At 36.9% G+C, this 56,483-nt stretch carries 49 protein-coding genes and 2 pseudogenes (1 of these 51 only partly in view); 43 read left to right on the top strand and 8 right to left on the bottom strand.

Going from position 1 to position 56,483, the window contains the following annotated elements; genetic code table 11:
* Nucleotides 1-39: 39 nt before the first annotated feature.
* From CS898_RS07585 to CS898_RS07575, 3 genes are all read right to left on the bottom strand, one after another.
* Complete coding sequence (locus CS898_RS07585; RefSeq protein ID WP_143614588.1) at nt 40-894, bottom strand: IS3 family transposase; 855 nt, start codon at nt 892-894, stop codon at nt 40-42.
* Nucleotides 858-1,424 (bottom strand): helix-turn-helix domain-containing protein, encoded by a 567-nt coding sequence (locus tag CS898_RS07580; RefSeq protein ID WP_009430694.1) that lies wholly within the window; start codon nt 1,422-1,424, stop codon nt 858-860. The genes CS898_RS07585 and CS898_RS07580 overlap by 37 nt, the downstream gene beginning before the upstream one ends.
* A 66-nt stretch (nt 1,425-1,490) precedes the next feature.
* Nucleotides 1,491-2,957 carry a helicase HerA-like domain-containing protein gene (locus CS898_RS07575; protein WP_099208722.1) on the bottom strand — a complete coding sequence of 489 codons (1,467 nt, stop codon included), beginning with the start codon at nt 2,955-2,957 and terminating at the stop codon, nt 1,491-1,493.
* A gap of 744 nt (nt 2,958-3,701) precedes the next feature.
* Between CS898_RS07575 and CS898_RS07570 the strand changes: the two genes are divergently transcribed.
* Nucleotides 3,702-4,310 (top strand): class I SAM-dependent methyltransferase, encoded by a 609-nt coding sequence (locus CS898_RS07570; RefSeq protein WP_099208721.1) that lies wholly within the window; start codon nt 3,702-3,704, stop codon nt 4,308-4,310.
* A gap of 71 nt (nt 4,311-4,381) precedes the next feature.
* Nucleotides 4,382-4,972 (top strand): L-2-amino-thiazoline-4-carboxylic acid hydrolase, encoded by a 591-nt coding sequence (locus tag CS898_RS07565; RefSeq protein ID WP_099208720.1) that lies wholly within the window; start codon nt 4,382-4,384, stop codon nt 4,970-4,972.
* A 39-nt stretch (nt 4,973-5,011) separates the two neighbouring features.
* Here the strand turns inward: CS898_RS07565 and CS898_RS07560 are convergent, their stop codons facing one another.
* The gene (locus CS898_RS07560) at nt 5,012-6,004 is read right to left on the bottom strand and encodes a helix-turn-helix domain-containing protein (RefSeq protein ID WP_099208719.1); all 993 of its coding nucleotides are present in this window, start codon (nt 6,002-6,004) and stop codon (nt 5,012-5,014) included.
* Nucleotides 6,005-6,164: 160 nt separating this feature from the next.
* Here CS898_RS07560 and CS898_RS07555 point away from each other — a divergent pair, with 160 nt between their 5' ends.
* The 26 genes and pseudogenes from CS898_RS07555 to CS898_RS07430 all read left to right on the top strand — a co-directional run bounded on the left by CS898_RS07555 (nt 6,165) and on the right by CS898_RS07430 (nt 32,555).
* On the top strand, nt 6,165-7,919 hold the full coding sequence (locus CS898_RS07555; RefSeq protein WP_099208718.1) for an ABC transporter ATP-binding protein: 1,755 nt from the start codon (nt 6,165-6,167) through the stop codon (nt 7,917-7,919).
* Nucleotides 7,903-9,624: an ABC transporter ATP-binding protein gene (locus tag CS898_RS07550; protein WP_099208717.1), complete on the top strand. Its 1,722-nt coding sequence runs from the start codon at nt 7,903-7,905 to the stop codon at nt 9,622-9,624. Before CS898_RS07555 ends, CS898_RS07550 begins: the two co-directional genes overlap by 17 nt.
* Nucleotides 9,618-9,743, top strand: a pseudogene (locus CS898_RS10190) (ABC transporter ATP-binding protein); the annotation flags it as partial. The gene CS898_RS07550 and the pseudogene CS898_RS10190, both read left to right, overlap by 7 nt.
* Before the next feature lie 122 nt (nt 9,744-9,865).
* Entirely contained in the window at nt 9,866-10,504 is a 639-nt protein-coding gene (locus CS898_RS07540; protein ID WP_099208716.1) for a DUF6796 family protein, read from the top strand.
* Between the two features lie 81 nt (nt 10,505-10,585).
* A complete protein-coding gene (locus tag CS898_RS07535) occupies nt 10,586-11,413 on the top strand; it encodes a class I SAM-dependent methyltransferase (protein ID WP_099208715.1) in 828 nt (275 codons plus the stop codon).
* 51 nt (nt 11,414-11,464) lie between these two features.
* Nucleotides 11,465-12,091, top strand: coding sequence for an L-2-amino-thiazoline-4-carboxylic acid hydrolase (locus tag CS898_RS07530; protein WP_099208714.1), 627 nt, complete (start codon nt 11,465-11,467; stop codon nt 12,089-12,091).
* A 68-nt stretch (nt 12,092-12,159) separates the two neighbouring features.
* Entirely contained in the window at nt 12,160-13,098 is a 939-nt protein-coding gene (locus CS898_RS07525; RefSeq protein ID WP_099208713.1) for an alpha/beta hydrolase, read from the top strand.
* A 12-nt stretch (nt 13,099-13,110) separates the two neighbouring features.
* Nucleotides 13,111-13,602, top strand: coding sequence for a methyltransferase family protein (locus CS898_RS07520; protein ID WP_099208712.1), 492 nt, complete (start codon nt 13,111-13,113; stop codon nt 13,600-13,602).
* Nucleotides 13,603-13,858: 256 nt separating this feature from the next.
* The gene (locus CS898_RS07515) at nt 13,859-14,566 is read left to right on the top strand and encodes a transglutaminase domain-containing protein (protein WP_099208710.1); all 708 of its coding nucleotides are present in this window, start codon (nt 13,859-13,861) and stop codon (nt 14,564-14,566) included.
* Between the two features lie 137 nt (nt 14,567-14,703).
* Nucleotides 14,704-14,937, top strand: coding sequence for a hypothetical protein (locus CS898_RS07510; RefSeq protein WP_099208708.1), 234 nt, complete (start codon nt 14,704-14,706; stop codon nt 14,935-14,937).
* Nucleotides 14,938-15,054: 117 nt separating this feature from the next.
* Nucleotides 15,055-15,432, top strand: coding sequence for a hypothetical protein (locus CS898_RS07505; protein ID WP_099208706.1), 378 nt, complete (start codon nt 15,055-15,057; stop codon nt 15,430-15,432).
* A 235-nt stretch (nt 15,433-15,667) separates the two neighbouring features.
* Nucleotides 15,668-15,910, top strand: a complete 243-nt coding sequence (locus tag CS898_RS07500) for a hypothetical protein (protein WP_099208705.1) — start codon at nt 15,668-15,670, stop codon at nt 15,908-15,910.
* 417 nt (nt 15,911-16,327) lie between these two features.
* Nucleotides 16,328-17,086, top strand: a complete 759-nt coding sequence (locus CS898_RS07495; RefSeq protein WP_009430822.1) for an SDR family NAD(P)-dependent oxidoreductase — start codon at nt 16,328-16,330, stop codon at nt 17,084-17,086.
* Nucleotides 17,087-17,171: 85 nt separating this feature from the next.
* Nucleotides 17,172-17,402 (top strand): copper amine oxidase N-terminal domain-containing protein, encoded by a 231-nt coding sequence (locus CS898_RS07490; RefSeq protein WP_009430866.1) that lies wholly within the window; start codon nt 17,172-17,174, stop codon nt 17,400-17,402.
* Nucleotides 17,403-17,576: 174 nt separating this feature from the next.
* Nucleotides 17,577-19,016: a hypothetical protein gene (locus tag CS898_RS07485; protein WP_009430274.1), complete on the top strand. Its 1,440-nt coding sequence runs from the start codon at nt 17,577-17,579 to the stop codon at nt 19,014-19,016.
* Between the two features lie 57 nt (nt 19,017-19,073).
* The gene (locus tag CS898_RS07480) at nt 19,074-19,730 is read left to right on the top strand and encodes an SIMPL domain-containing protein (RefSeq protein ID WP_009432065.1); all 657 of its coding nucleotides are present in this window, start codon (nt 19,074-19,076) and stop codon (nt 19,728-19,730) included.
* Nucleotides 19,731-19,889: 159 nt separating this feature from the next.
* A complete protein-coding gene (locus tag CS898_RS07475; protein WP_099208703.1) occupies nt 19,890-23,108 on the top strand; it encodes an S-layer homology domain-containing protein in 3,219 nt (1,072 codons plus the stop codon).
* Nucleotides 23,109-23,319: 211 nt separating this feature from the next.
* On the top strand, nt 23,320-24,564 hold the full coding sequence (locus CS898_RS07470; protein WP_099208702.1) for a DUF2812 domain-containing protein: 1,245 nt from the start codon (nt 23,320-23,322) through the stop codon (nt 24,562-24,564).
* Nucleotides 24,564-24,875, top strand: coding sequence for a PadR family transcriptional regulator (locus CS898_RS07465; protein WP_099208700.1), 312 nt, complete (start codon nt 24,564-24,566; stop codon nt 24,873-24,875). The genes CS898_RS07470 and CS898_RS07465 overlap by 1 nt, the downstream gene beginning before the upstream one ends.
* Nucleotides 24,876-24,891: 16 nt before the next feature.
* Nucleotides 24,892-25,701: a molecular chaperone DnaJ gene (locus CS898_RS07460; protein ID WP_099208699.1), complete on the top strand. Its 810-nt coding sequence runs from the start codon at nt 24,892-24,894 to the stop codon at nt 25,699-25,701.
* Complete coding sequence (locus CS898_RS07455) at nt 25,694-26,101, top strand: HIRAN domain-containing protein (protein ID WP_099208697.1); 408 nt, start codon at nt 25,694-25,696, stop codon at nt 26,099-26,101. The genes CS898_RS07460 and CS898_RS07455 overlap by 8 nt, the downstream gene beginning before the upstream one ends.
* A 292-nt stretch (nt 26,102-26,393) precedes the next feature.
* On the top strand, nt 26,394-27,119 hold the full coding sequence (locus tag CS898_RS07450; protein WP_234976045.1) for a CPBP family intramembrane glutamic endopeptidase: 726 nt from the start codon (nt 26,394-26,396) through the stop codon (nt 27,117-27,119).
* On the top strand, nt 27,103-28,890 hold the full coding sequence (locus CS898_RS07445; protein WP_099208696.1) for a serine hydrolase domain-containing protein: 1,788 nt from the start codon (nt 27,103-27,105) through the stop codon (nt 28,888-28,890). The genes CS898_RS07450 and CS898_RS07445 overlap by 17 nt, the downstream gene beginning before the upstream one ends.
* Before the next feature lie 17 nt (nt 28,891-28,907).
* A complete protein-coding gene (locus CS898_RS07440) occupies nt 28,908-29,954 on the top strand; it encodes an alpha/beta hydrolase (protein ID WP_099208695.1) in 1,047 nt (348 codons plus the stop codon).
* Nucleotides 29,955-30,071: 117 nt separating this feature from the next.
* On the top strand, nt 30,072-30,662 hold the full coding sequence (locus CS898_RS07435; RefSeq protein WP_099208693.1) for a TetR/AcrR family transcriptional regulator: 591 nt from the start codon (nt 30,072-30,074) through the stop codon (nt 30,660-30,662).
* A 99-nt stretch (nt 30,663-30,761) separates the two neighbouring features.
* Nucleotides 30,762-32,555 (top strand): oleate hydratase, encoded by a 1,794-nt coding sequence (locus CS898_RS07430; RefSeq protein WP_009430316.1) that lies wholly within the window; start codon nt 30,762-30,764, stop codon nt 32,553-32,555.
* Nucleotides 32,556-32,702: 147 nt separating this feature from the next.
* On the opposite strand, the pseudogene CS898_RS07420 reads toward CS898_RS07430, so the two are convergent.
* Nucleotides 32,703-33,721: pseudogene (locus CS898_RS07420) on the bottom strand (potassium channel family protein).
* 204 nt (nt 33,722-33,925) lie between these two features.
* Nucleotides 33,926-38,035, bottom strand: a complete 4,110-nt coding sequence (locus tag CS898_RS07415) for a Cna B-type domain-containing protein (RefSeq protein WP_099208690.1) — start codon at nt 38,033-38,035, stop codon at nt 33,926-33,928.
* Nucleotides 38,036-38,065: 30 nt separating this feature from the next.
* On the opposite strand from CS898_RS07415, the gene CS898_RS07410 reads away from it, so the two are divergent.
* Complete coding sequence (locus tag CS898_RS07410) at nt 38,066-38,605, top strand: helix-turn-helix domain-containing protein (protein WP_099207798.1); 540 nt, start codon at nt 38,066-38,068, stop codon at nt 38,603-38,605.
* The gene (locus CS898_RS07405; RefSeq protein ID WP_143614556.1) at nt 38,539-39,462 is read left to right on the top strand and encodes an IS3 family transposase; all 924 of its coding nucleotides are present in this window, start codon (nt 38,539-38,541) and stop codon (nt 39,460-39,462) included. The genes CS898_RS07410 and CS898_RS07405 overlap by 67 nt, the downstream gene beginning before the upstream one ends.
* Before the next feature lie 143 nt (nt 39,463-39,605).
* Here CS898_RS07405 and CS898_RS07400 read toward each other — a convergent pair whose 3' ends face one another.
* Together CS898_RS07400 and CS898_RS07395 are read right to left on the bottom strand one after the other, a co-directional pair.
* Nucleotides 39,606-42,002: a methyl-accepting chemotaxis protein gene (locus tag CS898_RS07400; RefSeq protein WP_099208065.1), complete on the bottom strand. Its 2,397-nt coding sequence runs from the start codon at nt 42,000-42,002 to the stop codon at nt 39,606-39,608.
* An 11-nt stretch (nt 42,003-42,013) separates the two neighbouring features.
* The gene (locus CS898_RS07395; RefSeq protein WP_009430024.1) at nt 42,014-44,068 is read right to left on the bottom strand and encodes an efflux RND transporter permease subunit; all 2,055 of its coding nucleotides are present in this window, start codon (nt 44,066-44,068) and stop codon (nt 42,014-42,016) included.
* A gap of 753 nt (nt 44,069-44,821) precedes the next feature.
* On the opposite strand from CS898_RS07395, the gene CS898_RS10080 reads away from it, so the two are divergent.
* The 13 genes from CS898_RS10080 to CS898_RS07330 all read left to right on the top strand — a co-directional run.
* Complete coding sequence (locus tag CS898_RS10080; protein ID WP_009430289.1) at nt 44,822-45,406, top strand: helix-turn-helix domain-containing protein; 585 nt, start codon at nt 44,822-44,824, stop codon at nt 45,404-45,406.
* Complete coding sequence (locus CS898_RS07390; RefSeq protein WP_234976017.1) at nt 45,319-46,248, top strand: IS3 family transposase; 930 nt, start codon at nt 45,319-45,321, stop codon at nt 46,246-46,248. The genes CS898_RS10080 and CS898_RS07390 overlap by 88 nt, the downstream gene beginning before the upstream one ends.
* A 179-nt stretch (nt 46,249-46,427) precedes the next feature.
* On the top strand, nt 46,428-46,883 hold the full coding sequence (gene tnpA, locus CS898_RS07385) for an IS200/IS605 family transposase (RefSeq protein WP_099208688.1): 456 nt from the start codon (nt 46,428-46,430) through the stop codon (nt 46,881-46,883).
* 171 nt (nt 46,884-47,054) lie between these two features.
* Entirely contained in the window at nt 47,055-47,744 is a 690-nt protein-coding gene (locus CS898_RS07380) for an ABC transporter ATP-binding protein (RefSeq protein WP_099208476.1), read from the top strand.
* On the top strand, nt 47,731-50,229 hold the full coding sequence (locus CS898_RS07375) for an FtsX-like permease family protein (RefSeq protein ID WP_099208686.1): 2,499 nt from the start codon (nt 47,731-47,733) through the stop codon (nt 50,227-50,229). Before CS898_RS07380 ends, CS898_RS07375 begins: the two co-directional genes overlap by 14 nt.
* A gap of 317 nt (nt 50,230-50,546) precedes the next feature.
* Nucleotides 50,547-50,990, top strand: a complete 444-nt coding sequence (locus CS898_RS07370) for a DUF5301 domain-containing protein (protein WP_099208474.1) — start codon at nt 50,547-50,549, stop codon at nt 50,988-50,990.
* A 415-nt stretch (nt 50,991-51,405) separates the two neighbouring features.
* A complete protein-coding gene (locus CS898_RS07360; RefSeq protein ID WP_099208473.1) occupies nt 51,406-51,777 on the top strand; it encodes an SdpI family protein in 372 nt (123 codons plus the stop codon).
* 572 nt (nt 51,778-52,349) lie between these two features.
* Entirely contained in the window at nt 52,350-52,661 is a 312-nt protein-coding gene (locus tag CS898_RS07355) for an ArsR/SmtB family transcription factor (protein ID WP_072469096.1), read from the top strand.
* Between the two features lie 62 nt (nt 52,662-52,723).
* On the top strand, nt 52,724-53,797 hold the full coding sequence (arsB, locus tag CS898_RS07350) for an ACR3 family arsenite efflux transporter (protein WP_099208472.1): 1,074 nt from the start codon (nt 52,724-52,726) through the stop codon (nt 53,795-53,797).
* A gap of 2 nt (nt 53,798-53,799) precedes the next feature.
* Nucleotides 53,800-54,795: a permease gene (locus tag CS898_RS07345; RefSeq protein ID WP_099208471.1), complete on the top strand. Its 996-nt coding sequence runs from the start codon at nt 53,800-53,802 to the stop codon at nt 54,793-54,795.
* 14 nt (nt 54,796-54,809) lie between these two features.
* Nucleotides 54,810-55,283, top strand: a complete 474-nt coding sequence (locus CS898_RS07340; protein WP_234976038.1) for a thioredoxin family protein — start codon at nt 54,810-54,812, stop codon at nt 55,281-55,283.
* A 1-nt stretch (nt 55,284) separates the two neighbouring features.
* Nucleotides 55,285-55,707 carry an arsenate reductase ArsC gene (locus CS898_RS07335; RefSeq protein ID WP_099208470.1) on the top strand — a complete coding sequence of 141 codons (423 nt, stop codon included), beginning with the start codon at nt 55,285-55,287 and terminating at the stop codon, nt 55,705-55,707.
* Between the two features lie 264 nt (nt 55,708-55,971).
* A protein-coding gene (locus tag CS898_RS07330; protein WP_099208469.1) for an ABC transporter ATP-binding protein crosses the window boundary here: on the top strand, nt 55,972-56,483 show its 5' portion. It continues 151 nt past the right edge of the window; 512 of the gene's 663 nt are visible here — the first part of the coding sequence; its start codon is at nt 55,972-55,974; its stop codon lies beyond the right edge, outside the window.

Below are 56,483 nucleotides of genomic sequence, written 5' to 3'. Positions count from 1 at the left end.
AGACTGATGTGTACCCATAAAACTGGACACAATATTTAATTAATTCGTTGTAGTGGATGCTAACCTATACTTTGTAGGTGGCATCCATTTTGTTTTTGATTGAATTCTTTCGTTATTGTAATAATCTATATACTCCTCTATTGCTCTCGAAAATTCGTCAAAAGAGCGATAGCTCTTTTCGTAACCATAATACATTTCATTTTTTAGCCTTCCAAAGAATGTTTCCATAATGGAGTTATCATAGCAATTCCCTTTTCTTGACATGGATTGCTTTATCCCATGTTTTTTAAGTTCATTTACATAATATTTATGTTGGTATTGCCATCCTTGATCTGAATGTAGGATTAAGTTCTTTAGTTTTGGAAATTTTCTAAATGCTCTTCTTAACATAGTAGATATTTGTTTTAAATTAGGACTTAAGGATAAGTCGTAGGAGATAATCTCATTGGTATACATATCAAGTATTGGAGAGATGTAGCATTTACCCCAAGAAAATTTAAATTCAGAGACATCCGTGGTCCATTTTTGTAAAGGTCTATCTGCTTTGAAGTCTCTATTGATTAGATTATCTGCTACTTTACCTATTTTCCCCTGATAGGAGTGGTATTTTTCTTTAGAGCCCTTTCCAAAAAGTTTTCGTTCGTGCATAATCCTTTGTACTTTTTTATGGTTTATGACATAGCCTTGATTTATTAACTCCATATAGACTCTTCTCACTCCATATCTTCCTTTGTGTAGGTGAAAGATTTGGGCTATTTTATCTGCAATTGAACGATTCTTAACTTTTATTTTATCCACTTTATTTAGTTCAAAGTAGTATGTTGACCTCGGCAAATCAATGGCTCTTAAAAGATCCTTTAGTCTGTATCCTTTTTCTTTGAGTTCTTTGACAATCGCTGCTTTTTCGCCTTGAGTTGCGCAGCGTAACGTTCTTCTCTCAAGGCGATCTCTTTTTTTATGATTTCATTCTCAGCCTTCATATATTCATTTTCTGCTCTAAGTCTTATGAGTTCTTCTCTTTCGGATTCATTCAGTTCTTTTGGTTTATGGATATTTTTCTTTTTCATGGTTGTATTTTTAGATTTACGGCCTTTCTTTTTATTCACAAGACCATTATATCCATCCTTTTTATACTTGTTAAGCCATGAATAAAGTTGTCCTTCATTGATTCCATTTTCGATTGCAGTTGCCTTTATTGAATTTCCAGCCAGCACTTTCGACACCATTTCTAATTTTTCATCTGGTGTCCAGTGGATATTATTTCCATGGTTTAAAATTTCTGGGCCATGAAGTTCTTCTAATCTAAACCATTTTCTAATGGAAGCATGAAGGTTTTCTTCTTTGGTCCCATCAGGTGTATCAGGCCATTTCCCTTGCCTATACAACTGTATGCACTCTTTTTTGAACTCATAGCTATATTTCACAAAAATACCCTCCTTACTGGTTTGTCCAGTAAAGAGGGTACATATCAGACTAGGCTGGTTTCTTTATTATTTTCTTTTTGTCATGGAACCCAGGAGGCCTCTTGCGATTTCACGACCAATGGTTCTCGTAATGGTTCCCAGCATGGAGTCGATGCCTTTATCGATGTAAGTCTTTTGGCTGCGGTTGGACTTTTGTGTCCGTTCTAATTCTTTTCTTTGAGCGTCAAGTTCTTTCTGTCTTTGAGCTTCTGATTTTTCTCTTTCGATTCTTTCTAAAAGAATTTCGTAGGCGGATTCTCTATCGATTGGATCCTTGTACTTTGTATAAAGGGGCGAAGAACCAACCAAGGCCCTATACTCCTCATCGGTGAGTGTAGCAAAGGATGAGTGGGGCGGAAGGATCAGCGCCTTGTCTGCCACAGTTGGTGCACCACTTTCATCAGCAAATGAAACGAGTGCTTCTCCGGTCCTAAGATTTATAATCTCTTCCTTTAGATCCATGGATTCATCCTGCCTAAATGTATCTGCAACAGCCTTTATCGCCTTTAGTTCCTTTGGAGAATAAGCCCTTAGTTGATGGACGATTCTGTTGGAAAGTTGTGATGAAATTGATTCCGGCACGTCGAGAGGGTTTTGAGTGATAAAGAATACTCCCACCCCTTTACTGCGCACGAGACGAACTACTTGGATAATCTTGTCCTGTAAAACTTTTGGCGTGTTCTTAAAGAGTAAATGAGCTTCGTCAAAGAAGAAGGCAAGCTTAGGTCTGTCTAAATCTCCAACCTCTGGGAAGTTTTCATAGATTTCTGAAAGCAAGTATAGAAGAAGCATGGAGTAGAGAAGTGGATTTGAAATCAATTTCGTAGCATTTAAAATATTTACCAGACCCTTGCCACTTGTGTCTGTTCTAATAAGGTCGCCGATATCTATGGCGGGCTCTCCGAAGAATAGGTCTCCACCGGCATCTTCAATAAACAAAAGTTTTCTAGAAATGGCAGAGAGGCTTTGACTAGCCACATTGCCGTAGGTCTTACTAATTTCCTCCCTATTTTCACCGACGAAATTGATCATTTGCTTAAGATCCTTTAAATCGATTAACAGAAGCCCCTCGCTATCAGCAACCTTGAAAATGATATTTAAAACCCCAGTCTGGGTATCATTTAGCTCCAAAATATTTGCCAGCATAAGAGGACCCATCTCTGAAACAGTAACCCTAAGTGGGATTCCTTTTTCGCCGTAGATATCCCACATATTTACAGGATAATTTTTAAAATCAAAATTAGAAATGCCAAGTTCTTCAAGTCTTGAATTTAATTTGTCATTCATCTCGCCAGGCTTTGAAATATTTGCAAGATCGCCCTTCACATCTGCAAGGATGGTCGGAACACCAGCCTCAGAAAGACCTTCTGTAAGCACCTTTAGCGTGACGGTTTTTCCAGTTCCGGTGGCGCCGCTAATCAGTCCGTGCCGATTCATTTTATTTAAAAGAATATAATTTTCCCTATTCCCTTTGCCAATTAAAATTTTATCCATGACAACCTCCCTTAATATCTAATTCAATTATAACAAATTAATAGATAGAGGAAGCCCTGTATCATAAAAATATCCTGAAAAAGAGCTATTTATACATTTAACAAGTAAAGATTTTTAAAATAGAGGAAATGAAGATGAAAGATTAGCTAATCATTCAAGGTCTTGTAGAAAAAAATTGTATGCATGAAAAGTCTAAAATATCTAGAATGATTTATAATTAACTAATGACTAGGCCGATTCCCACATACTAAGCTTTTGAAAAGATTAAACATTATCCATACTGACCATTCAAGCCATATGTGGAGATTGTAGTGTTGATGATAAGAAATAAGATCATAGGCTATAAACGCCTTGCAATCAATGGCTCTTAGGATTTAAAAAAATCTTAGAGCCATTATTTTTTAAACTATATTGTTGAGAAATATAAATAAGGTATTTGTTTGCAGTAAAGAATTCATGGCCGACTTCTTAAAAAAATACTTTGGAATAGTTTAAGTGGATGGTGGTAAATTTTATGCAAAAAGGCAAATGAAGAAATAGAAGTGCTGATAAAAAATCTACAGAAAAGATAGAGGGAGTTATAACTATAATCATGGCTTTTTATAGGGCTATAGGACGGGATAACGATAGGGGCTTATAATTCAAAAAGGATGCCTTTCTAGTAAAATATTAAATCTAAACAAAGGAAACGTGATATAATATAAGTGATAATTGATTTCAATTTAGTGTCCAGAGGAGGAGGGAATGTTTAAGAGTTTTTTAGAAAATTTTAGAAAACCTAAAGACAATTTTGCCGGCAGATTTATGCTAAAGAGTATGAATAAGGGGCATGAAAAATTAGCAAGATGGGGAAGATCTTACTTAAAAATTGATCAAGAAGATACGATTTTAGATTTAGGTTGTGGTGGTGGACGGAACATAGAATATTTTTTAGCGAAAGCCAATAAAGTTTATGGTATGGACCACTCAGGAATGAGTGTAAAAATGTCAAGGGAGATAAATAAAGAAGCGATTGAGTCGGGAAGATGCGAAATCTCATTGGGAGATGTAAAGAGCCTTCCTTTTAAAGATGAATCCATAGATATTGTAACAGCTTTTGAAACGATTTATTTTTGGGAAGACATAGTGGAATGTTTTAAAGAGATTTATCGCGTGTTGAAAAAAGGTGGACAGTTTTTAATATGTAATGAAGCATCATCTAAGGAAAGAAGAGATGTAAAAAAATTAGCGGATAGTATAGAGATGGAAGTATATACACCCGACGACTTGACAAAAATGCTTACGAATGCTGGCTTTTACTGTGACTATCATTTAGATAGGAAAAAACAAGTCGCATTCATTGCAAAAAAATAGGCCATATAAAGAAAGACGAGGGATAAAAAAATGAAATATAAAGGTTTTATTTCTTATTATTTAAAGGTCCAATGAAGAAAGTTCTCATAGAAAAATATAATAAAGCATATGCTTCAGACATTATTAAAAATAGCAAAAAAATTTATCGAGAACTTATAAAAAATATGGACGATATCGGAGAGGACAATCCCATGGCCTACAATGAGCGGTTCGCCCTTGTCTTTGTTGCTCCATATTTAGCAAGCGAGAAAAAGATTCCACCAGAAACCATCCAGGAAATGATGCGTCGCTCTCTTTATTTTGTCAAATGGTATTTTTCCTTGATTAATCTCAATACTAAAAGGGGAAAAGGGGCCAATAAGAAAAATATACTTAAGTATTATAAATGGTATACAGAGGAAAAAGAAAAGCTTTACCCCACATCTTTTAAGGTTAATTTTGAGGGAGAACCCTATGATGGTGCTTGTTATTATAGAATTACTCGTTGCCCCATTTGTGCTTATATAAAGAAGTTGGGGGTAGATGAATTAATGCCGCTATTCTGTGAACTTGATGAGCTAATGATAAGTCTTCAACATGGAGTACTTCACAGAAAAGGTACTATAGCAAATGGAGCAGATTATTGTGATTATTTTATTACAGGCGATAGAGAAAGAACCTGAGTTATAAGGATAAGCTATGGGGGTGTAAAAAAATTTAGCTTAGTCGCAGTAATCGCATTTTAAATTGTGATCTTTGCAGGCTAAATTACGGACTTCACTTGGAAGTTTTCCCTTGTATCTTTTGTAATAAATGGAAAATTTGCTATGGGATGTGTATCCAACAGACTCAGCAATTTCTTTTATAGGTAGTTCGGTATTTAAGAGAAGAGTTTCAGCTACATTCATTCTTTTTCTTTGGGTGTATTCTGTAATACTTTGACCATATTTTTCTTTGAACAAGTTTTTTAATTTTGTTCCGCTCATTCTTGAGATTTTTTCAAGGGTTTCTTGATTTACATTCATGGCGAAATGATCATCTAAGAATCTTGCTATATCTTCAAGTGCTTTATTATCATCAGACTCAATTTTATATTTCTTCCTATTTAAGTAGGTATCTATTACTATACTTACCCATTCATTTGCTTTGGCTTTAAAGAAAAAATCAGCGGCAGGAGCGTCCATCTTACAATTTAATATTTCCATTGCCACTTTTTCTAAGGCCTTTGTAAGTATAATTTGATTCGTTTGCAGTAAAGCTGAATAAAATAATTCTGGATTAATGTTAATAGATGCTAGATGTTTTTCTAAGAGTTCTCTTTTAAATCCTATAGATACAGCAAGATAATAGCAGTTCTCATGTAATAAAAAAACAAAATCATCTCCTATATTATCAAAATCAAGAGTGCATAAAGAGTTTGCAGTCAACGTTTGATAAGGACTAAATCTCTCGCCGTTTGCGCTGACAATGTAGCTTGAATATATTGACACATAGTCTGCCATACTATAAGTATTATTTTGAACTACTTCCTCTCTGATATAAAAATCGTGAACATCAATAATGAAGCCATCTCCTTCATAAAACCAATATAGACCTTCTGCATAAGTTGAGTCATCTTTATTCCAACAAAAAGTGTGCCCTGCACTTGAATATTTCTTATTGTTTTTACATTCATCTACTTTCATATAATCTTTTACAAAATCGTAATATGTCATAATACACCTATCCCTTTTAGACAATATCCCAATTAGCCTTATTAATTCAAAACTATTGTATTGGTAATTATAACCGATGTATAATAGAAAGGCAATGATAGATATTATCAATTAAGTAAATTTATATCTAAAAGGAATATCAAAGAAAGGAGATGTCATTATGAAGATTTACAAAAAACTATTTGCTTATGTAGAAGATAAAAAATATCTCGGCTTTTTAGCTATTATTTTTTCTGCTATATCTGCTGTGCTTACGGTATATGGATACTATTTAATCTACAAATTTCTAGATAAGTTAATAATTAATTCAAATTTATCTGGTGCAGAGAACTTAGCATTAAAATCTGTTACTACACTAACCAGTGGAGCGATATTTTATTTTGTTTCAGGAATGTTTTCACACATCTTGGGATTTAGGCTTGAAACAAATTTGAGGAAAAGAGGGATCGACGGCCTAGAGAAAGCAAGTTTTAGGTTCTTTGACTTAAATCCATCTGGTCAAATAAGAAAGATCATAGATGACAATGCCGCACAAACTCATCAGGTAGTAGCCCACATGATACCCGATAGTTCTCAGGCAATAGTTACACCCGTGCTTGTCCTTGCACTTGGCTTTATAGTAAGTATAAGAGTTGGTATAACCTTGCTTGCTCTTACTATAATTGGCGGCTTAATTTTAGGGGCGATGATGGGCGAGCAAGAATTTATGAAGATATACCAAGAAGCCCTATCTAAACTAAGTGCTGAAACTGTTGAGTACGTTAGAGGGATGCAAGTTGTAAAAATATTTAAAGCAAATGTAGAGTCCTTTAAAAGCTTTTACAAGGCGATAAAAGATTACTCGAAATATGCTTATGATTATTCCCTATCTTGTAAAAAACCTTATGTTTTGTACCAATGGTTATTTTTTGGTTTAATTGCAATTTTAATTATTCCTATAGTCTATTTTATGACTAGCTTAGGCAGTACCAAGGTGATTTTACTTGAGCTTATCATGACTTTATTTTTATCGGGAGTTCTCTTCGTTTCATTTATGAGAATGATGTGGTACTCCATGTATATTTCTCAAGGCAATTATGCAGTAGATACTTTAGAAGCACTATACGAGGATATGCAAAAAGACAAATTATTGCATGGTAATGTCAATCATTTTAAAAACTATAATATAGACTTTGAGAATGTTAGCTTTGCTTATAATGATAAAGCTGTAATTGAAAATTTATCCTTTAAATTAGAAGAAGGAAAGTCCTATGCACTAGTCGGTTCATCTGGATCAGGTAAATCAACTGTAGCAAAACTTATATCAGGTTTTTACAATGTTAATGAAGGAAGGATAAAGATAGGTGGCATGCCTATAAGTGAATATTCTGACGAAGCTTTAATTAAAGCCATTTCCTTTGTTTTTCAAGATTCAAAATTATTCAAGAAGAGCATTTATGACAATGTTGCTTTAGCTAATAAAGATGCGACGAAAGATGACGTTATGAGAGCCTTAAAATTAGCGGGATGCGATTTGATATTGGGCAAATTCCCAGAAAGAGAAAATACAGTCATAGGCTCAAAAGGAGTTTATTTATCTGGTGGAGAAAAACAAAGAATTGCAATTGCTAGAGCAATTTTAAAGGATTCCAAAATTATTATTATGGATGAGGCATCGGCATCAATTGACCCAGATAACGAGTTTGAACTTCAAAAAGCTTTCAAAAATCTTATGAAGGATAAAACAGTTATCATGATTGCGCACAGGCTATCTACAATTAAAGACCTTGATGAAATACTTGTGATGGATGGCGGAAAAATTATAGAAAGAGGTTCCGACAAAGAACTAATGTCAAAAGATACAAGGTATAAGAGACTGCAAGAGATGTTTAACAGTGCGAATGAATGGAGGGTTTCAAATGAAGGAGTTTTATAAAAAAAGATTTGCCCTCACAGATAAAGGAGCAAGAAATTTAAGTAAAGCAACCCTGGCTTCATTTTTCGTTTATTGTATAAACATGCTTCCTGCCATATTACTAATGATTTTTGCTCAGGAAGTCTTGGAAAATATGGGTAAAAGCAAGGGATTTTATATAGTATTCTCAGTTTTGACTTTGATAGCAATGTATATTTTGCTTTCTGTCGAATACGATAAATTATATAGTACAACCTATCAAGAAAGTGCAGATTTAAGAATAAGGACAGCGGAGAATTTATCAAAACTACCTCTATCATACTTTTCTAAGCATGATATTTCAGACCTAGCCCAAACAATCATGTCTGACATTGAAGGCATAGAACATGCAATGAGCCATTCAATACCAAAAGTGGGCGGAATGGCACTCTTCTTCCCACTTATATCCATCATGATGCTGGTGGGTAATGTCAAGATGGGCTTAGCTGTAATTATTCCATCTCTTTTAAGCTTTATATTTATACCCTTATCTAAAAAACATCAGGTTAAGGGACAGAAAAGATATTATGATATTCTAAGAGAAAACTCAGAAAGCTTTCAAGAAAATATCGAAATGCAAATGGAGATCAAAGCCTATGGCTTGTCAGAGGAAATGAAAGAAAAGCTATATGAAAAAATGGACAAAAGTGAAAAGGTGCATGTTAAGACAGAGATAGGACTTATTTTAACTATGTCACTTTCATCAATTTTTAGCTTTATATCCCTTGCTGTCGTAATATTTGTTGGCGTAAATCTAATTATTAGTAAAGAGATAAGCGCTCTCTACCTTGTAGGATATTTACTGGCAGCTATGAAGATAAAAGACGCTTTAGATGCATCTAAAGAGGGCTTGATGGAAATATTTTATTTAACACCGAAGATTGAAAGAATAAAAGAAATTCAAAATCAAGATTTACAAGAAGGCGAAGACTATAATTTGAAAAAATTTGATATTGACCTAAAAGATGTTGAATTTGCTTACAATAAAGACGCAAAAGTTTTAAATGGAGTAAGCTTTAGAGCTAAGCAGGGAGAGGTCACTGCTTTAGTAGGAGCAAGCGGCTGCGGTAAAACAACTATCTTGAAACTTATATCAAGACTTTATGATTATGACAAGGGACAAATCTTAATCGATGGCAAGGATATAAAAGAAATATCAACAGAATCTCTTTTTGACAAGGTGTCTATTGTTTTCCAAGATGTAGTTCTCTTTAATCAAAGCGTTATGGAGAATATTAGAATCGGAAAGCGAGATGCAAGTGACGAAGAAGTTAAAAGAGCAGCAAAGCTTGCAAACTGCACAGATTTTATAGAAAAAATGGATAAGGGTTTCGATACAGTTATCGGTGAGAACGGTGCTGAGTTATCAGGAGGAGAAAGACAAAGGCTATCAATAGCCAGAGCCTTCTTAAAAGATGCACCGATATTGATCTTAGATGAAATAGCGGCAAGCCTTGATGTTGACAACGAGAAAAAAATTCAAGAGTCTTTAAATAATTTAATTAAAGATAAAACTGTTGTCATCATTTCTCACAGAATGAAATCTATAGAAAATGCAGATAAGATAGTAGTTCTTGAAAATGGAAGAGTAGAAAGAGAAGGCAAGCATGAAGAGCTTTTACAAAAATCAAAAGTTTATAAGAATTTAATTGAAAAGACAAAAATGGCAGAAGAATTTATTTATTAGGAGGACAGAAGCAAAGACGTGCAATAGCATCTGTTATGTGCAAAGATTCTCCGTTTGTCTATTTCGACGAATCTACAAGTGGTATGGATTATTCCAATATGATAAAAATAGGCAGTCTTTGGACTGCCTTTATTTTTTACTTAGTTTTATGCAGTAAATCATATAATTGAAAGGAATCAGCGTTACATGCTATAATTATACTGATAATTGATATCATCTAAATAAAAAGAGGTGTCTAGTCGTGACTTTATACATGAGTATATTAATTGGTCTTTTTGCTTCATTCCTGATGTTTTTAGGAGATATGATTTTATATTATGATTCTAATGATTACGATGGCAAGAATACTATAAATAATATTATTGGCATAATGAAAAATGTTAGCATAAAAAGATTATACATTGGTGGTCTTTTAGGTCCAATATGTGCCTTTATATATTGTATTGGATTTTATCATATTGTTTTGGCCATACAAGAAAAGTATTTAACTATAGGTTGGTTTGTATTTTTAATAAATATTTTTGGAATAATACTAGGAGGTACTTATCATATTCAATGTACTTACTTAGGTCTTTTATCAAGATACGAAAACAAGGGAGCTTTTGATGAATTTTTAAAATTTTTAAAACTCCAGGCTAAAATAGTTTTTGGAATTATGGCTATAGCAAATATAGGAATAGCTTTGGTAATTTTATTTGGATTTACAGTATTCCCAAGATGGCAAGTCCTATTTACACCTATGTTTCTTTTGATTCTCACTCCTCTTACCGGCAGATTGCCAAAGGGACTACATATGATTATTCGTGGAGGTTGGTTTAACATAATATATTTTATTTACTACCTAATCTTATTGATAAACTATACTAATATGAATTTATGAGCTTATAAGTCAGAGATTAAAATTATTATTTTTGTAAACAAAGCAAATTTTATAAAATTAATTATTTACAGGAGAAAATTTATGAAACAATTAAATTTTATTGATGACAAGAAAACAAAAGCTGACTATAAAAACTGGGTTCCTGAAAGCTTGTTAAAGAATTTAATCTTTGCAAGTCTCGTAGCTTTTATCTTACTTATAGCCTTCGGTGTCAGTGATCTTGTATTTAGTGGAAAAACTCGTCTTATCTGTGCCATTATTCTTGGATATGCTACGCTGAAACTTACTTTCTTTGCAATTTGGATGAGAGTACTACATAAGGCTTTTGATTACAATGGAAAAAGAAAGCTTGCCAAAGCTATAATAGAGGGGACTGCCGACTATGTAAAGATCCCAGATGGTGGTCTGGGCTTAGATGTAGGATGTGGTAGCGGTGCACTTACCATTGCTTCCGCAAAAAGAAATCCTAAGGCGACCATGGTGGGCTGCGATATTTGGAGTGGGTCATACAAGAGTGAATTTTCTAAAGAGCTCTGTGAAAATAATGCAAAATTAGAGGGAATAGAAAATGCGAGATTTAAAATTGGAAATGCAGTGAATCTTCCTTTTGAAGATGAAAGTTTTGATGCAGTAACAAGCAACTATCTTTATCACAATATAATGGGACATAATAAGCAGAAACTTCTACTGGAAACTTTGCGTGTACTTAAAAAGGGTGGAGTTTTTGTTATTCATGATTTGATGAATAAGTCAAGATACGGAGATATGAATAAATTTATCGAAAAGCTTAAAAAAGATGGCTACGAAAATGTGCAATTAATTGATACAACAAAGGATCTTTTTATGGGCCACAAAGAAGCTTTATTGCTAGGACTTTACGGCTCAACTCTTCTTATTGGGAGAAAATAAAATTGTATATAAATTACTAAGAAAATTTAGAAAATTAATGAGGTATGCAAAATGAAATATCACAGTTTTTATTTCAATTTATTTCAACATCCTATGAAAAAAGTTTTGCTGAAAAATTATGGACATGATTATTCTAGAGAAATAATGAAAAAAAGCAAAAAAATTTATCGAAAACTAATAGAAGGAGCAGATGATATCGGCGATGATAATCCCATGGCCTACAATGAGTGGTTTGCCCTTGCCTTTGTTGCCCCATATTTAGCAAGCGAGAAAAAGATTCCACCAGAGACCATCCAAGAAATGATGCGCCAATCTCTTTATTCTGTCAAATGGTATTTTTCCTTAATTAATCTAAATACTAAGAGGGGGAAAGAGGCCAATAAGAAAAATATTCTTAAGTATTACAAATGGTACACCCCAGAAAAAGAAAAGCTCTATCCGACTTCTTTTAAAGTCGACTTCGAAGGTCAGCCTTATGAAGGGGCTTGTTACTATCGAATTACACGTTGTCCGATTTGTACTTATACAAAGAAGCTGGGGGTGGCTGAATTAATGCCGCTATTCTGTGAATTAGACGAGCTTATGATAAGCCTTCAACATGGAGTACTGCATAGAAAAAACACCATAGCAAATGGAGCAGCTTGTTGCGATTATTTTATCACGGGGGATAGAGAATGAATCCAAGCTATAAGAAGAAGGTATTGGTAAAACTTGTGATGAATTGATTCTTAAGGGAGTAAAATAAAATGACTTTAACTTATAAAATTGCATCGACAATAGTAAGACTTGCCGGTGTCAAAAAAATGTTTTTAAAAAACAAGGAAGAGATGCTTGAGTATGCAAAGGGAGAAAATGCAAAGGCGGTATTTGATTTAGATAAGGCAAGGAAGAGAGCCGAGAGAAAAAATTACTATCTTTTCGACAGAGACCTTATGGGATACAGATTGATTTCATATCAAAAAAATCAAAGTCCTGCAGAGGGAGCAGTGCTATATCTTTTCGGCGGAGGAATGATTACACAGCCGGACAAATTGGATTTTGCTTTGGCGGAAAGAATAATGGAAGAAGCCGGCAAAGACCTTTGGTTTTTATTCTATCCCCTTTGCTCGGAAGATGTAAAGATAGATAAGACATATGAAGTTTCTTTTGAAGCCTATAGGCTGATGACCCAAACATATAAGGCTGAAAACATAAGTGTCCTCGGTTTTTCGTCAGGAGCTTGTCTGGCAATAGGAATATTTTTGCATAACAATGCAATAGGTAGACCTCTTAATATGCCAGGCAAAATTATTTCAGTTTCACCCGGCGGCATACCCGATGTAAGGCTTGAAGAAAATAAAGACATATGGGAAAGAGTAAATGCCCTTAACCACAAGGACATAATGATTGATCCTACATATCTAAAGACGGCAAGGGAAATCGTAAAAGGAGATGCAGACATACCTGAGTATATGCTTGACGGAACGGTAGGAGATTTTACCGACTTTCCGAAAACATATTTTTATTACGGCGAAAATGAATGCCTCTATGCCTTTGCGGACGAATTTAAAAAAGCAATGGAGAAATACAAGGCTCCCTATGAAATAATTGTGGGCAAAGGAATGTGCCACTGCTATCCCTTGGTAAGATTTTTTAGAGAAGGAAGAGTTGCACAAGATGAAATTATTGAATTGTTAAAACAATAGCCAGGGGACAAAATGAAATCCAAAGAATTTAAGATGCCCATATTCGGCGTTGGACCTATATATGTCATCACTTGTTTCATTCTTACAATAGTAGGATTATACCTTGATCTTAAAGGATACCTAGATCAAGGCGACCTAAGTAAAGGAAAAATATTTTTTATTGTAGCAGGGATATTATTAATACTTTTAGGCATATATTTATGGGTACAAGCAGTTATAGTTCAGAAAATAAACAAAAAAGTTAAAGAGAAGAAGTTGATTACAAGGGGGATCTACAGTATTGTAAGGAATCCTATTTATTCAGCATTTTTATTTATATTTACAGGCCTTTTACTACTTATGGCAAACTATATTTTATTAATATTACCATTTATTTTCTGGGCTTTCTTAACAATATTGATGAAAAACACAGAAGAAAAATGGTTAAAAAATGAATTTGGACAAGAATATGAAACATATTTAAATGAAGTAAATAGAGTACTACCATGGATTAGGAAAAAGTAACTAATTTTAATTTGGCACCTACACTTGTAGGTGCTATTTTAGACAGTTTTTAAGAGATTCTAGTAAATATAATGACCGAATACTTGAATAAAAACTAGACAAATACTTGAATAGGAAATGGACAATCACTTGAGGGGATGATAGAATAAATTTGCAAAAGTCAGGCAAGTATGAAAAACTATTTACCTAGGCTAGTGGATAAAATATTAGAAGATCGAATAGATGCAAAGGGTGTATTTTTGATTGAAGGGCCTGAATGTTAGAAGATAAAATTTTAAGAAGTAAAGAAGAGCTTGGCTTAATGGCCAAAAGAGTCTTTCTTGAAGCTGGAGATATGGATGCCTACAAACCCATAAGGATTAAAGTGGATAAAGACTTAAAGACCTTTTTAGAAGAAATCCAAATGAGAGATGGAATAGACAAGCAATTTAAAATTCCAGGGAGTTCAGCCTTGAACAATCTTTTGATAGTAAGACTTGAGGAGATACGACCTGAAGGCGACGATTATGAATGTGACTTATTGGTCCAATTTTTTGCAGAAAAAGAGGACTTCAAAAACTTAATGGAGCTGGAAGAGGATATAAAGCAACAAACCAAGGACTTAAAAACTGACTTAGAAAAAATAGAATTCCTAAACACTTTTCTAACCGAGAATATCGCTTATGACAAAGAACACAGATCGAGATCTGCTCTTGCTGCTGCCATAACTCACAAGGGAACCTGTGTCGCCTTCGCACAACTTTTTTTGATCTTAGGAGAGGCGATTGGGCTAAAGGTTGGATGTATCAACAGTAAGATTATGAAGCACAGGTGGAATTATGTCATTGTTGAAGATGAAATCTATTACATCGACACCGCTTTTAATGCAAGTAATCCCATATCCCCCAAATTATTTTTCCAAACAAGCCCTATTCATCTAGAAAAGGCCCCTGACCAAGGGATTGCTGTGCCACATGGACAATAAAAAAGGAAGTTATAGGATATAGAAGCAAAATTAGAGCCCCATAGGGGTCTTTTGTGTTAAAATAAAGCTAGAAAAAGGTCTTATCTTTAGATTGAGCATAGAGAAAAATCCACCATTTAGACTTAGGAGGAAATTTTATGGAAAAGCCAACCTACCAAGAATTCTATGATGCAGTTATTGAAGACTACAGGCCATCTTGTCGTTTTACAGGAGAGGATTTTGATCGGGTTATCAAGGAAAATGAAGATGTAATCGAAGGTGATTACAGGAACTTTTGTATGGCAATCGACGATGGATACGCTGAAGAAATGGGTTGGGAATTGAAAGATAGAGCATCTGCCACTTCTTACAACCTCTACATGCTCATTTAAGTAAAGCCAGACCTGCTAGCCAGTCTAGACCTATGAATGGACTGTTTAGAAGAAGAATATGGCTCAATAGTTAAGATAATATTTTGAATGCAATAAGATTAGGCTTCGAGGTTAGGTATGAAAAAACTATTGAAATTTATATCGATAAGTGCACTTGTTATTCTGGCAATCCTAGCTATTGGACTATACCTAGTAACTAGGCCAAGACTGATAGCGGAATCATCTTCCGAGGACAAGAAGTATTGCCTATCTTTTATAGAAACGGACAGTCCTGCCTTCTTTGGATCATCAGAGGTAAGGATAGAACTAAAGTCCAATGGCCGGGAAAGGACAGAAAGGCAAGAAATCAACACCTCCATAGCAAACGATGGAAAACATCTTGATGAGACTAATTGGAGGGTAAATTGGAAAAAGGACCATGTAGAAGTGATCCTAATGGGAGAAGAGCAAGGGGATGAGATTATAAAAATCTACTATATACAGACAAACTTTTAAAAAATTATGAATTTCAAAAGATGATGGTAGAAGAAAAAACATCCGGCATAACACAATCGAGGGTTATCTAGCTCACCTTATAGAAAGAAGGATAGGGACCAAAAAAGGCCCCGAGACGGGTAAACAAAGGATGCCCTAAAGACGACCCAACTGGAAATATCCAAGAAAGATGAGAATAGGAAAACCTAAAAAGCAGATAAGATTATAACCGCCATAGGGCAATAGGGGGCTTAAGATGATAGAGGTTCAACTCAAGGAAAAAGAAATGGAGATTATCCAAAGAGAGTTGGGAGAACTCCTAGATAAGATTGGGAACATAACCACCGGTAACAACAGCTTACAATTTCAAGAGGAAGAAGATAGACAAAACTTCTTATCGGAGCTATTAGTGGCGAGTTCAGAATATATCACTGATGATGGAATCACAAATGAAGGGATAGAAATCGAAAAGATTCTAGACAAATATTTTGTAAACTAAGTAAATAGAATAGAATGCAAAAGGTCCTACCATTGATTGGTGGGGCCTTTTTAATGGGGGTATCGGTCAATAAGGAAGAGGAATTACTTGTATAGGGTTGAATTCGATTGCTCCAACCATAGCTTATAAGGGGAAGTGCGGATTTAGGCAGGCTAGGATGGAAGCAAAAATTGTTTTAAAGAATCAGAAATGTGATTTGTTGGGCGGGTCCTATCAGAAAAGATGTCAGATACAGAGGAGGGAATAAGGCCGGATATAAAAGTAAGGTAGAATGCTAAATGGTCCGCGAGCCTATAGGTTAAAATTAGATTCAGCTAGAGCATTTATTTTACAAGCAAATCTATAAGACAGAATAAAAATCCTAAAAATAGGGTATGATAGTAAATAAGAAATAAAATAAAAAAAGGGAGGAAAAGTATGAGATTCGAAAATAAAGTTCTTGTAGTTACCGGAGCTTCTTCTGGTGTTGGTAGGGCCACTAGCCTGATGGCAGCCAAAGAAGGGGCCAAGATCTATGCAGTGGCTAGAAGGGAAGAAAGACTCCTTGCCCTTGCAGAGGAAGTAAAGTCCCTAGGCTGTAAAGGCCAAGTCATCCCTGTGCCTTGCGATATTTCCAAGCCAGAAGACGTAGACAGACTCTTTGAAAAAGTAAAAAGCGAAAACGACAAGCTAGACGTCCTCATTGCCAATGCTGGTGTCATGGATAAATTCGAACCAGTAACCACCTGTACAGAAGAAAATTTGGACCGGATTTTCTCCATCAATGTCAAGGGAACCTTCCGACTCTTCAAGGGTGCCATTCCCCTTATGAAGGAAGGTGGAGCCATTGTAGCCACCACTTCCATCGCCGGCATCCGGGGCGGCAAGGCCGGAGTAGCCTATACCATGTCCAAGAGTGCCATCCATGGTCTGGTGCAAAATACAGCAGCCATGTATGCAAACGACAAGATTCGTTGCAACGCAGTAGCCCCTGGTGGTATTGCCACTGAAATAATGGAAAACCTAAGCGACGTAGATGAAAAAGGCATGGAAGTAGTTATGAGGGGACCAAAACTCGACAAGATGGTGGCCAGCGCCGAAGAAATTGCTGAAAACCTCCTCTTCCTTGCATCCGACCAAGCCTCCAACATCACAGGACAAATCCTGGTGTCCGACGGTGGGCTGACTGTTATGTAGGTCATAAGAACTATAAGAGCTTGTCTTTGACAGGCTCTTTTTCTTTTAAAGCACTTGGAAAAAAGATTTTAAAAATATCCGGACGGTGGTCTTAAAAGATCGGGACACCCGGATAGAAATTCCCATTGACAGCAAGAAGATTTTGGTCAATGGCCAAGTCTACACCAGCGATGTCAAACCGGAAGTTATAAACAACCGGACCATGCTTCCCGTTACCAATATTGCAAGAGCTCTTGGGCTTAAAGATGGCAGGGACATTATCTGGAATGGCCAAACCATGACGGTGACCATATACCGGTCTATCTTGGTTCGTTAGGATGACTTTTCCATGAAAAGGATATAGAAAATTAAATAGTTAGGATACTGTAGAATGTGAAAAGTACCCTCTTTACTGGACAAACTGGTAGGGAGGGTATTTTTAACCTGAAGAAACTTGTCTTTTGTACTATAATAGGCTTAAGTAAATGACAGAATGGATAGGAGGAATAGGATGAAAAGAAGGTTTAGATTTTTATTATTTTTGATCTTAACGGTAGTTTTTCTTGCTGGCTGTCAAAAGGAGGGACCTTCGGCCCAGGCTGGAGGAGAAGCTTCTGGGCCGGAGCCTTTTAAGAAGGGGGATCCCCAACTAAGGGCTGTTGCTGGGGCCAAGCCGGGGTCCATGTCTTCTTGGGTAGAGGACAGGGAGGTCTGGAAGGACTTTGTGGACCAGGATCAACTGGCTTCTGCTCAAAGGGAGTTTTTTGGCATCCACCTGCCCAGGATTCTTTTGGATTCCAAGGATGCCCAGGAGGCCAACCGGGAGATCGATGGTTTGGTCCAAGAAATCCGGGACCAATATGCTGGACATAAGAAGGACATGGAGGGGGTGGATACTGGGATCTATGCATCTTTTTCTGTCTACCAAGACGAGAGGATCTTGAGTATTATGGTGGAGACCTCTAATGTTTGGGAGGGGGACTTTCCAAAAATTTCTGTCTTTAATTTTTCCCTGCCGGATGGTAAGTTTATCCAAGATGCCCAGGTCATGAAGGCTTTTGGGCTGGAGGAGGACCAAATCTTAGGGGTGGTCGAAGATAGTTTGAGGGAGGCCCAGGACCTGGACAGGCAGGTTTATTATAATGATGTCAGGGATTCTTCTTATTTCTATAATCCCACCAGCTTGACCGGATTGGTTTTCCATGACCTTTGGGACAATTACAAGTCCAGGGATGGACAAGTCTTTATAGACGAAATGGGGAAGCCCAACTTTGTCTTTAGACCATATGCCAGTGTTGACAGGGGTCAAAGTCCGGTGGTTTTGAAATTGAAGGCCAACCGTTTTGACCAAGGGGCGATTTCTGAGGATTATCTCAAGATGGCCAGGAGGCTGGGGATGGATCCTAAAGACCAGAACCACAAGGCCTTTGTCATCTATTTGGGTTCGGCTGCTGACCCGGATAGCTTGAAGGCTCCCCTGGAAAAGCTCTATGCTTGGACCAGCGTGTTTTCAAACTACCAGGACCCCGGCATGCTGATGGCCATGAAAATGAGCCTGGTAGGGGATACGGCCTACCTCATTGGCGAGGAGTGTTATCTAGTCATTCCTAAGTACCGGAACGCTGCTGTTTCTTTAAAGGAATTGGAAATTTCCCAGGATGGTCAGCTAAAGGAAGTGGACAATGAATTTTTGGACAATCTCTCTGCCACCGGGACCACTTTTGTCTGTCAAAATATCAGCGATATTGCTCCAAATGGAAAGATCACGATCCGTTACAGGGACGATGTCTTGGACTTTTCGCCCTCCATTAGCTTGAAGGACGGGAGCCTGGTTTTGCCCCCGGGAGTGACGGACGGGGAAGCCGTCTTGGATTGGAAGGCCTTGATGGAAACAGAGGCCTATTCGCAAGATATGTTTGACCGAATCCTGTCTATTATGAGAATGGGTTGAGGTTTTTGACGAGGTTGTCTGGGGTTAAAAAGTGAGGAAGAGATTTAAGGAGGAAGTATGGAAAAAATAATTAGGGTCACAGGCAAGGGCAAGATTTCTGTCAAGCCCGACATGATTTGCCTAGATATTACTGCTAGAGGAACCTATCCAGACTATGAAGAAGCCATCAGAAAGTCCGCAGACCATACCAAGCTTTTGAGAAAGACCATAGAAAAATCGGGCCTGCCTGGCCAGAACTTAAAGACCAAGGATTTTTCTGTCCAATCGGAATATGAGAGCTATCGAGACTATAATGATAACTATAAAAAGAGATTTTTGGGCTATAGTTTCTACCACCGGACCGAGATTACCTTTCCCAACGACAACAAACAACTGGGGCGGACCCTCTATGAGCTGGCTCGGTGCCCGGTAGATCTTGAATTTTCCATTAACCATACTGTCAAGGACAGGGAAAAAGTAAAAAATACCCTCTTGAAAAAGGCCGTGGAAGATTCCAGGGAAAAGGCAGAAATTTTAACAGGAGCAGCCGGGGTGGAACTGGGTCAAATTCTGAGAATGGATTATTCCTGGGGTGAAATTAATATCAAGTCTTCGCCAATTGATTCCTTTGAAATAAAGGCAATGCCCCTGCTAGGCTCCGGTTATGATATAGACATTGAAGCCGATGATATTGATGTCAGCGATACGGTTACCATTGAATGGGAAATAAAATAAGTTAAAGAAATAGGAGTATAATGAAGGTAGATAAGACTATACTTTTTTAAAAAGAGTCTTAGTTGTTGAAAAGAAAAAGTTTATAGAGAAGATGAAATAGGCTTAGAAAAAGATTCATCATTGGTTTTTGTCAATCTATATTAAGGGAGAGGAGGAGCTATGAAAAAGAAGAAAAGCACAGCCTTATTTTTGGCGCTACTGATGATAGCATCGGTATTTTTAAATGGAACCTCAGTATTTGCTGAGAATGAGCAAGAAGTCCCAGGGATGAATCAACCCGTTGAAAAGGTCCAAGAGATCAAGCTTGAAGATAAGAAGGGTACTCTGGAAGAAGTAAAAGCAGAGGAAGAGGAAAAAGATTCTGAAAAAATAGAGGTTAAGGAAGAGTTAAAGAAGGACGATGGGCTTGAAATAAGTAAGGAAGAAGTTCCAGAAGTAGTGGGAGAACCGGCTACTGAAAAGACTTTTACCGTTACAAAGAGATCTTTTGGAAGTGCAGGAGATGGAGAACTTGTAGGCGAGTACGATACTTTTTATGAAGCAGTCAACAATTGCAAACAAGAAGATTTAACCAATGAATATGTAATTACTATGAATAATGACTATACAGTTCCAGAAACAGAAGCCATGTGGGGAAAATCAAATGTAAATATGGTCTTGAAATCTAAAGAAGGAAACCAGTTTACATTGAAGAGAAGTAATAAGAATCTTGCTTCATTATATAGCGGCACTACACTTAAAATTGAAAATGTAATATTAGATGGTAGCAACAGTGCACAAGCATTTGGTATTACCGGGGGAACTTTAACATTAGCTGACAGAGCGGTGGTGCAAAATTTCTCGGAATATCCAGATTTCGATGGGCCGGCAATATATCTTAACGGTGGAACTTTGAATATTTTAGAAGGAGCTATAATTCAAAATAATAAATATAGTTTACAAGGCGGAGCTATACAAGCTCGTAATGATTCTATAATAAATATTAGTGGGGGAACTTTTAGGAATAACAACGCCCAAAGAGGTGGAGGAGCGATTGCTGCTTTTGGGCCTTTAAATGTTACAGGTGGAAAATTTGAAGATAATGAAACTGGAGTAACTGGCGGAGCTATTATTATTGGGAAAAATCATACAGCAAGTATTTCCAACGCAACCTTCAAAGGCAATAAAGCTTCTACCGGTGGTGCAATATACAGTTCAAAAACTTTTAGTGTCTCAAAAACTACTTTTGAAAGCAACGAAGCTACTTGGGGTGGAGCAATTTTTTCATCAAAGAAATTAACACTAGATGAAACTACGTTTAAAAATAATAAAGCCAATTCAGCCGGAGGTGCTTTGTATTTACAAGGTGGAGCTGAAATAAAAAACTCTACTTTTACAGAAAATACAGCAGATAGAAATGGCGGAGCAATCTATATTACAAAAGGCGATTCAAATATTACAAATTGTGAGTTTACAAAAAATGGCTCGCAAGCTATTTTCATAAATCATGAAAATAATGGAACAACCACAATTTCAGATACTACATTTACAGAAAATTATTCAAATAACTTTGGTGGTGGAATATATCTAGGAAAGAATTCTAAATTAATTGTTAATGGATCTAATTTTTTAAAGAATGAAGCTGCATATGGTGCTGGTATTTCTAGTGCTGGAACTGGAAATGTAGATAAAGAAAAAACTAATATAAAAGTAGATTCTTCTAAATTTACAGATAATTTATCCCTTATGGGTGCTGGAATATTTACAGCCTTCCCAACAGAGCTTACAAACAGCACGTTTACTAAAAATACAGCCATGGTTCATCCTCAAGACGATCAAAAAAACCCACATGATTCTGGAGTTGGTGGAGCTATAGAAATTATAGATAACAATACAGTCATTAAGGGAGCCACGTTTGAAGAAAATATGGCTGGAGGTTCAGGTGGAGCAATCGGAATTAGTGGTGTTGCTAGAGATGAAGAAAAAAATATAGCTAGAATAAAGCCTAATATAAAGGTTGAAATTTCTGAAAATACTAAATTTATAAATAACAATTGTGTAAAAGGACAAGGTGGAGCTATATTTACAATACCTTACTTATACGATATAGAAGGTTATGAAACTGGCGTATCTAAAGATGAACTTAAAGAAAAAGCCTATCGAAATTTATTAACATCAGAAGATACAGTTTTCAAAGGTAATGTAGCTTTATCAGGATTTTTCAATCCACCAGTAAATTATGATAAGTATACGAATCTTGCTTTTGATAGGAACTCCTTTAAAGACGTACTTCCAAATCAAGATGTAGCAAAATCACTATTAAATAACTATGACGTTAACTTTAAAAATGTAAAGGTTACAGCTTATTTCAATCCAAATGAAGGTAAATTCAAAGACGGAGAAAAACCAAAAGATATAAGAGTCGTTAAAGAGGATAAGGACAAGGAAATAACATTATTAGATGCACCTAACAGAGCTGGCTATAAATTCACTGGTTGGAAATGCTCAATGAATATACCCGAAGAAATATTAAAGGGGTTGCCAGAGGAATTACTTGAAAATTTAAATGAAGGAAAAATTTTCAAAGCTGGAGATAAGTTTAAATTGGATGCGGAGTATATTTTCATTGCCCAATGGGAAAAAGTAGACCTACAAAAACCCGACGAACCGAAAAGACCTCACGATGGAGGAAAAAGCTATTTCATGTTTATACCGGCAGATAGGCCCCTATTAAATCTTAAAGACCACGCTCAGTACATGATTGGCTACAAAGACCAAACCTTTAGACCAGACAATCAAATAACCCGTCAAGAAGTGGCGGCTATGTTCTCCCGGCTTTTAAATGAACGTCCACAAAAAGGGATGATTTACAGTCGAGACTACAAGGATATTCCAGATGACCTTTGGTCTGCAACGGCCATAAGCTATATGAGTAAGTTGGGCTTGGTTAAGGGGTATCCCGATGGGAACTTTAGACCCTTTGCCAATATTAGCCGGGCAGAATTTGCAGCCATGGCCACTCGTTTTGCCCAACTTACTGGAGGAAGTAAAACTTTCACAGATGTTCCCAAGGATCATTGGGCCTATGAGTCCATTCAAAGGGCTGCTGAAGCCGGTTGGGTTTCTGGATATCCCGATGGAAGTTTTAAACCGGACCAAGCCATTAGCCGGGCGGAAGTTGTGGCCGTTACAAACCGGATGCTCAACCGCTTTGCGGATGAAGATTATGTAAACCACAACCCCAAGGAAATTATTCCTTACAAGGATATGGAAAAAGCCCACTGGGCCTACTATCCCATTGTTGAAGCCACCAATGGTCATAGCTATGAACGAAAGGCCAATGGTCAAGATGAAAGATGGTTTGAAGTGAATAATACAAGCTTTGTCTATGACAAGTAAAAACCTATAAGAGCAAAAGCTAGCGATTTTCATTGCTAGCTTTTCTCTTTATAGTAGGATTATAAGCCCATAGGACTTTGACCTGAAAGAAGTCTGGTTAAGGGATGGTTGATAGGAGAAGAATTTCCACCAACAAAAAGAATTGACATCTATCGACTCTCGATATATAATTTAACTATCGATAGTCGATAATTGAAAAGGAGTGAATACCATGCTTAAATTAAGATACTTAACCTATACAAACTTTGGCCTGGTGGAAAAGTGGTATGAGGATATGGCCAAAAAGGGCTGGCAAATAGAAAAAATTATCCTGCCCTTTATCCATAGTTTTAAAAGGACTGAGCCAGAAGAGGTCCACTACAAGATTTCTCTGGCTCCGAATGAAGGAAGTTTTTCTGCCTTTTCCAAGGAGGAGTTGGGGGACTTTGACCAGATGGCTGGAAGTCTTGGCTGGCATCTTGTAGACCGGACTTTTAACTTGAACATTTACAAGTTGGAACCGGGAAGTCCAGATTCTATTTATAATGATGGAATGGAAGAAATCGAGCTCTTAAACAAGGGGATTAAGGGAGAAATCATCTCTCTCAGCCTGTCTACTTTTTTTCTTGGCATCATGCATTTCCTTATTTCTTCTGGTTTTTTCTCCAGCGAAATCTATTATTCCAACTACCCAATCTTTATGGCTCCGGCCAGTATGTTGCTTTTTCTTTTTTGTCTTTTAGCCTTGGGGGACCATATCTCTTTTAGGAGGAGGAACAAGCAGGCTAGGGATCTAGGGGACTTAAAATTTTCTAGGCTAAGTTTTTCTAGGCCCTTTGTTTTCTTGGTTTTTATTTCCTTTATCCTAGTCCTAGTGGCTGTGGGGACGACCTTCTTAATTCCCGGTGAGGCTTCTAATGGCCTAGTGGTCCTCTTAAGCTTTCTACCCACTATTTTTATCCTAGGGACAGTTTACTTCTTTCGGAAAAAGATTAAGACCATGAATCTAAAAAAGGGCAGCAAAAAACTGGTCTTGTTTGGTCTGGTCCTTTTAATGATCTTGACAACAAATGCTTTTAATTTTTTTCTAGTCAATTATTTGCCCGGTCAATCCCAAAGACAAGAGGAAGACTTGGGGAACTTTTCCAAAAAGATGGGAAGAAGAAGCTTTTTGACAAAAAGTCACGCCTATTATTCTTCTAAAGACCAAGACCTTGAAGTGGACAAGACGGTGGCCAAGTCTCAGGGATTGGCAGAAGACTTGTTTGCTAGGATTGTCAAAAATGCCAAGAACCATCCCTATCGGACAGACTATGTCAAGGATCTTTCCAAGTCCTATCCCTATGACAAGACTTATAGCCTGGCCAAGTACGATGACTATGTGATTTTACATCATGATGTGGTTTTAGAGATCAACGGAGACCTTACAGATGACCAAGTCCAAAAAGAGCTTGGCAAAATCTTGGGGGTGGACTAATGGCCAGGGACCAATTTCAAACATTAACAGAGCCCATGTACTTTACCCTCCTGGCCCTGGGCCAGGTGAGAAACGGGGCTGAAATCACCTCCTGGGTGGGAGAGATTACTGGGGGACGAATAAAGCTCCCGCCAGGAACCCTCTATGCCCTCTTGGCCCAATTTTTGGAAAATGACTTGATCAAAAGGGTTGAGATGGAAAAAAAGGGTAAATATTATATATTAACTAATGAGGGGAGAAACCTACTGGCAGAGGAGGTCCAAAGGCTGAGACTTTTACTTGCCAACTACGACAATTATTTTGGGCGGTGAATGAGGAGGCATGGTTATGGGGGAAATTATCGAATTTCCAGATATAAAAAGGAAGAAGGAGGAGCTTGCAAGGCTGAAAAAAACCTTGGAAGACCTGCTTTTGGAAAGGGACAATCTTCTTTACATCACTTGTGAAAATATAAAAACAGCTTATATGCTGACTTTTGGCAGCTTGGAGTACAAGCTTTATCAAGCCTATTGCCAATATCTTCGTTTACGGAGGAAAAAAGACCTGATCCAGGCTAAAAAGAACCGGCAAGAGAAGGTAAAAATCGAGGTTATCGAAGCCCAGTTGGATGAGGAGTTTCAGGACTACAAGGAAAAGCTGGATGAAAAAATGGACCAAATCAACCAGGCGCTGAAAAAATCCAAGGGGGACTACCTATCGGAAAAAGAGACCATAAGAATTAAAAAACTCTATAAGGCCATTGTAAAGCGCCTCCATCCGGACCTGAACCCGGACCTGACGGAGGGGGAAAGGGAGCTTTTTGTCCATGCCACGGAGGCCTACAAGGACGGGGACCTGGCAAAGATAGAAATTATTTTTTCTATTGTAGATAGTGGAGAATCCAAGGATGAACTGACTTCTTCTAATACAGACTTGGAGGAAGAAGTCCAAAGAATGGAAGGCCTAGTTCGGAAAATTCAAGAAGAAATCGACCTGATCAAGGAAAATCCTCCCTATAGCTGGAAGGTTTATTTAGAGGATGAGGAGAAAAAGGCGGAGAAATTAGAGGAATTAAAAGAGGACCTGGAGAACTTTAAGACGGCCATCCGGACCCAGGAAGAATATATCCGGGATTTAATGGAGGATAAAGATGAATGATTTAGTAAAAAAAGACCAGGACCAGGGAGGTTTAATCCCCTATCTTGTAGGCAGAAAATCGGGACTGGTCCTACCCAAGCCCTTTGAAAGGGACATCTATCTTTTTGACAGCCATGTAGCTGGGACGAGTCATGTTGAGGGGATTGAAGAGATAGGGGCCTCCCTCCAAGAAGGAGACCACCTGGTCTTTTACCGGGAACCGGAAAACTCCCATGACCCCCAAGCCATCCGGATAGAGACTGTCAGGAAGGAAAAAATTGGCTATGTTCCTCGGCAGGACAATGTGGTTTTTTCTCGGCTCATGGATGCCGGAAAGGTCCTTTTTGCCAAGGTTATGGAAAAAGAAATGAAGGGGACCTGGCTCAAGATAAAGATTAAAATATATCTCCACGAAAGTTAGGAAGGGGGACTTTATGAGTAGGATTCTTTTTCGAGGATTTGATTGGTTGGCTTTTAGGGTTTTGACTAAACCTTAAAAGCCATATTTTTTGTCCAAAAAGTCCTTTAGGAAAAAATTAGAAGAATTTCAAGAGGGTGTAAACAATAGGTATATTTTGTGTAAATAGCTAATATAGCTATTTTAGAAGGAGAAAAAGGTGCTATAATTGAAATACATTCGGGGAAGTGGGGATGAATAAAAAATCCACTTTTTAAATTGGAAGGTTTGGAAATCCATGGATGAAGAGGAGAAAATGATGCACCGCCTATATAAAACAAATGAAGTTTCTTTTGCCCTGGTCTGGATTATGATTTATTGCCTGGTGTCCATTCCAATTCGGGGGCAATTAGGAGATGAAAGTCCTTTTATGTTCCTAAGTCTTGTCTTGATTGCTACGGGAATTACAGTCTTTATAAAAAAATACCATCTGGAGGCAAAGTACGGTCTGGACACCTACCCCAAAAGGACGAGAAGCTACTTGTATTTTATCCCGGTCTGGATTCTCACAACAGGGAACTTATGGGGAGGTTTTGAACTATCTTATATTGGCCTTGCTCAGGTCTGGGCGGTCTTGTCTATGCTTTTGATAGGCTATATTGAGGAAGTCATCTTCCGGGGCTTTCTCTTTCAAGGAATTCTGGCAAAGGATGGGGCGGTCAAGGCCATCGTGATTGTTTCTGTGACCTTTGGCATAGGCCACATTGTCAACTTATTTGCTGGACAAGCTAATTTGGAGACCATCCTTCAGATTATTTTTGCCATTGCTTGGGGCTTTCTCTTTACAAGTATTGTCTATAAGAGTAAAAGTCTTATTCCCTGTATCCTTGCCCATGGGATGGTGAATGCTTTCTCCAAATTTGCCCAGGAAAGTGTCCTGTCTAAATGGGGATATATTTTTGCTACAATCCTTGTGGCGGCTATTTATTGTCCCTATTTATTGAAACTGAAAGAGGGAGAGGGAGATGAAAAAATTATTTAGAAATATCTTGGTCTTAAGCCTAGTCTTTCATCTTGTATTTTCCCAAATCGGTTCAGTCCAGGCAACTGAAAAAACTTTACCCTCTAGACTTAGCTATAGGGACCTAGCTGGAGCCATAGAAGACTACGTCCATGACCATGAAAAAACTACCTGTGGAATGAATGTCATTGTCTACGATAGGAATGAAATTATTTATGAAAATTCTTTCGGCTATATGGACAAGGAAGGAAAACGAAAATCGAATCTCGAGACTGTTTACGAGTGGGGGTCTATTTCTAAACTCCTAGTATGGGTTAGTGTCATGCAACTTTATGAGGCGGGGAAAATAGATTTAAAGGTGGATATAAAAAATTATTTGCCGGATGGTTTTCTTAAGAATGTGACTTTTGATAAGCCCATAACCATGCTAGATTTGATGAACCACCAAGCTGGTTTTCAAGATACTTATTTTATCCAAACCAAGGATGCCTCTGATATGGTGAGCCTAGAAGAAGCCTTAAGAACTCGACAGCCTAGACAGGTTTACTCCCCTGGGGACTACACAACTTACTCCAATTGGGGTGCAGCCCTGGCGGCCTTTATCGTCCAAAGGGTTTCTGGCATGGATTATGTAGATTATGTCCACAAGAATATTTTTCAACCACTTGATATGAAATACAGTTCTATCAGTCCTACATATAGAGACAATGCTTGGGTCTTTCATCAAAGACTGAAGTTAAAATGCTATGATATTGAAGGTGAAAACATTGATGGCAACACAATCTACTATATCTACCTTTATCCAGCTGGTAGTGCAATGGGGACAATAGGGGATTTGGCAAAATTTGCCCAGGCTCTTACACTTGATGCGCAGCATCCATCCCCCTTATTTAAAAATCAAAAGACCTTAAAAGAAATGTACAGTCCCACAAGTTTTTATGGATCAACAAAAATTCCTAAAAACAATCATGGTTTTTTGCCAAGTGAATATGGAGTAAGGACCCTTGGCCACGGAGGCAACACCTTTGGCTGCTCATCTATGTTGCAATTTGACCCTATGAGTGGCCTTGGTATGGTCCTAATGACAAACCAGGCCCATGAAACTACCTATAATTACGATATGTACGACCTTATTTTTGGAAAGTTCAAAGATTCAAAGCTAGCTCAAATCAAAAGAGAAGTCCCTAAGGGGCTGATATTAAATACTAGGGGAATCATTAAAGGGCCCTTGTCCTTTTTAGGCGCTCTAGGCGTAAGCTCTTATAGTGAAGAAGACTTGGGAAACTGGTGGTATGAGGAAAATGGAATCGTGGAGACCCAATTTTCAGATTTTATTATTTCCACTCCTAAGGCCTTGACCAATATCTTGTGCATGCTTGTTTTTATCATTGCAGGTATTTATGGAATATTGCACCTCATCATTGGGGGTGTGATTATGGATTCTATAAAAAAGAAAAAGAGACAAGGACCAGGGAATCCACTTCGAAAATATTCTTATGAGATTTCTGCCTTTATGGGCCTGGCCTTTATAAATTTAGGCCTTGTTTTTACCAGGCTGAACAAGGGCTATAGAACAGGGGACATAGGTAGTCCAGAGTCTTATAAGATACAAAGTGCCATCTTCGGTGTCCTAGTCATATGGACGGGGTTTACTATTTTTAAAGCCATGAAAAAGTATTATGAAGAGGCCCCAAAGAAAGAAAAGCATACATTTTTTATAACTATACTTTTGGCCATAGGCCAAGGCTTAGTGATCCTAATGTTTGAAATGTATCAATTTTGGGCGCTTTAAAGGAGGTTGAGAGAAAAATGAAGGTATTCAAAAGAATTTTATCTATTTTAGGAATTCTAATCCTGGTGCTTCTTAGCCTCCACACCCTTGGCAGCTTGTGGAACAAACGCCTACCCAAGAATGGTATCAATGAGTCCATGTACCTAGATATTAATGGAAGCAAACAATGGATCAATATCTATGGTAAGGATAAAAGCAATCCGGTACTCCTTTATTTGCACGGTGGTCCTGGGTCTTCAACAAGTGAAATTGACTATGCCTTTACTCGAAAATGGGCCGATATCTACACAGTTGTCACCTGGGACCAAAGAAATTGCGGTAAAAGCTATAATCAAAGGCAAAACAAGATAAAACTGACCAAGGAAATTTTTCTGGAGGACGGAAAAGAGTTAACGGAGTTTATCCGGTCTTATATGGGAGTAGATAAGATAAGCATTCTGGGACATTCTTGGGGGTCCATTTATGGAGCCAATTTGGTCCTGGAGTATCCTGATTATTATAATTTGTTTATTGGAGCAGGTCAGCTTGTTGATATTGTAGAAAATGAAAAAGCTTTTATAGCGGAGGCTTGTAAATGGGGAAAAAACGATGAAGAAACACAAAAACTTATCGAAAAGATACATCCAGAAGAAATTACAAGGGATTCCATTGAGGCAAAAAATAAGATTTTAAAAAAGTATGGGTATAGTGTAATGAAGGATGGAATGGACTACTTTATCGGAACGACGCTCTTGTTTAATCCCAATTATTCCATCATGGACTGGATTTCTTTCTTACAAAGAGACAGGCAGGTCTATCTCGATTTCTTTAAAACAGATGAATTTAAGTCTTTTTCACTAAGGGGGAAATATGTATATCAAGTCCCCTATGTGAATATCAATGGTGATATGGATTACCAGGCCAATTACAAATTGGCAGAGGAATATTTCCATAAGCTAAAGTCACCACAAAAAGACTTGTATCTCATGAAAAATACCAGCCATGGACTCATGATCTCTAAATCTAGTGACTTTTCAGACTTGCTTCATAAAATATATAAGGACTATAAGTGGGTATACCAATAAGTCGGTTTTACCATGGAAAAATAAAAAGGTCGTCTTCTTTCCAGGATATTTCTTGGATAGAATAGGGGAAAAAAGGGCATATATAGGATAGACCAACCATCTAGAAAGAGGTGCCCCATGGCGAAAAACTATACCAAGGACCTAATCCGGTCGGAATTTATCAAGCTATTAAATAAAAAGCCGCTCCATAATGTGACGGTAACAGAACTGGCCAAACAATGTAAAATTGAAAGAAAGACTTTTTACTACCACTATGAAAACCTGACGGAATTAATCAAGGAAATCTTTGATGAAGAGCTGGACCAGGTTATTGAAGAATACAATGAGACCCTGTCCTGGGAAGAGGGGTTTATTTTAGCGACCAAATTTATATTGGACAATAAAAAGGCCATCAAGCATATGTATGAATCGGACTATAAGATTGACCTGGAGAGGTATGTCTTTTCTATCTCCGGGGAGATTATGAACAAGTATGTCAGTCGCCAGGCGGAAATGACCAGGGCCCAAGAAACGGATGTCAAATTGATTGCCTATTTTTACCAATGTGCCCTAAGTAGTGCCTTGATTCAATGGGTTGCTACAGATATGAAGACCGATCCCAAGGCAGTGACTCGGAGGATGGGAGAATTGATGGACGGAAATATTTTACTATCCTTAAAAAGAAGTGAGGGTTTAAAAAAGTTTACCCAAAAGATTGATCTTGAGTAAAAATAACCCAATTGTCCTCTTTTGGTAGATGATACTTTATCGAAATCGTGCTTTAATAAAGACAGAAGGAACGATAAAGAACAATCAAAGGAGGATATGATGGAACTTAAAACTTATGATAAAAGATTGACCTTAACCAATGGTGATTTTCAAAGATTGGTAAAGGCTAGAAAGCCTAAAGGGATTGAAGAAAAAACAGCCTACCTAGTAGGGACTGGGATTGCCTCTTTAACAGCTGCTTGCTTTTTAATTAGAGATGCTCATATGGAAGGAAAGAAAATTACCTTCTTAGAACAAATGGATATACCAGGAGGATCTCTAGATGGCCAATATATGGATACTAGAGGTTATGTTGCCCGGGGTGGCCGGGAAACAGGAGCACACTTTGAATGTCTATGGGACATCTGGAGCTCCATTCCAAGCTTGGAAGATCCTGAAATGAGCATTCTGGACTCTTACTTTTATACAAATTATGATGACCCCAACTACAGTAACTGTCGTATTACCCACAAGCAAGGGCAACGCTATGATGATGGGAAATTTAATTTAACCCAAGACCAAGTTAAAGAAATTGCAGAACTTTGCGTGATGAGTGATGAAGCTCTTCAAGACAAGGCAATAGAAGATATTTTCTCAGATGGTTTGTTAAATTCAGATTTCTGGACCTACTGGCGGACCATGTTTGCCTTTGAAAATTGGCACTCTGCTTTAGAAATGAAGCTCTACTTAAACCGTTTCATCCACCATGTTGGAGGCCTTACCAACCTATCTGCTCTTAGATTTACAAGATATGACCAATACAATTCTATTGTAAAACCCATGGTTAAGTATCTTGAAAATCATGGATGCAAATTCCAATACAATATCAAGGTAACTGATGTGGACTTTGATATTTCAGAAAATAAAAAAGTAGCAACAAAAATCATCGCTGAAGACAAGGATGGAAATGATAAGTCTATTGACCTAACAGAAAATGACCTCTTATTTATTACCAACGGGTCCATGACTGAAAATTCAAGCTATGGGGATGACAATACACCAGCAGAACTAAGTGATGAACAAAGTGGTTGCTGGGAAATGTGGAAAAATATCGCCAAGAAATCAGATGATTTTGGAAATCCAGAAGTCTTCTGCTCTGATGTTGAAAAGAGTAACTGGGAATCTTGTACTGTGACCTGCCACGATGAATCTGTAGCAAAATATATTGAAAAGATCACTAAAAGAAGTCCCTATGGTGGAAAGACAGTAACTGGTGGTATCGTAACTTGCGTTGACTCCAGTTGGTTAATGTCTTGGACCATCAACCGACAAGGTCAATATCCTGAACAACCTGAAAATGATGTTGCTGTTTGGGTTTACGGCTTATTTACAGACGTAGAAGGAGATTATATCAAGAAGAAAATGCGGGATTGTACAGGAAAGGAAATCACCAAAGAATGGCTCTATCACCTTGGTGTTCCAGTAGGAGAAATTGATGACCTAGCTGAAACTTGTACTGCAGTTCCTGTTATGATGCCCTACATCACAGCCCAATTCATGCCTAGAAAATTTGGCGACAGACCCTATGTCGTTCCCAAGGGTGGAGTAAACTTTGCTTTTCTAGGACAATTTGCAGAAACTCTAGATGATCCGGGAAGAGACACGGTATTTACAACAGAATATTCTGGAAGAACAGCCATGGAAGCTGTCTATGTCCTTTGCGGTGTAGAAAAGGCGGTTCCGGAAGTTTTTGCTTCAAGATATGACATAAGATACCTTTTAAATGGAATGGTAGCCCTGTCTGACGGCAAAAAACCAAAACTTCCCCTATCTCCTCTCCAAAAGATGAAAGTTGCCAAACTCATCAAGGGGACAGATATCGAAGAAATGTTAAAAGAATTCAATATCATTTAATCCTCTTGGATTGGATGGTTAGAATAGGAAGGATAGAGAGATTAAGAGACAGCCTTTGAAATCCTATCCTTCTAAGAACCAGGGAAGCTATTACAAAAAAGCTCTTGAGACTTATAAATCTCAAGAGCTTTTTTGTAGGAAAAGGGGTTATTCCTCCATATTTTTTATCTCATCACCCAAGTGTCTTAACTTATCCACCTGGTCCTCCCGGCCCAGGACAATCAGGACGTCGCCAATTTTTAAGGTATAGTCCACTGGGGGGTTAAAGAGCATTTTTTCATCCTCAATCTTTTTGATGGCCAGGACAATAAGGCCGGTTTTTTAGGGATTTGGGCTTGGATTAAATTCTTATCTTCAAGATAAGACCCTCTTTTAACAATGACCTCTTCTAGGTCCAACTCCACATCTCCAATTCGTGTAGCCACATCCAAAAAGGAGATGATGTTGGGCTTAATCATCAAGGAAGCCATCCTCTTGCCACTAATTTCTACGGCAGATAGGGTCTTGTTGGCCCCAACCTTTAACAACTTTGCATTGCCAGACTGACTGGTGGAATTGGCAATAATGTAGATGTCCTTGTTGAGATTTCTAGCCGTAAGGACAGTGACAATATTATCCACTTCTGTATCCAAGGTGGCAAGAAGCCCCTTGGCCCGGTCAATTCCAGCCTCTTCCAAAACACTTTCTTCTGTAGATTGGCCTTCCACAACTAAAATATTGTGGTGACTATAGTCGTCCAAGTCTTGCTGGTTATCAGTAATAACAACAAAATTTAAATTCTCATCGATAAATTTTTTGATAATAACTTCGGCCAATTCTCCCGACCCACAAATAATATAGTGGTCACTTAAGGCGGAAATTTTTCGGTTCATTTTACTTCCTTTCCACAAGTCTACAACCTTTCCTTCCACAAACATAGCTACGATATTTGTAAAGGCATAACCAACAATCCCCACACCTAAAAAGATCATAAGGACGGAAAAAATTTCCGATTGGCTACTGGTGGTACCAACTTCGCCAAAACCTACAGTAGATATGGTAATGACAGTCATATAGAGGGCATCCACAAAAGACACCTTCAATAGATACATATAACCCACGATGCCAATAAGCATCAAAAGTGTAAAGGCACAAAAAATAAATTTAAACTTTCTTTTTTCGTCCATAAGCGTCTCCTTATATTCTAGCTTAAATTATAATATAGTTAGAAGGAAAAGGCTAGAAGTTTAGGGGGGAGAAGGGAGTAAGGATTTATATTTGGAGGCCATAAAGGTTCGTTCAAAACTATCTTGGATAGGTTTTCGGGCATAAAGAAGGGGTGGGGAAGGGTCCCCACCCTGAAATCTAGCAAGAGCTAAAATCTTTGCTAATCAAAAACTTCTTTTTTTGTTTCTTGTTGCATAAAGGCCTAAAAGGCAAAGGACCACAGAAAATACATAAATACTATGATCGGCAAGTCCCGTTTTAGGGGCTTTTGGAATAGTTTTACTTGGTGGTTTTACCGGCATAAGTGGAGTCTCCGGAGGAGTTTCCGGTGGAACCTCTGGTGGAGTTTCCGGAGGTGTCTCTGGTGGAGTTTCCGGAGGTGTCTCTGGTGGAGTCTCCGGAGGTGTCTCTGGTGGAGTTTCCGGAGGTGTCTCTGGTGGAGTTTCCGGTGGTTTATGGGTATTTTTCACTTGAACGTTTAGAATTTCCGTCAACATTAAGTCTTTGGCATAACGGATGATATACCTACCATCTGCTTGTTTTTCAATTTTGATAAAAGAATCGATATTTTCTAAATTAAATTCTTTATCCTTGGCATCAAGTGTGAATACTTCATAGCGGTAATTACCCTTTGCTAAAACTTCTTTAAGTTCAGAAGTCATGTAGGTCAAGGTAATTGCCTTACCATCCTTATCCTTACCGGTAATTTTTAGTCCAGCTTTTTCCGTCTTAATTTCTCCAGTAAATCCTGGAATTTCAACTTCCTTGATAGTATAACCTTTCTTTCGAAGGGTTCCTTTTAGGTTTTCTAAGACCTTTTTCCAACCATCTTCCTTGGTGAGTTTAATTTTTTGGACTTGTCCAAGTTCATCTGTGACAATGACTGTAATCTCTTTAGGAATTTGATTATCTTCAGCAATCCATTTTTTCAAAATCTCAATTTCATGGTTGGGGCCATAATGGTTTTCAACCATGATTTGATATTTTCCATCTCCACTCAAAGGGCTGATTAGGCTAGTTTTTTCATGGGAATCATAGGGAGGATTGGGTTCTAACTTTTCTGCCATAAATAAATTGGCATAGGGGACGCCGTTAATGACCAGGCGTGGAAGATAGAGGGCATAGGCTCCGCTTTCGTCTTTCTTGAGATAGAAGTTATATTCGTCCATGTTTGTTTCATTGGTGATGACATCATAGTATCTCACCGGGATGGGTTGGCCGTAGGTTTCAACTTCAAGCTCTTTAAAGACAACATTTTTCTTAAGGTCGTAGAAGGTCAAATTATATTCAGGCATATAATCGACGGTAAAAGTAAATTCTTTGGTGTCTATTTTTTTGCCGTCAAGGTATAAATTTAATTTTACACCCTTCATGGTTCCGTCTTCATTTTTATAGTTATAGCCTTTAAAGTGTCCCCCTGTCGTGGTTGATTCGTTTTCAGCCTGGCCTTCTTCGCGAAGCGTATTGGCATAGCCGATGCGAATTTTAAACTTTTCTTTTTTGTTAATAAATTCCGGTGCAAAGATGTCCGAATCTTCCTCGAGGGTGTACTTGCCGGCGGACAATGCCTCAGGATTTAATTTTTCAAAGCTGCCTTCCCAGTTGTCCTTTGCCGTAAGGGTGATCTTTTTGTAAATGGGTTGACCCTTCTCGTCGTAGCCTTCCACGATGCGCTTGCCGTCGAAGAGAAGGTAGAGGTCGATGGCGTCGGGCCGGTCTTCTTCTTTAATGTTTGTCCAGCTTTTCTTTACGTCCAATTTCGAGAGGGGATAGTTGGTCAGGGTAAAGCTATGGGTCTTCGGCTCCGGCTTATAGTCCGCTTTCTTATCTAATTGAAGAGCGGTAAAGCCGACCTTTTCATAATAATCGTTAAGCCACAGATAGGGGACTTCCACGGTTAAGGTGCCATCTTTATTTTCTGTCAAGACAATGGCATAGCCGCTATTCCGATTGTGATAGCCTTCGACATCGCCCCAGCCTTCGTATTCCGTAAATTTCCGGTAGGTGCCGTAATATTTATATTCCGACACCTTCTTCGACAAGAGAGGGTGAGCAAAAGTCGCTTTGCCGACGCCCTTCGTATTCTCGTCCTCACGAATGGTTGTTTTGCCAAGACGGGTCAATACTTGTTTTTCCGGGTCGTAAAGATAGAAGTACAGGTCTTTATCTACACGAACGTCCGCATCGTCATATCGGTCATTGTATTCTCTGGTGATTTCCAGTACGCCGGCCGGGACAATTTTTTCATCTTGGGGTTTTTCTTCCTCATACTTCACGAGGAAGTCGTCCCCTTGTTCGACGACTAAATACTTGTAGCCTTTTTCTTCCAGTTCCTTTGCCGTAAAGGGCAGGCCCTTATCCATTTGGTAAGCGCCGTCGGGTAAACCGATGTCGGAGAAATTCTTGATGCCGAGTTTCTTTAAAATTTCCTCTTTGTTGGCGCCGTTAAAGTAATTGGTGTCGAAGCGGCTGTGCCAATTATTTTTTTCACTCAGGGTGATTTCGCCGTATTTGAAAAGGGAATTGTCTTTGCCGTAATTTGCTTTGACATAGTTTTCGTCTTTATCCAAGGGGACGATGAAGAGATCCGCCTTGATCTCTTTCGGAATGTCCGATTTTGCAATTCGTTCGTTCCATTTTTTGTTTAACTCGATGGCATATTCGCCTTCGTCCTTCGGCGAGGTGATATTGGCATTGGAGCCGACGCCGCCGCCATTACGGGCCTGATTGCCCAAAACAAAGGTTTGGGAATTTTTCCAGGCTTCCTTTATAAGCGCTTCACTATAAATGGCCTTTAAGTGGGTGACCAAATTATGGTAGGAGAGGCGTTCGGGAATGTCCACGCCCTCGTCTTTCTTCGAGCCGTCTTCCAAAAACTTTATGATGTTTTTGTCTTTCGTCACGGGAGAAATGTGGGAATAGAATTCGCCTTCAAGATTTGTTTCGTTTAATTTGAAATACCACGTCTTTTTGGAAAAAGTAATGTCTTTGCCGTAGCTTCCGGAGTCGTTGTTGTAGACATAGACGCTGTGGCCGTCGCCGATATGGACAAAGCCTGTTGGACAGTTCCAAAGACCGCCGCCATTGCTGCCGCCGATAATGCTGGATGTAATTCCACCTTGTGCTTTGTTTTCCGTAATTAGAATATTTTCCAATTTTTGGGTAATGGGCGGGAAGGAGGCGTAAATACCGCCGCCGAATTCCCCGGCCTTGTTGTCTAGAATCATGGTCTTGCCGAGCTTGACATCATTGGAGTCTACATAAATTCCGCCACCGGATGTGATGGACCTGTTCTTGTAGATCAAGCCGCCGTCGATAAAGGCTTCGGCTTTGTTTGTTTTAATGAATTCTTTGTAGTTTGTATTTACCGTAGCTTTTTCCCTGCCCAAGATATTGCTGGGACTGCCGATGTATTGGGAAGAAACTCCAATTCCACCACCAACGCCAAAAGACTTGTTCCCAGCAATAATCCCATCGGTAATGGTAAGTTTTGACTTGGGAAAAGCGTTGAGACCGCCGCCCATTTGAAAACGGGTAGCTGAGAGATTATTGGCAATGATGCCGCCACTAATATTCACAACAGCAGGATCTCCGCTAGCCCCCCAAAGGTCTCCTGCAAAAACACCACCAGTCAGGCCACCGTGGTTGTTGTCAATCAGACCGTTGGTCATGGTGAAGGTTCCACCTGGACGAACATAAACTGCACCTGCTGCAAAAGGACGAGTATAGTCTTGGTCAATTTGTTCGAAGGAAGTATTTTTGGAAATTCTTCCTCCTTCCATAGTGAACTTTCCGCCAGAGTTGACGCGAATGGGGCCGGTGTAGCCGTGCTTGTTATAAGAATTCATAATGACGGCATTTTTCATCACGAGCTCTCCGTTTACATCGATGACAGTGCCTCGGTCAGATAATTCTGTCTTTGCCTCATCCTTGTTTCCGTCGATATAGACGGCGGAGTCTTCTGTACCAAGAGTCAATTTGCCGAATACTTTAAATAAAGTATCATTAATAAAGCCTTTAGCTCTTTTAATGATGGTGTCTTTATCTTCAGAAGGAAGTGGATTTTTCTCTAAGTCAGCTTTTTCTAAAGCTTCCTCACCACGTTTTCTGCCTTCTTCAATAATTTCTCTTTGCTTGGCTTCTCCTTGATCTTGCTTGGCTTCTCCTTGATCGGCATAGTCTGCTGGCTGTTTGATAGGGGTCCAAGGGTCTTGGACCTTTTTATTATCTGCCGTTAGGGTAATGTCCTGGCCTGAATCTGACCTGAACCCCAAAATCCGGAATACGGATGGAGGGGTTTTTTTATGCCAAAATACACAAAAGAATTTAAAATAAAACTAGTGCTAGAATATTTATCAGGAGAAACAGGCGGGCGTGAAAAGGTAGCTAAAAAATATGATATTCCAGATGGAACTTTGAAAAACTGGATAGAAAAATACAAGTCAGGAGGATTTGATAACTTATCTAAAAAGTTAAAAAACAATAAATTCACTAGTGAATTTAAGTTATCTGTAATACAATATAGGCAAATCAAGAATACTTCGCTTAGAGAGACTGCAGAGCATTTCAACCTTGTAAATGAATCCATAATATACAGGTGGGAGAAAACTTATCAAGAGCGTGGTCTTTCTGGGTTAGAAGATAACAGAGGAAGGCCTAGTAAAGATATGACTAAATCAAATAAAAAGTCTAAACTTAATACTCCAATAAACGAAAGTGAAAGAGAAGAATTAATAAGATTAAGAGAAGAAAATAGACTTCTCAAAATGAAGATAATATACGAAAAAAAGCTACAAGCCTTGCTACTGGAAGAGGAAGCAGAAGCAAGGAAAAGACAAAGATAATCCTCAAGTTAATAAAAGAATATCCAAAAAGCAAGATAAGTGAATGGCTAGAAATAGCTGAGTTACCAAAATCATCCTACTACGAATGGAAAATAAAATTAGAAAATCCAGTAGATAAAGACAAAGAAATTAGAAGGGAAATTACAAGCATAGTTGAAGAATCAAAAGGTAGATATGGCTACAGAAGGGTGACTCAAGTATTACAAAATAAAGGGCTTAATGTCAACCATAAAAGAGTTTTAAAAATAATGAGAGAAGAATTTTTGCTATGCACCAAATTTAAAACTAGATCAAGAAAATATTCATCATACAAAGGGCAAATAGGAAAGGTTGCAAATAATGTTGTAAATAGACAATTTAAAGCAAGTAAACCAAACCAATTATGGTTAACAGACGTAACAGAATTTAGAATAAAAGGTGAAGAAAAAAAACTATACCTATCACCAATATTAGACCTATACAACAGTGAAATAATAAGCTATACGCTAGGTTATCACCCAACAATAGAATTAACAAATACAATGCTAGAAAAAGCATTAGAAAAAAATAGAGACATTAAAGATTTAACTATACACTCGGACCAAGGATTCCATTATCAACATAGCTCTTGGACTAATAAACTAGAAAAAATGAATATTACACAAAGTATGTCAAGAAAAGGCAATTGTCTAGACAATTCTCCAATGGAGAACTTCTTTGGAATCTTGAAACAGGAAATGTTTTATGGGGAAGATTTTAAAAGTTATGAACATTTGATAAATGATATTGAAAAATATATTAAATGGTACAATGAGGATAGGATTAAAACAAAATTAAACGGAATGTCCCCTGTTATGTACAGATTACATTCCGCTTAAAATATTATTAAATTGTTCCGTGTTTACGGGTTCAGGTCAGCCGCTGGTTTTTTTATTGACTTGGAAAGAAATTTTAAGTCAATAAAAAAGCCTAGAAAGAAATTTCTTTCTAGGCTTTTTTCAACTATTTATAGGGCTTGCTCTTATTTTATTTTTTCAATAATACGGTACTTGGTCTTGAAACCTTGGCTGCTTCCAGTAAAGGAGGTGTCCTTTTTGGCCAAGTCTGACATAGTGTCAATAATTTCCTTGGTTTCTGGTAGGTCCTTGGTCTTTCGATCCAGCTCATCAATCCCCTTTTGTTTGAATTCTGCTAATTTTTCAGAAAATGTCTTCATAGATAGGGTTAAGATTTCTTCCCCATTTTTCAGCTTGATGGTTCCATCTCCAAGGCTGGAAATTCCTGAGTTTAATTCATGAATCCCATTTCTCATAGGGGTAATTCCTTGGCTCTTTAATTTTGGAAATTCATTAAACATAATGGATTTTTCACTAAATTCATTAAGTCCCTTGGACAAGTCGTTGGCACCTTCATTTAACTTGGCAGAGTTAGAATCCAGCTCTGCAATGGCATCTGCCAAGGTGTCCACTCCTTGTTCACTTTGTTCGGTTCCCTGTCTCAACTTACTGGACCCATCCTTTAATTGGCCTGTGGCTACATCCAATTTAACAAGTGCATCGGCCAATTGCATCAGTTCAGAGGTGTCCAGTTTCCCATCAAGATCTTGCATGCTTTGTCCCAGTTGTTGATTTATTCTATCGGCTCCTTGTTTTAAACCGGCCGCTCCATCCTTTAAAGCATCAAACTTATTTGGATAGTTCTTCATTCCCTCATTGAGTTTTTGAGAGGAAGTGGCTAATTGATCCATACCTACTTGTAGGGCTTGAACTTGTTGACCCAGATTACTGCTAGAGGAATTTCCCATCCCCTTGGCCAGATTTCTACCAGAGGATTGGATACTCTCTGCAGCCATCTTAATATTTTTAGAAGACCCACTTAGGGAGACAATGGCAGCTTGAGCTTTTGGGTCATCGATTTCTCTTAAAAGGCCAATGACTTGGTCGATTTGATTTGCTGATCCTTGAATGGAGCTAGATTTTTCCACAATATTTTGGACTTGACCAGCCATATCGGCACCTGGTCCCGCTGGAAGGGAAATTGCTTGGACTTGGCTGTTGATTTTTTGGATACCATTATTAAGGTCTCCATTGGCATTGGCCAAGATATTTGCCCCTGCTTGGGCTTGTCCAATGCCAGCTTCCAAGCTTGAAGCCCCCTTGGATAATTGGCCTATCCCCTCTCTTAGGGCCCCCATCTTGGCAGCCACATCTACCTTTAATCCTTCCATTTTTTCTAATTTCTTAGATCCCAAGCGCAATTGGCTGGTGGCGCCCTTTAATTGGCCCAAACCATTGTCCAGGTCCCGAGACCCTTGGGCTAGTTGCCTTGCTCCATCTTTCATCTTGCCTGTATTGGCATTCATCTTGCCCACGCCGGAAGTATAGGCGCTAATTCCTGAGGACAGTTGGTCGCCTCCCTTGGCCATCTTCTTGGCATAGCCTGGAATGGGTTTGACCTTGTCAATAACTTCTTCCACCTTGTTTTCCAATTCGCCGGACTTGTCGTAAAGTTCTTGGGATCCCTTATTTAACTTTTGGACTCCCCCATCCATGTCCTGAATGCCATGGTTGATTTTTTCTTGGGCATCCGTTAATTTCATGGATCCATCCACAAGCTTTTGGGCATTATCTTGTAATTTTTGAATCCCATCCCTAAGTTCATTGATGGATTTTATATTGGCTTTATTTTGGAATAGCTCGTTGGAAATGACTGCATAACTTTCAATGGGTTGGTAGTCCTTGACATCCATTTCTATGGTAACTTGATTTTTAAAATCCTCCATTTGGATATCTTCCAATAGGTCTTGGAAGTTTTCTGTCAAGCCTGGTGTCAATACACTACTAATCACTTCATTTTTCCCATCTTTTACAACTTTCGAATTTTCTGCCTTGATATTACTAGCTACACTTTCATCAAAGCTCATGGTATTCATAACAACATAGGGGGCATAAACCTTGGTTTTTTTACCAGCAATATTTTTAATGACGTAGTTCTTATTTTCAGCAGACAGGACAATTTTTAAGTGCCCAGACTTACCCTTTAGGTCCTGATTTGTTGTTTTTTCCCCATCTAAATAAAAGTCTAATTGTAGGTCTACTGGAAGGTCTCTTGTGGTTTTTCCTTGGTAGTAAACATCCTTGGAATTTTCATCCCAATGGATATAGCCATTTTCTTCTTTAATCTTTTGGTCACTTTTTAGGTTTTTAATGTCTTTTAAGTCTGTCTTGTCTTGACCCTTGACCCCTTGGTCAGAGTTCAACCAAACAGAGACAATCTTATCCTTATTTTGACCATTTTCTTTAATGACATAAACTGTTTCACTCTTATTTACGATGCTTGCTGCCGCAAGGGCTGTGTTACTAAAAAGCATGGATGATAGAATCCCCAAAGCCATGGCTTTTTCTAGTTTTTTATTCATTTTACACTCCTTTAATTTAATCCTTTTGTGGTTTTCTTAATCAATGGGAAGCTGACGGAAATAACGGCCGGTAAGAATAGGATAATGACAATCATACTAATGATTGCCCCCCTAGCCAAAAAGGTACAAATGGTCGAGACAATTTCCATCTTAGAATAGAAGCCCACACCAATGGTTGCCGCCATAAATGAAAGTCCCGATGTTACAATGGACTTGGAGGTTTCTTTGGTGGCCAGTTTTAACGCTTCGTCCACATCTCCTAAAGTTTGGTATTCTGCCAGGAAGCGGTTGGTCATCAGGATGGAATAGTCGATGGTAGATCCCAACTGGATAACGCCGATAATAATGGACGTGATAAAGGGGATTGTCTGCCCCATATAAAAGGGGAGCCCCATGTTGATTTGAATGGCCAGTTCAATGGCCGCAATTAAAATAATCGGTATCCCAAAAGACTTGAAAACCAGGGCAATAATTAAGAAAACTACGGCAATGGAAACAATGTTTACCCGTTTAAAGTCCTTATTGGAAATAACTGTTAGGTCATCAGTTAAAACTGCTTCTCCGGTTAAATATCCCTCTGGATCATACTTATTAATAATTCTCCGAATTTCTTGAATTTGAGCCTTAACTTTCTCGGAAGCTGTTTGGTATTCAGAGTTGACCATAATCATCTTGTAGCCATCTTTGGCAAAGTTATCCGTCACCTTTTGGGGAAGGATTTCTTCTGGCAAGGCCACTCCTGTCATGGTGTTGGTCCCCAACACAGAATTGACCCCATCGACTTCCTCTAGTTCATCAATCAAGGAATCCAAGGCTGTATTGGATAGGTTGTCTTTGACAACAATAAAATGGGTGGTAGCCATGTTATAATCTTTTTTCATCTTCTTCAAGGCCACAATAGAATCCAGGTCTTGGGGCAGGGACCGGTCCAGGTTGTAATAAACCTTGGTATTTAAAGACCCTATAAGGGCTGGAATAAAAAGTCCAAGAAAAACCATGAAGATAATCCTCTTATGACGGATGTTAAATTCTGAAAGCCGGTCAAAAGAAGGCAGCAGAACCCTATGGTTATATTTTAAAACAAGTTTTTCCACAAGTAAGAGCATGGCCGGTAGTACAGTCACTGTTGTTAACAGGCCAATCACTACCCCCTTACTCATAACAAGACCAATGTCCTTTCCCAGGCTTAGTTCCATTAAAATAAGGACAATAAAGCCGGCAAAGGTGGTTAGGGATGAAGCAAAAAGAGATGAAATCGTCTCTTGGAGAGCCACATCCATGGCCGCATTTTTATTTTCTTTATATTTTTTCTCTTCTACATAGCGGTGGTATAAAAAGATGGAGTAATCCATGGTAACAGCCAGCTGCAAAATAGCAGCGATGGCCTTGGTTATATAGGAAATTTCTCCCAGGAAGATATTAGTCCCAAAGTTATAGGCAACCGCGTACCCTATGGTCAAGATAAAGACAAAGGGGATAAAGGTCGATTCATTGGTCAAGGCCAAAACAATCAAGCCCAAAACTACTGCTAGGGCTACATAGATGGGAGTTTCTTTGTCAATAACATCCTTGGTGTCTTTCACCAGGGATGAGATCCCACTTAAATACTTTTCCTTAGACTCAAGATTTTTAATCTGGTCAATAGCCGACATGGTCTCAAAAGACGAGGCAGAATTCTTAAACTTAACCAGCATCAAGGTGGAGTCCTCTGCATAAAACACGTCTTTTATATTATCTGGTAAAAATTCATCCGGCACACTATTTCCCACAATAGAGGATTTTGATACAACGTCTTCAACTCCGTCGATTTTTAAAATTTCCTCTCTGAGCTTTTCTGCATCCTGATCTGTCCCCTTTAAAATGAGCATTCCTGTCGCAGCATTGTTGAAGTTTTTATCTAATATATTCTGGCCTTCTGTTGATTTTAAATTTTGTGGTAAGTAGGTTAAAATATCATAATTAACAGCGGTCATTTTATATCCAATGGCTGATGGAATCAAAAGTAAAGTCGTTATAAAAAGAACCAATCTGGGATGGTAAGAGATAAATTTTGTAAACTTCTTCATGTATTCACCTTACCTTATTATTTTATTTTAAAAATAAAAGAGTCTTTTCTTGGGAGAATTTTCAAATAAGGCTAAAGTCATCAAGTCTAGATTTTTCAAAACTTCTAGGATCTAAAGATCCACTTCAAACCATATTCTTTCTTTTAAATCAAGCTTTTCCTTTGCAAGGATTAGCCTAAAATTAAGCTTAAAAGATCTTCTTGGTTTAGGTCCAGCAGATTTTTTGAAAGTCGCCTCCTCCATCTGCAAGCTGCCTAAACCTACTTATTTGACTACCTTCTCCTTAGGAAAGTTTTCTTCTACTTCTAAAGAAAAATTAACATACCCTATATTTTAACACAATTTTATTTTTAATCTAGTAAATGTGATTCATTTTTCAAGTTTTAAATATATGGGTTAAACTAAGATGAATACTGGTTTTTATCTGTTTTTTATTAATTTATCTAAAATATTTTTTATTTTTTTGAACATGGTATTTATTAAATTAACTCATTTGGGCCTATTTGATTTTTTAAAAAACAAGATTTTTCAACTTTTTTTACTGAGGTTTGCTTTTAAGGCCTTCAACCTTTCTTAACTGGATTCTATAAAAAATAGTCCTCTTCCTAAGTAAATTTTAAAATCTTTTACTCTTATTTTGCATTTTTTAGCCTATCCTAAAAATTAGATCCTTTCCTTCAAATAAAGAACCCCCGGTCTATGCACTGACCCCCAAAAGTTGGACCAAGAAATCCAACCTTTGGGGGTCTTTTAATGGCAAAATACAGTTACGAACTGAAGAAGAAAATCGTCGAGGAGTACTTGTGTGGTAAAACAAGTTATCAAGCCTTAGTAATGAAATACCAAATCGAGAAGTCCGTTCTCAGGCTATGGATTAGCAATTACAAAAATTATGGCGATGAAGGCTTAATGCGCTCTAGAAATAATCGTGCGTATAGTGTAGAGTTTAAGTTAGAAGCTATTACACGCTATGAAACGAGCGAATGCAGCTACCGACAACTTGCCCTCGAACTCGGTTTGACGAATCCGTCCATGATTGTCAATTGGCGAAGACAGTACCGAGAGAAGGGCATCGAGGGGCTGCTCCCGCATAAGCGAGGGAGACCTGTGACAAAGAAAAATGACCACAACCAACCACCAAAAACTGTAAAGAAAAGCGAATCCATCGACGCCTCCACACGCGAAGCATTGGAAAATCGTATCAAAGAATTAGAGGCAGAAAATCGGAAACTTACCATTCAAAAGATGTTCTGGGAACAGCTCAGGAGTTTGGAGAAAGAAGAAGCAATGAACAAAAGGCGAAGATTGTCTCCAAACTCCGAGAACAATTCCAACTAATAGAGATTCTTGCCGCCATCCATTTCCCAAAGTCCACCTTTATGTATTGGCAGAAAAAATGGTCCGAAGAAGACAAGGATCAATCCTTAAAAGACGAAATCCTTGTCATTCGGAGCCAACACAAAGACTATGGTTATCGCCGCATTCATCTGGAATTAAAGAACCGGGGCCAGGTGGTGAACAAAAAGAAAGTGCAACGATTGGTCCAAGACATGGGTCTTCAAGTCCACTCCTATGGTAAGAAATACAAGAAGTACAATTCCTACAAAGGCGTCGTGGGGAAAATCAAGAAAAACCGAATCAACCGCCGGTTCAATACCAGCATCCCCTTGCAAAAAATTACCACAGACACCACAGAATTTAAATACTATGAAGAAGATAAGACCGGGAAACTTCAAACAAAGAAACTCTATCTCGACCCCTACATGGACATGTACAACCTGGAAATCATCAGTTACGTCCTATCCGATCAGCCCAATGGAGTCACCATGCTGCAAGGTTTAGAAGTAGCCATTGAGCGAACAAAGGCCTGTCCTTATCGACGGACCTTTCACTCCGATCGTGGTTGGGGTTATCAAATGACCGCATACCAAGCCATGTTAGAAAAACATCATATTTTCCAAAGTATGTCAAGAAAAGGCAACTGCTATGACAATGCACCTATGGAAAACTTCTTTAGCCTATTGAAAAGAGAAATCTACTATGGCCACAATTACCGTAGTCGTGAAGAACTGGTGCAGGCAATTGAGCAATATATCCGTTACTACAACGAAGATCGAATCAAAGAAAAGTTAGGAGGTCTAAGTCCAAAGCAATACCGTGAACGCATGCAATCCGCATAGAACGAATGTTATGTAAAAACAAAATCGAGTAAGCGAAATGCTTACTCGATTAGGTCCAACTTTATGGGGTCACTCTATTAGACCGGGGGTTTTCGTTTAGCTTTAGCGATAAAAAATAAAAACCCCCATGTTAGAATAAGTTTGTGGTTTACCAAAACACAAAAAAACAGGAGGTTTTTATGAATTTGAATCATACCCATAGTTTATCACATACAAAATGGAATTGTAAGTATAATGTAGTTTTTGCTCCAAAATATCGAAGAAAAGTATTTTATGGGAGTAAAAGATTAGAGATAGGAGCAATCTTAAGAGAATTGTGTAGTTGGAAAGAAGTAAATATAATAGAAGCCGAAGTCTGCCCAGACCATGTGCATATGCTCTTAGAGATACCACCCAAATTAAGCGTCTCAAGCTTTAAGGGATTTTTAAAAGGAAAAAGTAGCATCATGATTTACGAACGATGGGGAAGCTTAAAATATAAATATAGAGGGCGACAATTTTGGTGTCGGGGATATTATGTAGATACAGCCGGTAAAAACACAAAAGCAATCCAAGAATATATAAAAAGTCAACTTAAAGAAGATGAATTAAGTGGACAAGTAACAATGGACAACTTAGACCCCTTTAAGGGGTAGCAAGTAAAAATTGCGTGTGGTAAACCACAGGCGCCCTTGAGACGTAGCTAGTAAAAAAGGCCCTTTGGGCCGCAAGAGAAAAACCACCGGCTACGCCGGTGGATTTTTATTCTAGTCACTTTCCAGTCACTTAAGTCTAATATTATATAGACAAGTTAAGGAGGATACAATATGAATATAGTAAAAACAGTTGATTTAACAAAAACATATAAGGGCGGAGTAGAAGTGAATGCCCTTTCAAATGTAAACTTTGAACTAGAAAAAGGAGACCTAGTTGCCATCATTGGAGACAGTGGATCTGGCAAATCTACACTACTTCATTTACTTGCAGGAGTTGATAAACCAACAAGTGGGGATATTTTTATTCAAGATAAAAATATTACTAAGTTTAACAAAGATGAGATGACAATCTTTCGCAGAAGAAATATAGGCGTTGTATATCAATTTTTTAATTTGATTCCAAACATCAACGTTCGAAAAAATATTTTACTTCCTCTTTTGTTAGACAATAAAAAGGCAGATGACGAATATTTAAAGGAAATTTTATCGATACTAGGAATAGAAGGAAAGCTTGATAGGTATCCAAAACAATTATCCGGTGGAGAGCAACAAAGAGTCGCTATTGCCAGAAGTTTGATTACAAGACCTGCAATAATCTTAGCAGATGAGCCTACAGGAAATCTCGATAGAAAAAATTCTGAAGAAATCACAGGACTTTTCAGACTTGTAAATAAGAGATTAAATTCTACAATTATGATAATAACTCATGATGAAAAAGTAGCAAATTCTTGTGATAAGGTCTATAGAATGGTAGATGGTAGGTTAAATTTCTTAGGAGATGAAACTTATGAAAATTATTAATGACCTAGCTGATGGAGCTGTAAAAAATAATAAGAAAGACAGTTTTGCTATTAAAATTTCCATACTTTTAGCAGTTATATTGCTAGGTACAGTTGTATTTATTGTAGGATCCTTAAAAAATGACAAGTATAACTACGTAAGAAAAACTATTGGAGACTACCATGTAGCAATTACTGAAGTTGATGAAAAACTATATGATAAATTAATAAATGATACGGATATAGAAAAAATTTCCTTTAATAAAATCATAGAGACAGATTTAAATGCAAATATTTATGAAAATGGAAAATATAGCAACCTATTAACTGGCTACGAAATAAAAAAAGGAAGAGAACCTAATAATTCAAATGAACTAATAGTACCAGAAAGATTTTTAACAAAGAATAAAACTTATGATATAGGCTCTAAAATTACTGCAAGTGATAAAACTTATACCATAGTTGGAGCCTATGATGATTATGGATATTCTTTTGAAAAGTCTATGTTACTTACTATGGCTGATAGTGATAAAAAGATGGACTTATTAAAAAATAATGGAGGTTTAGAAGCCTTAATATGGTATAAGCATCCAAGAGATACTTATACAAAGACTAGGGAAATTTTATCTACTATGAATATAGACGAGAAGTCTTCAATAGACATAGGAAGACTATCTTATAATACAGATATTTTAGAGTATAAGTTGATTTATCCTCAAGGAATATTTCCGCCTAAGTCAGTGATAAAATCTGCTGTAGAAGAGTATAGTGCGTATTTTTTTCTAGTTCTTCTATTTGCTTTTATTATCTATGGTGCATTTAACGTATGGAACAATAGGGATTTAAAAGAAATTGCCCTATTAAAAAGCACAGGTATGACTGCAAAACAAGTTAAAAAAATGATAAAAAAGAAAGCCTTTAAGCTATCTGCATTGCCAGTAGCCTTAGGTACACTTCTATCCTGGGTTTTCGCAAACTTATTAATGTATTTAATGTGGCTTAATAACTCAGTATCCTATAAGAATATGTCTGAGATAATTGGAGAAAGTTTTAAGGCACCAGATTTTCACCTAGTTTATTTAGATCCTACTTCTATTTTAATAATTATTTTATTATCGCTTTTGACAGTATATTTATCTGCGACAATCCCTGCTAGGAAAAGTGCAAAATTAAAGATAATAGAAGGTTTAAATGGGATTACAGAAAAAAATATAAAATTAGGAAAATCAAAAATAAATGGACCTATAGAAAAGACTTTGGCAAAAGATTATTACAGGTCTTATCGCTCAACCTATCGAATTATTGTAATTTCAATGGCTCTTTCTGCATTTGTACTGACTACAGTTTTAGTTAGCCAGTCCTATAGAACTTTGAACGAAAAATATAACTCTTATAAAAGTCCTTACAATTTTAATTCAAGTATTTACACTGATAAGAATTTAGATAAAAACTTATTAGCTGATTTAGAAAAAGTTGACGGAATAAAAGAGCTTCACCTATATCAAAGAAATGACACTAAGTTTTACCTTGACGATAATAAAGATTTAATTTCTAAAGATTTAAAAGATTCTTTAGCTAGTGGCAAAATAGAAAATGATAGACTATATGCTAGTATATATGCTTTAACAGATGAAGATTTTGAAGAGCTTTTAAAAGAAAATAACATCTCTCATGCATCTTATTTATTGCTTAATAAGATAAGAAAAGATAATAAAACTCCGTATGCTTTTAGTGAGTATATAAAAATTTCTGATAAGGGATTTGGAGATATTACTTTAAAATATAATGCACAGGGCAAACCAATAAATATAAAAATTGACGCAAGTATTGATGAAATGCCTTATGACTTAGAAGCTTATGATAATAATGAAATACCCATCTACACAAGCACAAGTAATATGAAGAAATTTATTGATGAGTATGGAATAGATAAATCAGATCCTGTTTACTATTATTTTGTAAAAATAAAGGCTGAAAAAAACAAGGAAAAAGTATTTGAAGATGCCGAAAAAGTAATTTCAAATTATGTACCAAAGTCTGACCATGGAACAGCTACAGAAATTTTAAGAGAAGCAGCAAGCAAAGAGCAAACAAGGAATGAAAGACTTTTAAACCTAGCTATTCAAATCATTCTAATAACAATCGCTCTTTCCAATGCCTATAATAGTTTTAAAGGCAACCTTAGGTCAAGATCCAATGACTTTAAACTTCTATCAACAGCAGGTATGACAGAAAAACAAATGGAAAAGATGATCTTCGGAGAGGGGAAAATATTATTTAAAAATATTTTCTTGGCATATATCTTTATGTTTATTATTGGAATTGCACTTAGAGCCTACAGGAGCAACTATGAACTAGAATTTGCGATAAAAGGTCTTATAGCAAATATAAATTATATCCCTCTAATAGTAGTATTTGTATTTATGATTGCAGGAGTTTTAGTATCAATAAAAAGTGGTCTTAAAACAATAAACGAAAACTCAGATAATACTTTCAAGAGTATATAAGTAAAAGGCTGTGAGCATTAAACTCATAGCCTTTACCATGTAATTTAAAGAATTCTAAACCAGTTTTTCTTTCAATGAGCATTATGTATGGCTGTTTTTTTAGTTCTAAAATGATATAATAATTATAAGATGCTTATTGATTAACATATTCCCACATATGAGGTTTTTGAGAAATATTAAACCTTATCCACACTAACACCCAAGCCACGTGGAAGCAATAGCTATTCTTTCAAAAGAAATTGGGTAAATCAGACTTAAAAAAGAAAATAATTGTGCTGAGATAGCATTACAAGAAATCGAAAATGGAGATGAAAACCATGAAAAAATATATTGGAATAGCATTCGTTTTAATCACTATTTTGTCATTAACTGCATGTGCTAGTAATAAAAATGCTAGTAATAAAAATGCTAGTAATAAAAAAATAAACCTACCAAAAGCCGAAGAAATAAAAGAAATTGAAATTATGAAAACCACTTCAGAAGAAAGTTTGAAAATTGAGAATCAAGATGAAATATCTAGCATAATTGAAGAGATTAAGGAAAGTACTAATGATACTGGTAGAGAAAGTGTTAATGATCAACCCACAAATATAAATGATTATATTATCCTTAAATTTCATCATAAAAATGCAGAAGAAAGTCCAAGCCTTGTATATTTATATAAAGACAAAAATAGTAGTTATGTTGAGCAGCCCTATGCAGGTATTTGGAAATTAAGAGAAGAAACATTTGATAGAATCAGTAGTCATTTGATTAAATAATGATGTTCAACCATCTAAGTTTATCAAGCTTGGCAAGTTATAAGTTTCTATTAGATAAAACCTATAAGACTTGTACGAACACAGCAGAGTAGGTAAAAAGCTTTTTCTCTATCTTGAATTGTCAAGTGCAACAAAAAATGACTTAGGGAGGAGGTATACTTAAGGGCTCTTTTAAAAATTATGCTAGTGACGCTCAGTGTTGCATTTACTACATTTGGATATAAGATTTATTTTCAAAAGAAGTACAACCTAATCAACGGTTTTGAAGAAGTTATAAAGCAGGAAGGAAAACAAAACAATATGCCAAGAAAGTGGGATTGGTAGAATTTATCATTGGAATTAACCTAACTTTATTTGGAATCTGTATTACTATTATCAAATAACAAAATTTGAAGTTGGAGGAGAATTGTAAAATATGGGATTTTGGATGTTTATGTTTATAGCTACCTTGTTGATACCTGCAGCACTATTATTAATGTGGTATCTATGCCCAAAACTTAAAACAATTAATAATGTAAGTGGATATAGATCAAAACGGTCTATGAAAAATCAAGATACATGGGATTTCGCTCAAAAATATTCCTCAAAAATTTCCTTGTATATGTTTTTCCCTTCCTTGATATTAGCCATTGCCATTATGCCTACAGTGAGTAGTAAACCAATTGATAGGATAGGCTGGATAGGACTTGGTATTACCATGATTCAAATGATGAGTTTTATTGTAATTGTGATTTCTACTGAGAAAGCTTTAAAGAAGCTTTTTGATGAAAGTGGAAACAAATTGTAATACAAAACCCAGCTTGTAGTGCCTTAGGCTTTATCAGCAAACAACATTCCCTTTGCTATTTTTCGCTCTGCAACGAGCGTTAAGACCTATTTCTTGATATAGGGTTATCATCAGGATAGTCTTGATGTCAAAAAAATGAGTAAATAGCTTATAAGACTGTTGAAACAGGCGACCTTTAGGATCTCTAGAAGAAATCTTAAAAGCCTAATTTTTTTGCTTTAAATGCTACTTGGAGGAAATAGTCCATTTGTAAATTATTGCAGAGTCTGTATTCCCTGCGAATACTTTAGGTGGAGTGAACAGGAAGATAGTATCAGGCTAATGATCAGTATATTATGAAAATCATAAACAAAAATCAGCTAGGAGAAATCTTTATGAGGATAATCTTAGAAAGAGTAGAGAATATAGCTCAATAATAAAGCCAGGGATAATGGACAGCGATAAGGCAAGTTTATAGGTATAAATGAGTTGAGATGGTGAAAAGGAAACAATTTTAAGAGATAAAGGGAAACACATTGACAACCTTCTATATGTTTTGTATAATTTTATATGAAAAGATGAAGGAGGTTTCCATGAAAAATAAATATCTAGAGATATCAAAAAAATTAAAAGTTTTGAGTGATCCAAAGCGATTAGAAATTATAGATATGTTATCTTGTGATGAACTTTGTGCTTGTGAGATATTAGAGCAATTCGATATAACACAACCAACACTATCGAATGATATGAAAAGATTAGAGGATGCCAATCTAGTTATTAGTCGAAGAGAAGGAAAAAATATATATTACATTGCCAATAAGAAAATTCTGAAGGAGATGAAATCCGACTTAAAGGAAATATTTGATGGCGGAGAGGAATGTATTTGTCACACTAGGAATAAGTAAATTTTTTTGGGCTATACATAGAAACATTTGAATATATCTATACTAAAGGAGGTAGAAGAACTATGGAAAAAAATAAGGATAAAGGAATTAATGTATTTCAAAAATACCTAACTTTATGGGTATTGTTTTGCATGATTGTGGGGGTACTTATAGGAAAATATATACCTATAATCCCATCTGCTTTAGGTAAAATGCAAATTGCAGGTATATCTGTACCGATAGCAATCTTAATTTGGGTTATGATTTATCCTATGATGATGAAAGTAGATTTTCAAAGTATTAAAAGAGTTAGAGAAAATCCAAAGGGCCTATTTGTAACATGGGCTGTTAACTGGCTCATAAAACCATTTACAATGTTTGGAATAACGTATTTGTTTTTCTTTATTATATTTAAACATATCATTCCTAATGATTTGGCCAATGATTATTTAGCGGGGGCTGTTTTGCTGGGAGCTGCGCCATGTACTGCTATGGTTTTTGTCTGGTCGACTCTTACAAAGGGTGATCCTGCTTACACTGTGGTTCAAGTAGCCACAAATGATTTAATCATTTTATTTGCTTTTGTACCTATAGTGAAGTTTTTATTAGGTGTATCTAATGTTGTAGTACCCTATAGCACCTTATTTACTAGTGTATTTTTATTTGTTGCTATTCCATTATTAGGAGGTGTCATCACAAGGAAAATAGTAGTTGATAAAAGAGGAAAGGATTATTTTGAAAAAGAATTTCTAAGTAAATTTGATGGAATGACAACTATTGGACTACTATTGACCCTAATCATTATATTTTCTTCACAAGCAAATATAATTTTAGAAAACCCATTTCATATTTTATTGATAGCTATTCCACTTACCCTTCAAACATTCTTAATTTTTACCATAGCCTATGCCTTAAGCAAAAAAGTAAGTCTACCTTTTGAAATAGCTGCACCAGCAGGCATGATTGGAGCTTCAAATTTCTTTGAGTTAGCTGTAGCTGTTGCAATAGCAATATTTGGGATAGATTCACCAGTTGCATTAGCTTGCACTGTAGGTGTTCTGACTGAAGTACCTCTTATGTTATTCTTAGTAAATATTACCAATAATACAAAACACTGGTTTTTAGAAAATAAAGAATCTAAAGTTTACGGAGGTTAGATATGTGGAGTTTTATTCAAGATCAAATTCTAGGTATGAAATGGCTCAATGAATTGATAGGAGAAGTATTAAGAAATTTTGGCCTTGATATGACTTCAAAACTTGGAGGAAGCTTACAATTTTTCATCTATGATGTTATAAAAATTACAATATTACTTTGTGTGTTGATTTTTATCATTTCTTATATACAAAGCTATTTCCCACCTGAACGAAGTAAAAAAATTCTGGGACGTTTTGATGGATTAGGGGCAAATATCATATCTGCTTTACTAGGCACCGTAACACCTTTTTGTTCATGCTCTTCAATTCCTATATTCATGGGCTTTACAAGTGCTGGATTGCCTATTGGAGTGAGTTTTTCATTTTTAATATCTTCTCCAATGGTTGATTTGGGTAGCCTTGTTTTACTTATGAGTATATTTGGAGGTAAAATAGCTCTAGCATATGTAGTTTTAGGGCTAATTATTGCTGTAATTGGTGGTAGCCTCATCGAAAAAATGCATATGGAAAGGTATGTAGAAGATTTTATAAAAAATGCAAGTCAGGTTGATATTAGCTCGCCAAGTTTAACATTAAAAAACAGGGTTGATTTTTCTAAAACGCAAGTTAGTGACACGTTCAAAAAAGTTTTTCCTTATATTTTAGTAGGTGTGGGCATAGGGTCATTGATCCACAATTGGATTCCTCAAACTTGGGTAGAAAATATCTTAGGCAGCAAGAATCCATTTGGAGTGGTTTTGGCAACTCTTGTCGGAGTACCAATGTATGCTGATATTTTTGGAAGTATACCAATAGCAGAAGCTTTATTGGCAAAAGGTGCTCAACTAGGAACTATTCTATCTTTTATGATGGCAGTAACAACACTAAGCCTACCATCATTGATTATGTTAAAAAAAGCAGTTAAACCAAAGCTTTTATTTCTATTCATAGGAATTTGTATTTTTGGGATCATGGTTGTAGGATATTTATTTAACATTTTTAGCCCTATTTTAATTTAATGGGGAAGAGTAAAATGAAAGTATTCAGAAGAAAGCAAAAAACAGATGCTCTTGTGAAAACAATCGTGTGGATTAAGGAGGAAAAAATGAGATTATTTGGTAAGAAAGAAAAAAGAGAGAAAGATTGTACTTGCGGAGGCAATTGCCAACCTGTTAATAACAAGGAAGTCAAAGAAACAAGTTGTTGTGATGTAAATTACTCATCAGAGAATATAGAAAAAGCAGAAGAAAAGAAAAAAGAGAAGGGGATAAAAATACTAGGTTCTGGTTGCTCGAAATGTGCTGCTTTAGAAAAATCAGCCAGAGAAGCCTTGGCTGAACTTAATGTTGAAGAAGATATAGACCACATTACAGACTTTTCTCAAATCGCAAGTTATGGAGTTATGTCTACTCCGGCATTAGTAATAAACGGCAAAGTTGTATCCTATGGCAAAGTTTTAAACAAGGATGAAGTGAAAGATTTACTAGAACAAAATGGTGTAAATTAAAATGAGAAAAGCAAAAGTTGCATTTATATGTGTCCACAATAGCTGTAGGAGCCAAATTGCAGAAGCCCTAGGGAAAAAATATGCTTCAGATGTGTTTGACTCCTATTCAGCTGGAACCCAAATAAAAAACCAGATAAATCAAGATGCTGTCAGATTAATGAAAGATATATACAATATTGATATGGAGAAGACTCAATATTCAAAGCTGATTTCTGACCTGCCAGATATTGATATATCCATTACTATGGGATGTGATGTGGTTTGTCCGATTGTAGAAAATCAATACACAGAGGACTGGAATTTAGAAGATCCCACAGGTCAGGATGATGAGTTTTTTAGGGAAATTATATCTAAAATAGAAAAAAATATTAAGGATTTAAGCCTTAGAATTGAGAAAAATGAAATTAGTTTGAATGAAAAATAGAAGTTGATTTTTGAATAGAGCAATAATTATTTTTTATAGCTATAATTCATATCTGCTAGAGACTTATAAATAGTTTACTCATATATATAGCTCATAAAATAAAGAAAGACTGGATTCATTTCCAGTCTTTTTTGTTAAAGTTTGCAGTATTTACTCATGTGAATTATCCCTGGATGCTTTAAGATAAAATACAATAAAAAAGAGGATTGCGATATGAATGAGCAAGTATAAATATCTACAGCATCAGGGATAGGAGGTTTATCAATGAATGTAATTGAAGTGAAAAATATGAGTAAAAACTTTAAAAACAAGAAGCTTTTCAACGATTTTTCTTTGGAGATTGAAGAAAATACGGTTCATGCTCTTGTTGGACCGAATGGATCTGGTAAGACTTCTCTACTTAGAATACTAACAGGTCTTTATGATGAAAATAAGGGCGAGGTAAATGTTAAGGGAAGTCATGCAATGTTACTTGAAAATGACTATTTGTATGAAGATAAGACTGGGCTAGAAAACATTAAATTATATGGTTTGTATTTCGGATATAATCTAGATTCTTACCAAAAATATGCTGATTTGTTAGAACTTACAAATGATCTGGATAGAAATGTTTCAACCTATTCTAAAGGCATGAAGAGGAAATTATCCTTACTAATTATTGTAATGATGGATAGGGAGATCATATTTTTAGATGAAGTAACAAGTGGAGTTGATCCAATATCAAGAGTTGAGATAAGAAAACTCATAAAATTATTAAAGGATGAAGGGAAGACCAT

This window comes from Urinicoccus timonensis (assembly GCF_900232945.1).
In the GTDB taxonomy this organism is placed as follows: Bacteria; Bacillota; Clostridia; order Tissierellales; family Peptoniphilaceae; genus Urinicoccus; species Urinicoccus timonensis.
Note: the sequence above shows the minus strand (reverse complement) of the source record. Positions and strands in the feature narration are given on the sequence as shown.

Coding starts and splice junctions, on each gene's coding strand:
- CS898_RS07575 (WP_099208722.1), bottom strand. CDS start 2,957: ATGGATAAAATTTTAATTGGCAAAGGGAATAGGGAAAATTATATTCTT.
- CS898_RS07570 (WP_099208721.1), top strand. CDS start 3,702: ATGTTTAAGAGTTTTTTAGAAAATTTTAGAAAACCTAAAGACAATTTT.
- CS898_RS07565 (WP_099208720.1), top strand. CDS start 4,382: ATGAAGAAAGTTCTCATAGAAAAATATAATAAAGCATATGCTTCAGAC.
- CS898_RS07560 (WP_099208719.1), bottom strand. CDS start 6,004: ATGACATATTACGATTTTGTAAAAGATTATATGAAAGTAGATGAATGT.
- CS898_RS07555 (WP_099208718.1), top strand. CDS start 6,165: ATGAAGATTTACAAAAAACTATTTGCTTATGTAGAAGATAAAAAATAT.
- CS898_RS07550 (WP_099208717.1), top strand. CDS start 7,903: ATGAAGGAGTTTTATAAAAAAAGATTTGCCCTCACAGATAAAGGAGCA.
- CS898_RS07535 (WP_099208715.1), top strand. CDS start 10,586: ATGAAACAATTAAATTTTATTGATGACAAGAAAACAAAAGCTGACTAT.
- CS898_RS07530 (WP_099208714.1), top strand. CDS start 11,465: ATGAAATATCACAGTTTTTATTTCAATTTATTTCAACATCCTATGAAA.
- CS898_RS07525 (WP_099208713.1), top strand. CDS start 12,160: ATGACTTTAACTTATAAAATTGCATCGACAATAGTAAGACTTGCCGGT.
- CS898_RS07520 (WP_099208712.1), top strand. CDS start 13,111: ATGAAATCCAAAGAATTTAAGATGCCCATATTCGGCGTTGGACCTATA.
- CS898_RS07515 (WP_099208710.1), top strand. CDS start 13,859: ATGTTAGAAGATAAAATTTTAAGAAGTAAAGAAGAGCTTGGCTTAATG.
- CS898_RS07510 (WP_099208708.1), top strand. CDS start 14,704: ATGGAAAAGCCAACCTACCAAGAATTCTATGATGCAGTTATTGAAGAC.
- CS898_RS07505 (WP_099208706.1), top strand. CDS start 15,055: ATGAAAAAACTATTGAAATTTATATCGATAAGTGCACTTGTTATTCTG.
- CS898_RS07500 (WP_099208705.1), top strand. CDS start 15,668: ATGATAGAGGTTCAACTCAAGGAAAAAGAAATGGAGATTATCCAAAGA.
- CS898_RS07495 (WP_009430822.1), top strand. CDS start 16,328: ATGAGATTCGAAAATAAAGTTCTTGTAGTTACCGGAGCTTCTTCTGGT.
- CS898_RS07485 (WP_009430274.1), top strand. CDS start 17,577: ATGAAAAGAAGGTTTAGATTTTTATTATTTTTGATCTTAACGGTAGTT.
- CS898_RS07480 (WP_009432065.1), top strand. CDS start 19,074: ATGGAAAAAATAATTAGGGTCACAGGCAAGGGCAAGATTTCTGTCAAG.
- CS898_RS07475 (WP_099208703.1), top strand. CDS start 19,890: ATGAAAAAGAAGAAAAGCACAGCCTTATTTTTGGCGCTACTGATGATA.
- CS898_RS07470 (WP_099208702.1), top strand. CDS start 23,320: ATGCTTAAATTAAGATACTTAACCTATACAAACTTTGGCCTGGTGGAA.
- CS898_RS07465 (WP_099208700.1), top strand. CDS start 24,564: ATGGCCAGGGACCAATTTCAAACATTAACAGAGCCCATGTACTTTACC.
- CS898_RS07460 (WP_099208699.1), top strand. CDS start 24,892: ATGGGGGAAATTATCGAATTTCCAGATATAAAAAGGAAGAAGGAGGAG.
- CS898_RS07455 (WP_099208697.1), top strand. CDS start 25,694: ATGAATGATTTAGTAAAAAAAGACCAGGACCAGGGAGGTTTAATCCCC.
- CS898_RS07450 (WP_234976045.1), top strand. CDS start 26,394: ATGATGCACCGCCTATATAAAACAAATGAAGTTTCTTTTGCCCTGGTC.
- CS898_RS07445 (WP_099208696.1), top strand. CDS start 27,103: ATGAAAAAATTATTTAGAAATATCTTGGTCTTAAGCCTAGTCTTTCAT.
- CS898_RS07440 (WP_099208695.1), top strand. CDS start 28,908: ATGAAGGTATTCAAAAGAATTTTATCTATTTTAGGAATTCTAATCCTG.
- CS898_RS07435 (WP_099208693.1), top strand. CDS start 30,072: ATGGCGAAAAACTATACCAAGGACCTAATCCGGTCGGAATTTATCAAG.
- CS898_RS07430 (WP_009430316.1), top strand. CDS start 30,762: ATGGAACTTAAAACTTATGATAAAAGATTGACCTTAACCAATGGTGAT.
- CS898_RS07410 (WP_099207798.1), top strand. CDS start 38,066: ATGCCAAAATACACAAAAGAATTTAAAATAAAACTAGTGCTAGAATAT.
- CS898_RS07400 (WP_099208065.1), bottom strand. CDS start 42,002: ATGAATAAAAAACTAGAAAAAGCCATGGCTTTGGGGATTCTATCATCC.
- CS898_RS07395 (WP_009430024.1), bottom strand. CDS start 44,068: ATGAAGAAGTTTACAAAATTTATCTCTTACCATCCCAGATTGGTTCTT.
- CS898_RS10080 (WP_009430289.1), top strand. CDS start 44,822: ATGGCAAAATACAGTTACGAACTGAAGAAGAAAATCGTCGAGGAGTAC.
- tnpA (WP_099208688.1), top strand. CDS start 46,428: ATGAATTTGAATCATACCCATAGTTTATCACATACAAAATGGAATTGT.
- CS898_RS07380 (WP_099208476.1), top strand. CDS start 47,055: ATGAATATAGTAAAAACAGTTGATTTAACAAAAACATATAAGGGCGGA.
- CS898_RS07375 (WP_099208686.1), top strand. CDS start 47,731: ATGAAAATTATTAATGACCTAGCTGATGGAGCTGTAAAAAATAATAAG.
- CS898_RS07370 (WP_099208474.1), top strand. CDS start 50,547: ATGAAAAAATATATTGGAATAGCATTCGTTTTAATCACTATTTTGTCA.
- CS898_RS07360 (WP_099208473.1), top strand. CDS start 51,406: ATGGGATTTTGGATGTTTATGTTTATAGCTACCTTGTTGATACCTGCA.
- CS898_RS07355 (WP_072469096.1), top strand. CDS start 52,350: ATGAAAAATAAATATCTAGAGATATCAAAAAAATTAAAAGTTTTGAGT.
- arsB (WP_099208472.1), top strand. CDS start 52,724: ATGGAAAAAAATAAGGATAAAGGAATTAATGTATTTCAAAAATACCTA.
- CS898_RS07345 (WP_099208471.1), top strand. CDS start 53,800: ATGTGGAGTTTTATTCAAGATCAAATTCTAGGTATGAAATGGCTCAAT.
- CS898_RS07340 (WP_234976038.1), top strand. CDS start 54,810: ATGAAAGTATTCAGAAGAAAGCAAAAAACAGATGCTCTTGTGAAAACA.
- CS898_RS07335 (WP_099208470.1), top strand. CDS start 55,285: ATGAGAAAAGCAAAAGTTGCATTTATATGTGTCCACAATAGCTGTAGG.